This is a genomic window from Streptomyces sp. NPDC026575, from assembly GCF_055567415.1.
Map to the genome: position 1 here is coordinate 1 of NZ_JBVHQM010000020.1, position 54,748 is coordinate 54,748.

Consider the following 54,748-nt stretch of genomic DNA (forward strand, 5'->3'; position numbering starts at 1 on the left):
GAATCAGGCCCGCCCCCACCGGCCTCTTCACCATCCACCCACGGGAGGGGACAGACCGTAGGACGGAGTCCGTAGGGCTGTCACCGCACCCGACAAACACACGCCCGCCGCCAGGCGCAACGGCGAACAACCACCACGGCGGGAAAGCCGAAAACGTGGGAGGCGGGCAAAGCGCAGCGAAACGTGGGAAGCAAGCCCAAGCGCAGCGGAACCCCGAGAGACAATGGCCCCGTGAACGACCTCGACACCTTCGTCTCCCTCCTCGCCCCGGAGGGGCAGTCCCTCCTCGACGAGTTGCGGGACCACGACCCCGCCGACGAGCTCACGGCGGCTACCCGGTTGCGCCGGGACCACCCGGCCCCGCTGGTCTCCGCCGCGCTCGGACAGGCGCGGCTCCGGCAGCGGGCCGCGGCGAAGTTCGGGGCCGACGCGGGGCGGATGTACTTCACGCCCAACGGGGTGGAGCAGTCCACCCGCGCCACGGTGGCGGCACACCGTGCGCGACGGCTCGCCGCGCTGGGCGTGCGTTCGCTGGCCGACCTGTGCTGCGGCATCGGCGGCGACGCGATCGCGCTGGCCCGCGCCGGGATCCGGGTACTGGCCGTCGACCGCGACCCGCTGGCCTGCGCGGCGGCGCGGGCGAACGCCGAGGCGCTGGGGCTCGCGGAGCTGATCGAGGTGCGCTGCGCGGAGGTGGCGGAGGTGGACACCGCCGGATACGACGCGGTGTTCGTGGATCCGGCGCGGCGCGGCAAGGTGCGGGGTGGCGGCCGGGCGACGGGTGGGCGGATCTTCGATCCGGAGGCGTACTCGCCGCCGCTGTCCTGGGCCGTCCAGGCGGCCCGTACCGCCCCGTTCGCGGCGCTGAAGATCGCGCCGGGAGTGCCGCACGAGGCGCTTCCCGAGGACGCCGAGACCGAGTGGATCTCCGACGGGGGCGAGGTGAAGGAGGCCGTGCTGTGGTTCGCCCGATCCCCCGGCGGCGGCCCCGCTCCGGCGCCCGGCGGCCGCCGGGCCACCCTGCTGCCGGACGGCGACTCGCTGCTGGGCGCCGGCCTGCCGGACCCCGAGCCGGGCCCGGTCGGGGACTGGCTCTACGAGCCGGACGGCGCGGTCATCCGCGCCCACCTCGTGGCCGATGTCGCCCAGCAGGTCGGCGGGCGGCTGATCGACCCGACGATCGCGTACATCACCGCGGACCGACTGACGGCCACCCCGTACGCGACCGCCTATGCGCTCACCGACGTACTGCCGTTCAACGTCAAGAAGCTCAAGGCGCTGCTGCGCGAGCGGGGCGTCGGCACCGCGGTGATCAAGAAGCGCGGCTCGGCGGTCGAGCCCGAGGAACTGCGCAGGAAGCTGAAGCTGGGCGGCGGCGGCAACTCCTGCACGATCTTCCTCACCCGGGTAGCCGGCGCCCCCACCATGCTGCTGGGGCACCCGGCGGACGCGCCCGGGGCGTCACTCACGCCAGGTCGGTGAGGTCCTCGGCGTAGATCTGGGAGAGCGGCTGCGGGCCCACGTACTGCTGGCAGGTGCACTGGCCGGCCTCGTACTGGACCGGCTTGTGGTCGGCGTCCCAGGCCACCGCGACCTCCACCCGCTCATGGCACTTGCCCTTCTTGTCGTGCTTGGCGAGGTGGTGGGTGCAGCCGCACACCGGCTCCGGCGGCTTCTGGGCGGCCGCCAGCTCCTGACGTTCCGTACGCGCGGTCTCCAGGCGCTCCATCTTGCGCTCGTGGCGGGTGCGCAGCGCCGTACGGGCGGTGTCGGCGACCTTCGCGAAGCCACCCGCCATGAAGAAGATGAAGACCCACCAGAACCAGTCCACAGCCTGCCGCCTCCCCACGCGCGCGCCCGGTGCCGCTCCAGGGTAAGACCTCGGGGCGGGCGCGGGTCCGGGGGAGGCGGACCTTGTCACCGATCCTCAGAAGATGTTCACGGGTAGAGGTTCTGCCTGCTCGTCTCGTGGACGTGATCATGGCTGTGACCGTGGGCGTCCTCGGCCGGCTGCCCCGGCACATGCGGTTCGGTGACCGGGAGCGAGGAGTCCGCGGACAGGTCCCAGTGCGAGGCCGCGCGCCCGCGCGCCACCATCTCCGCGCCCAGGGCCGCGACCATCGCGCCGTTGTCGGTGCACAGCTTGGGCCGCGGCACCCGCAGGGTGATGCCGGCGTCCTCGCAGCGGCGCTGGGCCATCGCCCGCAGCCGGGAGTTGGCCGCGACCCCGCCGCCGATCATCAGGTGGTCCACGCCGTTGTCCTTGCAGGCCCGGACGGCCTTGCGGGTCAGGACGTCGACCACCGCCTCCTGGAAGGACGCCGAGACGTCCGCCACCGGGACCTCCTCGCCGGCCGCCCGCTTGGCCTCGATCCAGCGGGCCACCGCCGTCTTCAGGCCGGAGAAAGAGAAGTCGTAGATCGGGTCGCGGGGGCCGGTCAGACCGCGCGGGAAGCGGATCGCCTCGGGGTCGCCCTCGCGGGCGTAGCGGTCGATGACCGGGCCGCCCGGGAAGCCGAGGTTCAGCACCCGTGCGACCTTGTCGAATGCCTCGCCCGCCGCGTCGTCGATCGTCGAGCCCAGCGGCCGTACGTCGGAGGTGATGTCGGGGGCCAGCAGGAGGGAGGAGTGGCCGCCGGAGACCAGCAGGGCCATCGTGGGCTCCGGCAGCGGGCCGTGTTCGAGCTGGTCGACGCAGATGTGCGAGGCGAGGTGGTTGACGCCGTAGAGCGGCTTGCCGAGCGCGTAGGCGTACGCCTTGGCGGCCGAGACGCCGACCAGCAGGGCACCGGCCAGGCCCGGTCCGGCGGTGACCGCGATGCCGTCCAGATCGCTCGCGGCGACCCCGGCCTCCTTCAGCGCCCGCTGGATGGTGGGGACCATCGCCTCCAGATGGGCCCGGGAGGCCACCTCCGGCACCACTCCGCCGAAGCGCGCGTGCTCGTCGACGCTGGAGGCGACCGCGTCGGCCAGCAGGGTGTGGCCGCGGACGATGCCGACACCGGTCTCGTCGCAGGAGGTCTCGATGCCGAGGACGAGCGGTCCGCCGCGTGAGTCAGCCATGATTCTCAAGTTCCTTGTACGGAGGGTGCTTCGGAGGAGGTCTGGGTGGTACGGCGCATCACGAGCGCGTCGACGTTGCCGGGCTGGTAGTAGCCGCGGCGGAAGCCGATCGGCTCGAAGCCGAAGCGCTCGTAGAGGCGCTGGGCGCGGAGGTTGTCGACCCGCACCTCCAGCAGCACCTCATGGCACTCGAAGTCCGTCGCGGCGCCGAGGAGTTCGGTCAGCAGCCGGGCGCCGAGGCCGCTGCCCCACTGGTCGCGGGCGGTGGCGATGGTCTGCACGTCGCCGGTGCCGTCGATGGCGGCCAGCCCGGCGTAGCCCACGATCCGGCGGGAGACCCCGACCCCCTCATCGGCGCCGCTGCGCGGCGACACCTCCAGTTCGGCGACGAGGTAGCGGCGGGTGGCGAACGACCCGCGGGCGTGCGACAGCTCCGACCAGAACATGCCGGCCGACCAGGCGTCCTCGGGGAAGAGCTCGCGCTCCAGTTCCAGCACCGGCGCTATGTCCCACCAGCGCATCTCGCGCAGCGCAGCGGATGGGGGGGTGCCGCCGCGCGGTGGCGCCACTGGGGGGCGGTGGTCGGGCGAGGGGCCGGCCGTCACTTCGGGGTGACCACCTTGTAGTTGGCCGGCACCTGGGCGTCCGGGCGGCGCAGGTACAGCGGCCGCGGCGGCAGCAGCTCCTGGCCCGCGGCCAGCCTCTCCGCGGCCAGCGCGGCGAGCGCCGCGGCGGACTGGTGCTCGGGCGCCTCGCGCCGCAGACCGGTGAAGACGCCGTCGTAGAGCACCGCGCCGGCGCCCACGGCCGGGACGTCGGCCACCTGGTCGGCGATGTCGGCGGGGCGGTCGACGGCCGGTTCGGTCAGGCGCGTACGGGCGTCCGCGTAGCGGGCCCAGTAGACCTCCTTGCGGCGGGCGTCGGTGGCCACGACGAAGGGCTCGGCGAGCCCGGAGGCGTAGGCGAGGCCGTCCAGCGTGCACAGGCCGTGGACGGGCACGTCGAGCGCCGCCCCGAACGTGGCGGCGGTCACCAGACCGACCCGCAGACCGGTGTAGGGCCCGGGGCCCACGCCGACCACGATGGCGCTGACCTCGTCGAGCTTGCGGCCGGCCGCGCCCAGCACCCGGTCGACGGCGGGCAGCAGCAGCTCGCCGTGCCGGCGCGCGTCCACATCGCGGGACTCGGCGAGGACGTCCGTCCCGTCATGCAGCGCGACGGTGACGGCGGGGGTGGCGGTGTCAAGAGCTAGCAGCAGCACGCCCTCAAGCCTACGGCGCGGCCGGCGGTGCCCCGTCCCCTGCTACCGTCGCCCCCGAAGCAGGGGAACGGACGGAAAGGTGGCACAGCGGTGCCCGCTAAGAGCAGCACGATCGTCACCGCACTGACCACGGCTGCCGTCGTCGTGGTCGGTTTCCTCGGCTATCAGGCCGCGGCGTCCGCTCCGGACAGCCTCACCCCGGCCCGCAAGGACGGCCACAGCGCCTCCAAGGGCCACTCGGACCGGCCCGGCAAGAAGGCCGGGACGCCGGCCCCGGTCCCGGTCCCCGCCGCCTCCGGCAAGGGCCAGCGGGTCGTCTACTCACTGGGCGGCAAGCGGGTCTGGCTGGTCGGCGCCAAGGGCGGTGCGCTGCGTACGTTCACGGTGGCGCCGAGCACGGTGCACCCGCCGCTGGGCACGTACACGGTGGGCTCACGCTCGGTGAGCGTCACGGGCTCGGACGGGATCGCGATCGAGCACGTCGTGCGGTTCACCACGGTCGACGCCGTCACCATCGGCTTCAGCGCGGCGGTCGACGGCTCCCGGCCCGACCCGGGCTCGCAGAAGCGGACCGGCGGGATCCGTGAGTCGCGGGAGGACGGCAAGGCGATGTGGGACTTCGCACTGCAGGGCACCAAGGTCGTCGTGGTCGCCTGACCGCGCGCCCTCGGGCCGGCTCCTTATTGGCCCATACGGGCTACGCCGCGTCGCGCCCCCGGGTGGACGGGGGCGTCTCCTCGCCCTCCGCGGGCTCGTCCGCGGGCTTGCCCTTGCGGGGCGCGCGGGCCTCCTCGGGGGCGTCGGGGGGCGTGGATACGGCGCTGGCAGCGGCACACGCCGCCAGCAGCTCATTCATCGTCGGCGTCTCGCGCGCATCGTGCTGGTGGGCGGACATGGACGCCTCCCGGGGCTCCTGGGGCAAGCGACAGAAGCTAGGCTCGCTACTTAGGCAGACCTAACTGGGGTCTCCACCCATGTCACCACGCGCGATACCGGCTGCGCAACATCTTGCCGACGGCTTGTCGGAAACTACGGTACGAGCAGGCCGTCCAGCTCCGTGCCCGACCACCGTGGGCCGAGTCCGGTGACCGTCACCTCGCGCACATCGTCGACCTCGTCCTCCGGGTGGGGCGCGTCGGCGCCCACCGCGCGGCCGATGACGACGTGCAGCCGGTCGTCGGACAGCTCCTCGACCTTGCCCTCGCCCCACTCCACGACCACCACCGACTCCGGCAGCGAGACGTCGAGGTCCAGGTCCTCCATCTCGTCCAGCCCGCCGCCGAGGCGGTAGGCGTCGACGTGCACCAGCGCGGGGCCGTCGGTCAGCGAGGGGTGCACCCGGGCGATGACGAAGGTGGGCGAGGTCACGGCGCCGCGCACGCCCAGGCCCTCGCCCAGGCCGCGGGTCAGCGTGGTCTTGCCGGCACCCAGCTCACCGGTGAGCAGCACCAGGTCGCCGGGGCCCAGCAGGGGGGCCAGTCTGCGACCCAACTCCTGCATCTGATCGGGGGACTTGACGGTTACATGGGCGATCGCGCCGGTGGAGCTCATGCCGCAAATGGTACGGCCTGCCCCTCTCCCGGCCACCACCCCTCAACGGCGCCGCTGCGCGGCGGCACCCGCCGTCCCCCGCCACCCGGCCACCACCCCTCAACGACGCCGCGCGCGGCGGCACCCGCCGTCCCCCTCTCCCGGCCACCACCGCTCAACGGCGCCGCCGTACGGCGGCGCGCTGCGCGCCCCCGGACCTCAGGCCCGTGCGTGCCGTGAGCTGCGGGCCGCCGCGCTCGCCCGCTCCACCAGCGACACCAGGTGCTCGTTGACCAGCTCGGGCCGCTCCAGCATCACCAGATGCCCGGCGCCGGGGACGCACACCAGCTTCGCGTCGGGCAGCATCTCGGCGATCGTCCGACTGTGGTCGGCGGGGGTGATCAGGTCGTTCTCCCCGGCGAGCACCAGCGCGGGCACCGCGTCGTACGCCACCAGCGCCTCGGTCTTGTCATGCACCGCGAACGCCGGGAAGAACTCGGCGACCACATCGATCGGGGTCGCCTCGATCAGCCGCTCGCCGAACCGCGCGATGCCCGGGTCCACCTGCTCGGGCGACCCGAACGAGTACCGCTTGATCAGCCCGGCGAACAGATCGGCGGTGGCCCGCCGCCCGCGCTCGACGAACTCGTGCTGCCAGCCCAGCGCCTTGAGCACGCCCGGCGCCAGCCAGTGGAAGGCCTTCATGCCCATCGACGGCAGCCCGTAGCTGACCTCGCTGAGCCGCCCCGCGGACGTGCCGATCAGGGCCACCCCGACCACCCGCTCCGCGACGTACTCGGGGAACTGGTCGGCCAGCGCCATCACGGTCATCCCGCCCATGGAGTGCCCGACCAGCACGATCGGCCCCTCGGGCACCGCGGCGTCCAGCACCGCCTTCAGATCCCGGCCCAGCAGGTCGATGGTGACCTCTTCCGTGCCGTCGATCTGGCCGTGCCCGCGCGCCGAGCGGCCGTGGCTGCGCTGGTCCCAGTGGACGGTGCGCACCGTGCCGCGCAGCGCGGCGCGCTGGAAGTGCCAGGAGTCCTGGCTGAGGCAGTAGCCATGGCTGAAGACGACCGTGGGGGCCGCCGAGCGCCGCCCCAGCGCCGCCGTCAGCCGCTTGCGCAGGCCGCTCTGGGCCTCCTGCGCGGCACGCGCCTCCTTGCCGCGGGCGGGCTTGGCGGACCGGTCGTGCGGGGCGCCCCGGCCGCTCCTGGCGGCGCCCTTGCCCGGCCGCTCGTCCTTGTCCGGCCGGCCGGACTCCGCGCCCGGCTCGTCGACCTCGTAGTACAGCTCGGTGCCGTCCTCGGCGATCGCCGCGCCCGGCGTGCCGCGCAGCGTGCCGTACGGGCCGGCGGCGTCCAGCGCGAGCCGGGCGCGGCGGCGCATACCGCGGCCGACCGTCATCCGCTCTATCGCCACACCGGCCGCGGCGCCCGCCGCGACCACGCCGATCGCGGCGCCGGCCAGGCCCGCGTGCCGGCCGGCCCTGGCCCAGTTGTTGGCTGCCTCGACCGCCACCTCGGCGGCCGTCTCGACCGCCTGCGCGGCGGCCTCCTTGCCCTCGGTCATGCGGTACCCCCCGTGAGCGCGGTATCTCCCTCGGCTTCTTCGGCTGGTGCTGCTCCGTTCCCTATGCCGCTGTCCACATAGACGCGCGGCACCCGGGTTCCGATCCGTGTGACGATTTCATAGCCGATGGTTCCGGCCGCGCGGGCCCAGTCCTCGGCGGTCGGCTCGCCGCGGTCTCCGGGGCCGAAGAGCACGGCCCGATCGCCCGCCGCGGCACTGTCGCCGCCCAGGTCGACCACGAACTGGTCCATCGCGATCCGCCCGGCGACCGTCCGCCACTTGCCGGCGACCAGCACCGGGCCGGTGCCGGAGGCGTGCCGCGGGACGCCGTCGGCGTAGCCGAGCGGGACCAGCGCGAGGGTGGTCTCGCCGGGCGTGGTGTACGCGTAGCCGTACGACACGCCGTGGCCGCCAGGGACCCGCTTGACCGACGCCAGCGCGGCCTCCAGGGTCATCGCGGGCCGCAGCCCGAAGTCCCGTGAGCTGCCCAGCTCCGGGCTGGGCGAGATGCCGTAGACACCGATGCCGGCGCGGACCAGGTCGAAGTGCGCCTCCGGCAGCGTCAGCGTCGCCGGGGTGTTGGAGAGATGCCGCACCTCGGGGCGCAGCCCGGCCGCCTCGGCGGTCTTCAGCGCGTCCTGGAAGGCGGCGAGCTGGACGGCGATCGAGGGGTGGCCGGGCTCGTCGGCACACGCGAAGTGCGACCAGACGCCGGTGACGGACACCGCGCCCTCGGCCTCGGCGGCGCGGGCCGCGGCGGTCAGCTCCGGCCAGTCGGCGGGCTGGCAGCCGTTGCGGCCCAGGCCCGTGTCGGCCTTGAGCTGGATCCGGGCGGTGCGGCCGCAGGCGCGGGCCGCGGCGGTCACCTCGCGCAGCGCCCACAGCCCGCTCACCGAGACGTCGATGTCCTGCTCCACGGCCTTGCGCCAGGGACCGCCCGGCGTCCACAGCCAGCACAGCAGCCGCCCGGTGTCGCCGGCCGCGCGCAGCGCGAACGCCTCCTCGGGCAGCGCCGTGCCCAGCCAGCCCGCACCGGCCTCACGGGCGGCGCGCCCGCAGCGCACCGCTCCATGTCCGTAGCCGTCGGACTTGACCACGGCCATCAGCTCTGCCCGGGGTGCGCATGCCCGCAGTGCCTGGACGTTCGACCGCACGGCGGCGAGGTCGACGACGGCACGGGCGCGCTTCGCTGTCTCGTTCATCCCCCTCAGTGTCGCAGGCGACGCCGCGGCACCCGTGGGGACCGGCGCGAAACCGCTCTCACCCGCTGGGCCTGCGGCCCCAGACGTGCACCACATCGCCGTGCCTGAGCACTGCCCACAGCCGGCTCGCGTCCCGCCACCCGAGGTTGACGCAGCCGTGCGAGCCGAGCCCCTGGTAGATGTCGTCGTAGACACCGTGCAGCGCCTCCCCGCGGTCGAAGAACTGCGCGAACGGCATGGGCGTGTGGTAGAGGTTCGAGGTGTGGGCCCTTTTCCGTAGGTAGATGCGGTATGTACCGGTACGGGTCTCGTTCGTCGGCTGGCCGGATCGGATCGCCACCGGCTCGAAGACCACCCGCCGGCCCTGCTGCACCCACAGCAGCTGCCGGTCCAGGTCGACGCACACGGTCCGCTCGCGGCGCTCGGGGCAGTGCCCGTCCCGGTTGGGGTCCTTCCTGGCCCGCATCAGCTGCAGCATGGCGCCGGTCACCGGCCCCGCGAAGCCGCTCGCCGGGGCGATGCGGTGCGCCCGCTGGAAGCGCCGGATCGCCCGGCAGTCCGCCTCGCTCTGCAGCCCGTCGACGGCCCGCCGCAGATAGCGCTCGGCCTGCCGCTGGAAGGGCCCGGTGGACCCGCTGCAACTCGCCGCCCTGGCGCCCCGCTCCGTCTCGGACCGCGGTACGTCCTCCAGGTGCAGCGGCTCCTCGACCGGCGCGTCCGGCGCCTGTGCCGCCCGCACCGGGTCGGGCGTGTGGTGCCGTTCGGCCCGCTGCGGGGCGTGCGCGGGCGACGGCGCCACGGCCACCGCGGGTGATCCGGCCAGAGCGGGCAGCGAGGCGCAGGCCAGCAGCGCCACCAAGGTGCGTTTCATGCCTTCACGATGCCGCGCCCGGGCCGCCGGACGGCCCCCGCGGCGCCAGGTTCGCCCTGGTGCCCGCGCCATTCCCCCCACAGGGCCTAACGCCGCCCCGGCGGGCTGTCAGGCCGTCACATCCCGCCAGGCGGCGCCCAGATGGTCCGCGACCTCCATGGACGTGATCGGCGCACCGTCCGGCCCGGCGGCCCGGCGCGCTGCGAGGCCGTGCAGATACGCGCCGACCGACCCCGCGTCATGTGCCGTGAGCCCCGCGGCCAGCAGCGCCCCGGTCAGCCCCGACAGCACGTCCCCGCTCCCGGCGGTGGCCAGCCAACCGGTGCCCGTGGGGTTGACCCGTACCGGCCCGGCGGCCGCCGCGACCAGCGTCGTGGAGCCCTTGAGCAGCACCGTGGCGGCATAGCGCGCCGCCAGTTCGCGCACCGACGCCAGCCGCGCCGCCTCGATCTCCTCGCGACCGCGGCCGAGCAGCGCCGCCGCCTCCCCGGCGTGCGGCGTCAGCAGCGTCTCGGCCGTGCGCCGCCGGATCCGCTCCGGCGTCAGCAGCCGCAGCCCGTCGGCGTCCACCAGCACCGGCACGTCCGACGCCAGCACGTCCTCCAGCGCCTCCGACTCGTCCCCGATGCCCGGCCCGATCACCCACGACTGCACCCGGCCGGCCTTGTCCGGCGGCCCGGCGTGCACCAGCGTCTCCGGGAACCGCGCCAGCACCGCGTCCCTGGCCGGCCCGACGTACCGCACCGCGCCGGCGCCGCCGCGCAGCGCACCGGCCACCGCCAGCACCGCCGCCCCCGGATAGCGCGCCGACCCGGCGACCACCCCCACCACGCCCCGCCGGTACTTGTCGCTCTCCGCCACCGGGCGCGGCAGCAGCTCCGCCACGTCCGCGTGCTGCAGCGCCTCGACCTCGGCGTCCTCGGGCGGCGTGAGCCCGATGTCGACCAGCCGCAGCGCCCCCGCGCGCTCCCGCGCCGGATCGATCAGCAGCCCCGGCTTGTACGCGCCGAACGTCACCGTCGCATCGGCCCGTACGGCCTCCCCGCCCACCTCACCGCTGTCCGCGTCCACCCCGCTGGGCAGATCGACCGCCAGGACCAGGGCCGACTCCCGTGCCGCCCGCGCCAGTCGGGCCGCCTCGGGGCGCAGCCCGCCGCGGCCGCCGATCCCCACGATCCCGTCGACGACCAGATCGGCCCAGGCGATGTCCCGCAGCGCATCGTCCGAGACCCGTCCCCCGGCGCGGCGCAGCGCGGCGAGCCCGCCCTGGTGCGCCCGTTCGGGCGTCAGCAGCACCGCGACCACTCCGGCCCCGCGCCGCGCCAGCCGGGCACCGGCGTACAGCGCGTCCCCGCCGTTGTCCCCGCTGCCCACCAGCAGCACCACCCGGCTGCCGTACACCCGCCCCAGCAAGTCCCCGCAGGCGACGGCCAGTCCGGCCGCCGCCCGCTGCATCAGGGCGCCTTCGGGCAATCGGGCCATCAGCTCCTGCTCGGCGGCCCGCACGGTCACAACGCTGTAGGCAGTCCTCATGGCGCCAGTCTCACCCCTCGGCGATCACGACGGCGGAAGCAACCCCCGCGTCATGGCTGAGCGAGACGTGCCACGAGCGCACTCCCAACTCCTGTGCGCACGCCTCGACCGTGCCCCGCACCCGCAGCCGGGGCCGCCCGCTGTCCTCGACGTACACCTCGGCGTCGGTCCAGTGCAGCCCGGCCGGCGCGCCGAGGGCCTTGGCGACCGCCTCCTTGGCGGCGAACCGTGCCGCCAAGGAGGCGATACCGCGCCGCTCGCCGCTCGGCAGCATCAGCTCCGACTCGATGAACAGCCGGTGCGCCAGCTCCGGCGTACGGTCCAGCGCCGCCCCGAAGCGGTCGATCTCGGCGACGTCGATCCCCACCCCGATGATCACTCCACCGTCACCGACTTGGCGAGGTTGCGCGGCTGGTCGACCTCGTTGCCGCGGGCGGTGGCCAGTTCGCAGGCGAAGACCTGGAGCGGGATGGTGGACACCAGCGGCTGCAGCAGCACCGGCGTACGCGGAATCCGCACGAGGTGGTCCGCGTACGGCACGACCGTCTCGTCCCCCTCCTCCGCGATCACGATCGTGCGCGCCCCGCGGGCCCGGATCTCCTGGATGTTCGACACGATCTTGTCGTGCAGCACCGACCGCCCGCGCGGCGACGGCACCACGACGACGACCGGCAGATCGTCCTCGATCAGCGCGATCGGCCCGTGCTTGAGCTCACCGGCCGCGAAGCCCTCGGCGTGCATATACGCCAGCTCCTTGAGCTTCAGCGCGCCCTCCAGCGCCACCGGATAGCCCACGTGCCGGCCCAGGAAGAGCACCGTGTTCTTGTCGGCGAGGCCGCGCGCCAGCTCCCGTACCGGCTCCATCGTGGCGAGCACCTGCTCGACCTGGGTGCCGATGGCGGCCAGTTCGCGCACCACGTCGCGGACCTCGTCGCCCCACTTCGTGCCCCGTACCTGCGCCACGAACAGCGCCACCAGATAGCAGGCCACCAGCTGCGTCAGGAACGCCTTCGTCGACGCCACCGCGACCTCGGGCCCGGCGTGCGTGTAGAGCACCGCGTCCGACTCCCGCGGAATGGTCGACCCGTTGGTGTTGCAGATGGCCAGCACCTTCGCGCCCTGCTCGCGCGCGTGCCGCAGCGCCATCAGGGTGTCCATCGTCTCGCCGGACTGGCTGATCGCGATCACCAGCGTGCGCCGGTCCAGGATCGGATCGCGGTAGCGGAACTCGCTGGCCAGCTCCGTCTCGCACGGGATCCGCGTCCAGTGCTCGATCGCGTACTTGGCGATCATCCCCGCGTGGTACGCCGTCCCGCACGCCACGATGACGACCTTGTCGACCTCGCGCAGCACCTCCGGCGGGATCCGCACCTCGTCCAGCGACAGCACGCCCGAGGCGTCGACCCGCCCCAGCAGGGTGTCCGCGACGGCCTTGGGCTGCTCGGCGATCTCCTTGAGCATGAAGTAGTCGTAGCCGCCCTTCTCGGCGGCCGACGCGTCCCAGTCGACGTGGTACTCGCGGACCTCCGCGGGCGCGCCGTCGAAGTCGGTGACCGTCACCGCGTCCCGGCGCAGCTCCACGACCTGGTCCTGGCCCAGCTCGATCGCCTGGCGGGTATGCGCGATGAACGCCGCGACGTCCGAGGCCAGGAACGCCTCGCCGTCCCCGACGCCCACCACCAGCGGCGAGTTCCGCCGCGCCCCGACCACCACGTCCGGCTCGTCCGCGTGCACCGCGACCAGCGTGAACGCGCCCTCCAGCAGCCGGCACACCTGCCGCATCGCCTCCGCCAGCTCACCGCACGACGAGTAGGTCTCGGCCAGCAGATGGGCGACGACCTCGGTGTCCGTCTCGGACGCCAACTCGTGCCCGCGATCGGTCAGTTCGGTGCGCAGCCCGGCGAAGTTCTCGATGATGCCGTTGTGGACGACCGAAACCCGCCCCGCGTTGTCCAGATGCGGATGCGCGTTCGCGTCGGTGGGCCCGCCGTGGGTCGCCCACCGGGTGTGTCCGATCCCGGTCGACCCGGTCGGCAGCGGACGGTCCGCCAGCTCCTTCTCCAGGTTGGCGAGTTTGCCCGCCTTCTTGGCCGCCGCCAGCCCGCCATCGGCCAGTACGGCGACCCCCGCGGAGTCATAGCCGCGATACTCCAGCCGCTTCAACCCGGCCAGTACGACGTCAAGGGCGCTCTGCCCGCCCACATATCCCACGATTCCGCACATGGAGGCAGCCTACGACGCCCACCGATCAATAGCCGCGCTCTATCCGGTGCTGCGCCTCGCGCACCGTCTCCAGGAACTCCTCGTCGGCCTCCGCGTCCGCTCCCGGGCCGCTGGAGGGCTCGTAGCGCTCCAGGAAGTCGCCCAGATCCTCGCCCAGGTCCTCGTCCGGGAGGTCCTCGGCCAATTCGGCGAACACCCGCGCGGCGAAGCCGTCCGAGGCGGGGTCCGCCCATTCGTCCCCGGCCGTCCGCGTGTTCCTCCCCCAGGTCCGCTGTCCCAGCAGACCGGCCTTACGCGCTCGCACCCGCGCCCCCTGTCTCGTCCGCGGCCCACGAGCCGGGCCGCACCCCGGTGCCGACCGTACCGGGCAAAATCCCTCGGGTACAGACACCCAGGCAGCGAAGCACCCAAGCCCGCCCCGACTGCCACAAGACCGCCCCGACGCCCCGGTCGGCCACCCCGAGATGAACGGCGTGTGTCGGCTGCGCACAATGGGCGCGTGCCCCTGACGACCGATCCGCAGCAACGACGCCGCGCCGAGCGCTCGCCGTACGTCGATCTGACGCGCGCTCAGTGGAGCGCCCTGAGGGAGAAGACCCCCCTGCCCCTGACGGCCGACGAGGTCGAGCGGCTGCGAGGTCTGGGCGACGTCATCGACCTCGACGAGGTGCGTGACGTCTACCTTCCGCTCTCCCGTCTGCTCAACCTCTACGTCGGCGCGACGAGCAATCTGCGCGGCGCGCTGAACACCTTCCTCGGCGACGCGGGAGGCGGCCAGGGCGCGCAGCCCGGCACCCCGTTCGTCATAGGAGTGGCCGGCAGCGTCGCCGTCGGCAAGTCCACCACCGCCCGGCTCCTGCAGGCGCTGCTGGCCCGCTGGCCCGAGCATCCGCGCGTCGAGCTGATCACCACCGACGGTTTCCTCTTCCCCAACGCCGAGCTGCACCGGCGCGGTCTGATGTCCCGTAAGGGATTCCCCGAGTCCTACGACCGCCGCGCCCTGACCCGCTTCGTGGCGGATGTGAAGTCCGGCAAGGCCGAGGTCACCGCCCCGGTCTACTCCCACCTGATCTACGACATCGTGCCCGGCGAGCGGCTGACCGTGCACCGCCCCGACATCCTCATCGTCGAGGGCCTGAACGTCCTGCAGCCGGCGCTGCCCGGCAAGGACGGCCGCACCCGCCTGGGTCTCGCCGACTTCTTCGACTTCTCCGTCTACGTCGACGCCCGCACCGAGGACATCGAGCAGTGGTACCTCGGCCGCTTCCGCAAGCTGCGCGCGACCGCCTTCCAGAACCCGTTCTCGTACTTCCGCAAGTACACCCAGGTCTCCGAGGAGGAGGCCCTCGACTACGCCCGCATGATGTGGCGCACCATCAACAAGCCCAATCTGCTGCAGAACGTCGCCCCGACCCGCGGCCGGGCGAACCTGGTGCTGCGCAAGGGACCCGACCACAAGGTGCAGCGGCTGTCGCTGCGCAAGCTCTGAGGCCGGCACGACAAGAGCGCGGCCCGTCGCCGGCGATGCCGGCGACGGGCCGCGTCCGAAAACACCTCACGGATCGGGAGAGCCCTTAAGGGGACGCCCGTACGGACACCCCCTGGGGACGCTCCCTAGCCCAGCGCCGACTTCACCGCGTCGGCCAGCCGCTCCGCCACGGCCCGCGCCTGCTCGATGTCGGCCGCCTCCACCATGACGCGGACCAGCGGCTCCGTACCGGACGGCCGCAGCAGCACCCGGCCGGTGGCCCCGAGCTCCCGCTCCGCCTCGGCGACCGCCGCGGTCAGCTCCGGCGAGCTGGCCACCCGCGACTTGTCGACGTCGGGGACGTTGATGAGGATCTGCGGCAGCCGCTCCATGACGCCCGCCAGCTCCCCCAGCGAACGGCCGGTGGCGGCGACCCGGGCCGCCAGCATCAGACCGGTCAGCGTGCCGTCGCCGGTGGTGGCGTGGTCGAGCACGATGACGTGCCCGGACTGCTCGCCGCCCAGCGCGAAGCCGTGCGCCTTCATCTCCTCCAGCACGTACCGGTCGCCGACCCCGGTCTGCACGAAGTCGATGCCCTCGCGCTCCATGGCCAGCTTGAAGCCCAGGTTGGACATGACGGTGGCGACGACGGTGTTCTTGCGCAGCGTCCCGGCCTCGCGCATGCCGAGCGCGAGGACGGACAGGATCTGGTCGCCGTCGATCTCGTTGCCCTCGCGGTCCACGGCCAGGCAGCGGTCCGCGTCGCCGTCGTGGGCGACACCCAGGTCGGCGCCGTGCTCGACGACCGCCGCGCGCAGCTGCGCGAGGTGGGTGGAGCCGCAGCCGTCGTTGATGTTCAGGCCGTCGGGCTCGGTGCCGAGGGTGACGACCTCGGCGCCGGCCCGGGCGAACGCCTCGGGCGACACGCGGGCCGCCGCACCGTGCGCGCCGTCGATGACGACCTTCAGCCCGTCCAGGCGGTTGGGCAGCACGCCGACCAGGTGCGCGACGTAGTTGTCGAAGCCCTCGTCGTAGACGGTGACCCGGCCGACGCCCGCGCCGGTCGGCCGCTCCCACGGCTCGCCGGAGCTGTGCGCGCGGTAGGTCTGCTCGATCCGGTCCTCCAGCTCGTCGGCGAGCTTGTGGCCGCCGCGGGCGAAGAACTTGATGCCGTTGTCGGGCATCGGGTTGTGGCTCGCGGAGAGCATCACACCGAGGTCCGCGCCCAGCGAGCCGGTCAGATACGCGACCGCCGGGGTCGGCAGGACCCCCACCCGCAGTACGTCCACACCGGCGCTGGCCAGTCCGGCGACCACGGCCGCCTCCAGGAACTCCCCCGACGCTCGCGGATCGCGTCCGACCACCGCCACCGGCCGGTGCCCTTCAAACGTGCCCGCTTCGGCGAGTACATGCGCCGCGGCGACCGACAGACCGAGCGCCAGCTCCGCCGTCAGGTCCGCGTTCGCGACGCCGCGCACACCGTCCGTGCCGAAGAGTCGTCCCACTGGTGTCCTCCGAGTTGTCGAGCTTGGACCAGAGCTTTACGTCCAGGTATACGCCCCTGGCTTCAGATATACGCTCCAGGTCCCGGATAGCCGAACGCCCCGGCAGCACGGAGGTGCCACCGGGGCGTTCACAAGAGCTGCGTCGTGCAGCGAGCGGGTTAGCGCTTGCTGTACTGCGGCGCCTTACGGGCCTTCTTCAGACCGGCCTTCTTGCGCTCGACCGCACGGTCGTCACGCTTGAGGAACCCGGCCTTCTTCAGCGCGGGGCGGTTGTTGTCCACGTCCGCCTCGTTCAGCGCACGGGCCACGCCCAGGCGCAGCGCACCGGCCTGGCCGGAGATGCCGCCGCCGGAGATGCGGGCGATCACGTCGTAGCGGTTGTCGAGTTCGAGCACCTTGAAGGGCTCGTTGACTTCCTGCTGGTGCACCTTGTTCGGGAAGTAGCCCTCAAGGGTGCGACCGTTGATCTTCCACTGGCCGGTGCCCGGGACGATCCGGACGCGGGCGATGGCGTTCTTGCGACGGCCCAGGCCGGCGGCCGGCTGCGGGTCGCCGAAGCGGGACGCGAGGGACTCGGAGGTGTACTCCGACTCCACGACCTCGGTCTCGGTGGTGTATTCCTCGACGACGTCTTCGTTCTCGATGACGGTCTCGGGAGTGGTCTCGGCCACGATGCTCCTCAGATTCTCTGTCGTCTTAGGGGGTGGCCGGACTTACTGCGCGACCTGGGTGATCTCGAACGGGACCGGCTGCTGCGCAGCGTGCGGGTGCTCGGCGCCCGCGTAGACCTTCAGCTTCGAGAGCATCTGACGGCCGAGGGTGTTCTTGGGGAGCATGCCCTTGATGGCCTTCTCGACGGCCTTCTCGGGGTTCTTGTCGAGAAGCTCGTCGTAGCGGACGGAGCGCAGACCACCCGGGAAACCGGAGTGGCGGTAGGCCATCTTCTGCGACCGCTTGTTGCCGGACAGGTGCACCTTGTCGGCGTTGACGATGATGACGAAGTCACCCATGTCAACGTGAGGGGCGTACACCGGCTTGTGCTTGCCCCGCAGGAGGGACGCGGCCTGGCTGGCCAGACGGCCCAGGACAACGTCCTGCGCGTCAATGATGTGCCACTGGCGCTGGACATCGCCGGGCTTGGGGCTGAACGTACGCACGTCTTAGCCTTCGCTTCTTGGAGTGGGGTATCCCCTGGTCAAGAAGACCTTGGGGAAGGGTCCTGTACTGGTCCCGTGGTCGATCACACAGCAGGGCGGCACTACGGGTGACGCAACCCGATCGTCCGCCGCTGGTCATCGGCCCGAAGGACCGGCGTAAGGCCCCCTCACGTGAGATAGAGCAAGCCAATACGCATAACGAACCAGCAGAATACCGGGCCGTCCCCGGCGGGGTCAAAACGCCCCCCGCACGGGCACCGGGTCCGCGCACCGGCCCCCTTGTCCGCCGCCGGCCGCCCTACCGCTTCCGCTCGACGCGGCGCTCGTCCCACACCGGCTCCGCCGACTCCCGCACCACCCCGTCCGCCCCGAACACCAGGAACCGGTCGAAGGAGCGCGCGAACCACCGGTCGTGCGTCACCGCCACCACCGTCCCCTCGTACGCCTCCAGCCCCTCCTGCAACGCCTCCGCCGACTCCAGGTCCAGGTTGTCGGTCGGCTCGTCCAGGAGCAGCGCCGTCGTACCGGAGAGCTCCAGCAGCAGGATCTGGAAGCGGGCCTGCTGGCCGCCGGAGAGCCGCTCGAAGCGCTGCTCGGCCTGCTTCTCCAGCTCGTAGCGGCGCAGCGCGGACATCGCCTGGCCCTTGTCCTTGGCGTGCTCGGTCCACAGGATGTCCAGCAGCGGGCGGCCCATCAGCTCGGGGTGGGCATGGGTCTGCGCGAAGTGGCCGGGCACGACGCGGGCGCCCAGCTTCCAGGTGCCGGTGTGCGGGACGGGCCGCTCGGCGTCCTGGGCCAGCAGCCGCAGGAAGTGCGACTTGCCGGAGCCGTTGGAGCCGAGGACCGCGACCCGCTCACCGTAGAAGATCTCCAGCGAGAAGGGCTTCATCAGCCCGGTCAGCTCCAGGTCCTCGCAGGTCACCGCCCGTACGCCGGTGCGCCCGCCGCGCAGCCGCATGGTGATGTCCTGCTCGCGCGGCGGCTCCGGCGGCGGGCCGGCCTCCTCGAACTTCCGCAGCCGGGTCTGCGCCGCCGCATAGCGCGAGGCCATCTCATGGCTGACCGAGGCCGCCTGCCGCAGCGAGACCACCAGCTTCTTGAGCTGGGCGTGCTTCTCGTCCCAGCGCCGACGCAGCTCCTCGAAGCGGGCGAAGCGCTCCTTGCGGGCCTGGTGGTAGGTGCCGAAGCCGCCGCCGTGCACCCAGACGTCGGAGCCCGCCGGGCCCGGCTCGACGCTGATGATCTTCTCCGCGGCGCTCGCCAGCAGCTCCCGGTCGTGCGAGACGAACAGCACCGTCTTACGGGTCTGCCGCAGCTGCTCCTCCAGCCACCGCTTGCCCGGCACGTCCAGATAGTTGTCCGGCTCGTCCAGCAGCAGCACCTCGTCCGTGCCGCGCAGCAGCGACTCCAGCACCAGCCGCTTCTGCTCGCCGCCGGACAGCGTGCGCACCTGGCGCCACTGGGCCTTCTCGTACGGCATCCCCAGCGCCGCCGTCGTGCACATGTCCCAGACCGTCTCGGCCTCGTAGCCGCGCGCCTCGGCCCAGTCGCTGAGCGCCTGGGCGTACGCCATCTGCGCGTCCTCGTCGTCGGCGGTCATGATCGCCGTCTCGGCGGCGTCCACCGCCGCCGCGGCCTGCCGAATCCGCGGCTGCGCGACGGAGACCAGCAGATCGCGCACCGTACGGTCGTCGCGCACGGAGCCCACGAACTGCGGCATGACGCCGAGCCCGCCGCTGACCGTCACCGATCCGCCGTGCGGCGCCAGCTCGCCGGCGATCAGCCGCAGCAGCGTCGTCTTGCCGGCTCCGTTGGCCCCCACCAGCGCCACCGACGCGCCCTCCCCCACGCGGAAGGAGACATCCCCCAGCAGGGCCCTCCCGTCCGGCAGGTAGTACTCCAGATGGCCGGCTTCAAGATGTCCCATGGGCGGGATTGTGACCGCCCTCCACCCGTTCCACCAACCCCATTAGGATGCGCGGCATGAGTTTCGGGCAAGGCGGGCCCTTCGACGGCCCCGGGGGATCATCGTCCACTCCTGACTGGGGCGCACTCGCCGAGGAGAGCGAGGCACAGGCCCGCCGCAAGCGCTGGATGTGGATCGGCGGCGGCGTGCTGGCGGTCCTCGCGGTGGCCGGCGTCGTCACCGGCGCCGTGCTGGCCGGCGGCGGCGACACACCGGGCGGCGGCGCGTCGGCGACCCCCGCCGCGTCCGGCCAGGCCGCGGAGCCGGACGACAAGCCGTCCTTCCCCGACGTCTCGGTGCCGCCCCCGCCCAACCCACAGGACTACATCTCCGACCCCAAGAAGGACACCGCGCCGCTCACGCCGGCCTCCCTCTTCGGGCAGAAGACCATGGTCATCGGCGAGCACAGCTACCCCCGTACCAACACCGCCACCACCAAGGACTGCACCGCCGCCGCCCAGGGCGCGCTGGTCTCCTCGCTCACCCACAACGGCTGCCGGCAGCTGGTGCGCGCCACGTACTCCAAGGGCGGCGTCGCGGTCACCGTCGGCATCGCGGCCTTCGACTCGCCCGCCAAGGCCACCAAGGTCATGAACGAGGCCAAGACCAACCTGATGCCGCTGCCCGGCGGCGGCGTCCCCTCGGACTTCTGCCAGGGCCACAAGTGCCGGATGGCGACCAACGCCACCGGCCGCTACGCCTACTTCATCATCGCCGGCTACCTCAACGGCAAGGATGTCGTCCCGTCCGAGACCAAGGCCCAGCAGATCGCCCGGGACGGCGGCTCCTACGCCTTCACCCGGATCACCCAGCGCGGCAAGGACCAGGCCGCGAAGGCCGCGGAGCGGCAGCTGAAGGAAGCCCAGAAGAAGGCCGGCCAGTCCTGACGCCCCTGGTGGCGCGGCCCCGGGCAGCGCCACCACCGGGCCGGCTCAGCAGCAGCCGCCCACGGAGGCTCCCGGCAGGGTCCGCTTGTTGCGCGCTTCGAGGTTCCGGGCCCTCAGCAGCTCGTCGGCCGGGTACCCGACCTCCTCCAGCGTCAGCCCGTGCGGCCGTACGACGTGCACCGCGGAGTCCCGTACGCCCGCGGCCAGCACCTTCCCCGGCCACTCCGGCGGCCGGTGGCCGTCCCCGACGAACAGCAGCGCGCCGATCAGCGACCGCACCATGTTGTGGCAGAAGGCGTCCGCCCGCACGGTCGCGGTGATGATCCCGTCGGCGCCGCGCTCCAGGCTCAGCTCCTGCAGCGTCCGGATGGTCGTCGCCCCCTCGCGCCGCTTGCAGTACGCCGCGAAGTCGTGCTCCCCCAGCAGCGGACCGGCCGCCTCGTTCATGGCGTCCACGTCGAGCGCCCAGTCGTGCCACAGCACATGGCCGCGCAGCAGCGGGTCCACGCCCCCGTGGTGGTCGGTGACCCGGTACGCGTACCGCCGCCAGATCGCCGAGAACCGCGCGTTGAAGCCTTCCGGCGCCTCGGTCAGCGACCACACCCGCACGTCCTTGGGCAGCCGTCCGGCCAGCCGCTTGAGCAGCTTCTCCCGATGCTCGGCCCACAGCTCCGCGGGGAGGTCGACGTGCGCCACCTGCCCGCGCGCATGCACCCCGGCATCGGTCCGGCCCGCGACGGTCAGCTCGTACGTGGTCTGGCGCGACCGCGTCACCGTCCGCAGCGCGTCCTCGATCTCCCCCTGGACCGTCCGCTGCCCCCCGGCCTGCTTGGCCCACCCGGAGAAGTCCTTCCCGTCGTAGGAAAGGTCCAGCCGCACCCGGACGTACCCGGGCTTCACCTCGTCGCTCACACCCACCATCCTCTCAAGCTCCCGGCATACGGAAGCGGGCCCGCCCCCGAAGGGACGGACCCGCTCGACGCGAGGCGAAGCCTCAGGCGTCCTTCGACTCCTCGGCCGGGGCCTCGGTGGTCTCGGCCGCAGCGGCCTCCGCGTCCTTGGCCGCACGCTTGGTGGCGGCCTCGGCCTCACCAGTCGCCTGCTGCGCCACGGTCAGCGCCTCCACCAGCTCGATGACGGCCATGGGAGCGTTGTCGCCACGGCGGTTACCGATCTTGGTGATACGGGTGTAGCCACCCGGGCGGTTCTCGAACCGCGGGGCGATCTCCGTGAAGAGCGTGTGCACGACGCTCTTGTCCGAGATCAGCTGCATGACCTGACGGCGGTTGTGAAGGTCGCCCTTCTTCGCCTTGGTCACCAGACGCTCCGCGTACGGACGCAGACGACGGGCCTTGGCCTCGGTCGTGGTGATGCGACCGTGCTCGAAGAGAGCGGTGGCCAGGTTGCGCAGCATCAGACGCTCGTGTGCGGCGCTGCCGCCCAGACGGGCACCCTTGGCGGGCTTCGGCATGTGTATCTCCTTCATTGCTGCACCGGCCGTATCAGGTACCGGTGTCAGTTCCCGCGAGGCGGCCGCCCCGCGGAAGCATCACACGGTCGGGGTCCGGGACGGCGCCCCGGACCCCGACCGGTCGAACTCAGTACTGCTCGGTCTCCACGAACCCGGCGTCCGCGTCGTCGTCCGCGCCGAAGGCGTCGGCGGCGGCGGTCGGGTCGAATCCGGGCGGGCTGTCCTTGAGCGCCAGGCCCATGCCGGCCAGCTTCGCCTTGACCTCGTCGATCGACTTCGCACCGAAGTTGCGGATGTCGAGCAGGTCGGCCTCGGAGCGCGCCACGAGCTCACCCACGGAGTGGATGCCCTCACGCTTGAGGCAGTTGTACGAGCGAACGGTGAGCTCAAGCTCCTCGATCGGCAGCGCCAGGTCGGCGGCGAGGGCGGCGTCCGTCGGGGACGGGCCCATGTCGATGCCCTCGGCGTCGATGTTGAGCTCGCGCGCCAGACCGAACAGCTCGACCAGCGTCTTACCGGCGGACGCCATGGCGTCGCGCGGCCGCATGGCCTGCTTGGTCTCGACGTCGACGATCAGCTTGTCGAAGTCGGTGCGCTGCTCGACACGGGTCGCCTCGACCTTGTAGGTGACCTTGAGCACCGGCGAGTAGATCGAGTCGACCGGGATACGGCCGATCTCCTGGCCCACCTGCTTGTTCTGCACGGCGGAGACATAGCCGCGACCGCGCTCGACGGTCAGCTCCATCTCCAGCTTGCCCTTGCCGTTGAGCGTGGCGAGGACCAGGTCCGGGTTGTGGACCTCGACACCGGCCGGGGGCGCGATGTCGGCAGCGGTGACCAGGCCGGGACCCTGCTTGCGCAGGTACATCACGACCGGCTCGTCGTGCTCCGAGGAGACGACCAGCTGCTTGATGTTGAGGATGAGGTCGGTGACGTCCTCCTTGACGCCCGGCACGGTGGTGAACTCGTGCAGGACACCGTCGATGCGGATGGACGTGACCGCCGCACCCGGGATCGAGGAGAGGAGCGTACGACGCAGGGAGTTGCCGAGGGTGTAGCCGAAGCCCGGCTCCAGCGGCTCGATCACGAACCGGGAGCGGTATTCGTCGACGACCTCTTCGGTCAGAGAGGGACGCTGAGCAATCAGCATGTTTTCGGTCCTTCAGTCGTGGGCGCCCGCTATTTGACGCCCGCTGTACTGACAAGGGTACGGGCGGTACGACGCCAATGGCCCCGTACCGCCCACACCCGCCGGCTCTTACCTGAGGAGAGCCGACGAGCCCTACTTCGAGTAGAGCTCGACGATCAGCTGCTCCTGCACCTGGGTGTCGATCACCTGGCGCTCGGGCAGGCTGTGCACCAGAATCCGGAGGTTCGACGGGATCGCTTCCAGCCAGGCCGGAACGGTCTTCTCGCCGGCCTCGGCCTTGGCCACCTCGAAGGGGGTCAGGTTCCGAGAGCCCTCGCGGACCTCGATGATGTCGTTCACCGCCACACGAGCCGACGGGATGTCGGTCTTGCGGCCGTTCACGGTGATGTGTCCGTGACGCACCAGCTGACGGGCGTGGTCCCGGGACTTGGCAAAGCCGGCCCGGTAGACCACGTTGTCGAGACGGGTCTCAAGGATGCGCAGAAGGTTCTCACCGGTCTTGCCGGACTTCTGGTTCGCTTCCTTGTAGTAGTTCACGAACTGCTTCTCAAGGACACCGTAGATACGGCTGCACTTCTGCTTCTCACGAAGCTGGAGCAGGTACTCGCTGTCCTTGGTGCGCCCGCGACCGTGCTCACCCGGGGGGTAAGGACGGATCTCGATCGGGCACTTTGCGCTCTCGCACTTGCTCCCCTTGAGGAAGAGCTTCTGCTTCTCCCGACGGCAACGCTTGCAGTCGGCCCCGGTGTAACGCGCCATTGTCTAGTTGTCTCCTACTTCAGGTGGTCAGACGCGGCGACGCTTGGGCGGGCGGCATCCGTTGTGCGGGGTCGGGGTGACGTCCTGGATGGAGCCGACCTCAAGACCGGTCGCCTGCAGCGAACGGATGGCCGTCTCGCGACCCGAACCCGGGCCCTTGACGAAGACGTCAACCTTGCGCATGCCGTGCTCCTGCGCGCGGCGGGCGGCCGACTCGGCGGCCATCTGCGCGGCGAAGGGGGTGGACTTGCGCGAGCCCTTGAAGCCGACGTGGCCGGCAGAGGCCCAAGAGATCACGTTGCCCGTGGGGTCCGTGATCGAGACGATCGTGTTGTTGAACGTGCTCTTGATGTGAGCGTGCCCGTGGGCGACGTTCTTCTTCTCCTTGCGGCGCACCTTCTTGGCGCCGGCCGTACGGCCCTTCGGAGGCATTCATTACTCCCGTGGAGGTGGTCGGTCCTACAGCGAAGACCGCTTGGGGGGCTCTGAGGGGTATCCCCCCAGAACACACAGTGCGTCCTGCTGAGGACTACTTCTTGCCCGGCTTCTTCTTGCCGGCGATCGCGCGACGCGGACCCTTGCGGGTACGGGCGTTCGTGCTGGTGCGCTGACCGTGCACCGGCAGACCGCGACGGTGACGCAGACCCTGGTAGCAGCCGATCTCGACCTTGCGGCGGATGTCCGCCTGGATCTCGCGACGGAGGTCACCCTCGGTCTTGAGGTTGTTGTCGACGTACTCGCGGATCTTGACGAGGTCTTCCTCGGCCAGGTCGCGGACCCGGGTGTTCGGGTTCACGCCGGTGGCGGCGAGAGTCTGCTGCGAGAGCGTCCGCCCGATACCGAAGACGTAGGTGAGGGCGACCTCCACACGCTTTTCGCGCGGGAGATCAACGCCTGCGAGGCGTGCCATTGATGTGGCTCCTGATGGCTATTCGGAGGTCTTCCGCAGCACCGTTCCCGTAAGACTCTGCAGAATTACGAGCCGGGTCCCCGGCCTCCGAGCCGGGGGTGTCGTCCCCACGCGAGTGGTGCGGGGGGTCGGGTGACTGCGTATGTACGTGTGTGCTTGCGTCGCGCGAACTGCGAAATGCAGGTGGTCGGCGTGCGTCAGCCCTGGCGCTGCTTGTGGCGCAGGTTGTCGCAGATGACCATGACCCGGCCGTGGCGGCGGATCACCTTGCACTTGTCGCAGATCTTCTTGACGCTCGGCTTGACCTTCATGGGATGTGAGGTTCTCCGGGTCAGTGCCGTCGCCCCACGGGAGCGGGACGTCGACAAGATCTACTTGTAGCGGTAGACGATCCGGCCACGCGTCAGGTCGTACGGAGAAAGCTCCACGACGACCCGGTCATCCGGGAGGATGCGGATGTAGTGCATCCGCATCTTGCCGCTGATGTGCGCGAGGACCTTGTGACCGTTCTGGAGTTCCACCTTGAACATGGCGTTCGGGAGGGACTCGATCACGGTGCCCTCGATCTCGATGGCACCTTGCTTCTTGGCCACGCTTCGCCTTTCGAATCGGCTACCTTGATCGACTCTTGCGTCTCCGCGACATCGAAGATGCCACCTGTCTACAGGCATACGGATGCACGAGAGCCGACGCGTCAGTCTACGTCAGTGCCTGGGAAAAGACGAATCCTGGATTATTGCCCACCAGGGGTGATCCTTACGCCCGGGGGCCGCGCCGGGGCGCAAGCGGCTCAGGCCAGGGGGTCGGGCGCGGCCGTGATCCCCAGCTCGGCCAGCTTCGCCTTGCCGCCGTCCGGAGAGGTCAGCACCAACGGGCCGTCCTCGGTCAGCGCGACCGAGTGCTCCCAGTGCGAGGACCAGCTGCCGTCGTTCGACTTGACCGTCCAGTCGTCCTCAAGGACGTGGGTCTTGGGCGTACCGAGATTGACCATCGGCTCGATCGCGATGCAGAAACCGGGCACCAGCTTGGGGCCGCGGCCGCGCTTGCGGTCGACGTAGTTCAGCAGATGCGGGTCCATGTGCATCTGCGAGCCGATGCCGTGGCCGCCGTAGTCCTCGACGATGCCGTACTTGCCGCTGACCGGACGGGGCTGGCGCCGGATGTAGCCCTCGATCGCCTTGGAGATGTCGACCAGGCGGTTACCCTTGGCGACCGCCGCGATACCGGCCCACATCGACTCCTCGGTGACCCGGCTGAGCTCGATCAGCTCCGCGGAGTGACCCGACCCGACGAAGGCGGTGTACGCGGCGTCGCCGTGCCAGCCGTCGATGATCGCGCCGCAGTCGATGGAGATGATGTCCCCGTCCTGCAGCACCGTCTCGGTGTCGGGGATGCCGTGCACCACGACATCGTTCACCGAAGTGCAGATGGTCGCGGGGAAGCCGCCGTAACCGAGGAAGTTCGACTTCGCGCCGTGCTCGGCGAGCACCTTGCGCGCCGCGTCGTCCAGGTCCTTGGTCGTGGCGCCCGGCACCGCGACCTTCCGGGTGGCGGCGTGGATGGCGGCGACCACCAGCCCCGCCTCGCGCATCTTCGCGATCTGCTCGGGGGTCTTGATCTCCACCATTGCGGCTGGCTCTCCCTTTGCGGCCGGGCCGCCGCCGCTCGCGCGGAGGTGGCTGGTCGCCTCGTGGTTGCTCGATGCTGATTGCGGCTACCACGGTACCCGTACGCAATACGGCCGCGGCGCCCCGTCGGGGCACCGCGGCCGTATCGAAGCCGGTTGCTGCTACGCCTCGCGCGAGGGCAGCGCGGCCATCGCGCGCTGCGTGACCTCTTCGACCTTGCCGAGGGCCGGGATCGTCACGACCAGGTCCTGGGCCTTGTAGTAGTCGATGATCGGCTCGGTCTCCGTGTGGTAGACCTCCAGCCGCTTGCGGACGGTCGCCTCGCGGTCGTCGTCACGCTGGTACAGCTCGCCGCCACAGACGTCGCAGACGCCCTCGGTCTCCGGCTTGTTGTACTCGGCGTGGAAGACGTGGCTGGAGTCCTTGCGGCAGATCCGCCGGCCGGCGATCCGCTTGACGACCTCGTCCTCCGGGACCTCCAGGTCCAGGACGGCGTCCAGCTTCAGGCCGTGGCTCTTGAGGTACTCGTCCAGCGCCTCGGCCTGGCCGAGGTTGCGCGGGAAGCCGTCGAGGAGGAAGCCCTCGGCGGCGTCGGCCTGCTCCATGCGGTCCTCGGCCATGCCGATGGTGACCGAGTCGGGCACCAGGTTTCCGGCGTCCATGTAGGACTTCGCCTCGACACCCAGGGGCGTGCCCTGACTGATGTTGGCGCGGAACAGGTCCCCCGTGGAGATGTGCGGGATCGCGAGGTTCTTGGCAAGGTACGCAGCCTGCGTACCCTTGCCGGCCCCCGGGGGTCCGACGAGGACGATTCGCATCAGCGGAGGAACCCTTCGTAGTTGCGCTGCTGAAGCTGGCTCTCGATCTGCTTCACGGTCTCCAGGCCCACACCCACGATGATGAGGATGCTCGTCCCGCCGAACGGGAAGTTCTGGTTCGCGTTGAAAAGCACCAACGCCACTGTTGGTACGAGCGCGATCAGCCCCAGGTACAGCGAGCCCGGCCACGTGATCCGGTTGAGCACGTAGCTGAGGTACTCGGCCGTCGGGCGACCAGCCCGGATACCCGGGATGAAGCCACCATACTTCTTCATGTTGTCGGCAACTTCTTCGGGGTTGAAGCTGATGGCGACGTAGAAGAACGCGAAGAAGACGATCAGCAGGAAGTACGTAACGATGTAAACCGGGTGATTTCCCTTGGTGAAGTTGGTGGCGATCCAGGTCGCCCATGCCGCCTTCGACCCGCTGAACTGTGCGATGAGGGCTGGAATGTAGAGCAGCGATGACGCGAAGATGACGGGAATCACACCCGCCTGATTCACCTTGAGCGGGATGTACGTGGACGTACCGCCATAGGACCGGCGACCGATCATCCGCTTCGCGTACTGCACGGGAATGCGCCGCTGGGCCTGCTCGACGAAGACCACCAGGGCGACCATCGCCAGGCCGACCGCGATCACCGCGAAGAACTCGATCCAGCCATCGGCGAGCTTGCCGGTGAGCTTGATCTGCCACAGGGCGCCCGGGAAGCCGGCGGCGATCGAGATGAACATCAGGATGGACATGCCGTTGCCGATACCGCGGTCGGTGACGAGCTCACCGAGCCACATGATCAGGGCGGTGCCGGCGGTCATCGTGATGACCATCGTGATGGTGGTGAAGATCGAGTCGCTGGGCACGATCTCGCTGGCGACCGGGCAGTTCTGGAAGAGCGCGCCGCTGCGGGCGGTGGCCACCAGGCCGGTGCCCTGCAGGATGGCGAGCGCCACGGTCAGATAGCGGGTGTACTGGGTGATCTTCGCCGTGCCGGACTGCCCCTCTTTCTTGAGGGCCTCCAGCCTGGGGATCACCACGGTCAGCAGCTGGAGGATGATGCTCGCCGTGATGTACGGCATGATCCCCAGCGCGAAGATCGTGATCTGCAGCAGCGCACCACCGCTGAACATGTTCACCAGGGCGAACAACCCGCTGTTGCCGCCGGCCTGCCGCATGCAGGTCTCGACGTTCGCGTAGTTCACCCCGGGGACCGGGACGTGCGCTCCGATCCGGTAGAGCACGATGATGCCCAATGTGAACAGCAGCTTCTTGCGCAGGTCGGGCGTCTTGAACGCTCGGGCGAACGCGGTGAGCACGGTGCCTCCTGCGCCTCTTCGCCCCTTAGGCGAGAGGTGACGGTCTTGAGGATCGACGAATACATAGGCCAAAAACCGCCCGGACACGGCCCGTGCGGCGGGGCCCGGGGCCTGAGCCCCGGAAAACAGCAGTGCCTGCCACCTTACCGGCGACCGTACCCCCTTGGAACGACCAACCGGGGATGCCCCAAACGATGGGCATCCCCGGTCAGTTGAATCAACGAACTCAGATGAGTTCGGTGACGGTGCCGCCGGCGGCGGCAATCTTCTCCTTGGCGGAGCCGGAAACGGCGTCAACCGAAACCTGCAGCGCCACGGAGATCTCGCCCTGGCCCAGGACCTTGACGAGCTCGTTCTTGCGCACCGCGCCCTTGGCGACCAGGTCGGCCACCGTGACCTCGCCACCCTGCGGGTAGAGCGCGGCCAGCTTGTCCAGGTTCACGACCTGGAACTGCTTGTGAGCGGGGTTCTTGAAACCCTTCAGCTTCGGGAGGCGCATGTGGAGGGGCATCTGCCCACCCTCGAAGCGCTCCGGAACCTGGTAACGGGCCTTCGTACCCTTGGTACCACGACCAGCGGTCTTACCCTTGGACGCCTCGCCACGACCCACGCGGGTCTTGGCGGTCTTGGCGCCCGGGGCAGGACGGAGGTTGTGGACCTTGAGCGGGTTCTGCTCCGCCATGTCAGTCGACCTCCTCAACCGTCACGAGGTGGCGGACGGTGTGCACCATGCCGCGGAACTCGGGGCGGTCCTCCTTGACAACCACGTCGTTGAGCTTCTTCAGGCCCAGCGAACGAAGGGTGTCGCGGTGGTTCTGCTTGCTACCGATGTAGGACTTCGTCTGCGTGATCTTGAGGTGCGCCATTACGCGGTCACCCCTGCACGCGCCCGCAGCAGAGCGGCGGGAGCAACGTCCTCCAGCGGCAGGCCACGACGGGCCGCGATCTCCTCGGGGCGCTGAAGGCCCTGAAGCGCGGTCACCGTGGCGTGCACGATGTTGATCGGGTTCGACGAACCGAGCGACTTGCTCAGCACGTCGTGGATGCCCGCGCACTCCAGAACGGCACGCACGGGGCCACCGGCGATCACACCGGTACCGGGGGAAGCCGGCTTGAGCAGGACGACGCCCGCAGCCTTCTCGCCCTGGATGGGGTGAGGGATGGTGCCCTGGATACGGGGGACCTTGAAGAAGTTCTTCTTGGCCTCTTCCACGCCCTTGGCGATGGCAGCCGGAACTTCCTTGGCCTTGCCGTAACCGACACCTACGGTGCCGTCACCGTCGCCCACCACGACCAGCGCGGTGAAGCTGAATCGACGACCACCCTTGACAACCTTGGCGACGCGGTTGATCGCGACAACGCGCTCAACGTACGCGGTCTTCTCGGCGGCAGCGCCACCGTCGCGACCCTTCCGGTCCCGCCGCTCGCCGCCACCGGCACCGCTCCCGCGGCGCTGGGGTCCAGCCATTGGATTTACCTCTCTCTGTTACGTCCGCTAGCTCCGGAACCGGGGCTTAGAACTTCAGCCCGGCTTCGCGGGCGGCGTCGGCCAGAGCGGCAATCCGCCCGGCGTACTGCTTGCCACCACGGTCGAACACGACGGCCTCGACACCGGCGGCCTTGGCACGCTCGGCGACCAGGGAGCCGACCTTCTGGGCCTGGGCGCTCTTGTCGCCCTCGCCACCACGGATCGACGCGTCCAGGCTCGACGCCGAGGCCAGCGTGTGGCCCTGGATGTCGTCGATGACCTGCGCGGTGATGCCGCGGTTGGACCGCGTCACGACCAGACGCGGACGCTCCGCGGTACCCGAAATCCGCTTACGGATGCGGATGTGGCGACGCTTGGCGGCGGCGCGCTTGTAAGCGTCACCCTTCGCGATCTTCACACCGTATGCCATGGCTTACTTACCAGCCTTTCCGACCTTGCGGCGGATGACCTCGCCGGCGTACTTGACGCCCTTGGCCTTGTACGGGTCAGGCTTGCGCAGCTTGCGGATGTTCGCCGCCACCTCGCCGACCTTCTGCTTGTCGATGCCCTCGACGCTGAGCTTGGTCGGGGACTCGACCTTGAAGGAGATCCCCTCGGGGGCCTCGATCACGATCGGGTGGCTGTAGCCCAGGGCGAACTCCAGGTTGGAGCCCTTGGCCTGGACGCGGTAACCGACACCGCTGATCTCGAGCGCCTTGCTGTATCCCTGGGTCACGCCGGTGATCATGTTCGCCACCAGCGTGCGGGACAGGCCGTGCAGGGCCTTGTTCTGACGCTCGTCGTTCGGGCGGGTGACGTTGATGACGCCGTCCTCACCCTTGGCGACCTCGATGGGAGCGGCCACGGTGTGCGAAAGGGAGCCCTTGGGACCCTTCACGTTGACCGTGCGGCCCTCGATGGTGACGTCCACACCAGCGGGAACCTGGATGGGCAGCTTGCCAATGCGCGACATTAGCTATTCCTCCGTTCCCGGGTTACCAGACGTAGGCGAGGACTTCCCCACCCACGCCCTTCTTCTGCGCCTGCTGGCCGGTGAGCAGACCGTGGGACGTGGAGATGATCGCCACGCCCAGGCCGCCGAGCACCTTCGGCAGGTTGGTGGACTTTGCGTAGACCCGGAGGCCCGGCTTCGAGATCCGCTTGATGCCGGCGATCGAGCGCTCGCGGTTCGGGCCGAACTTCAGCTCAAGGACGAGGTTCTTGCCGACCTCGGCGTCCTCGACGCGCCAGCCGGTGATGTAACCCTCCTGCTGGAGGATCTCCGCGATGTGCGACTTGATCTTGCTGTGCGGCATCACGACGGTGTCGTGGTACGCCGAGTTCGCGTTCCGCAGACGGGTCAGCATGTCTGCGATGGGGTCAGTCATGGTCATGAATTGGCCTTCGGCCTCTCTCGCCGGGGTTTCCTATGTGCGCCATCCCTCTCCCCGATCAGAGTCGGGACGGGTGCGGCGCGGGGACCTACGGCGTAGTAAGCGACGTTATGCGGGCTTCGCCCGCGGTCGGTCTCGGGCGGCGGGACGCCCAAACCCCTCTACCCTACGGGAAAAAAAGGGGCGGGGATCCCGCCGACCGATTGCTTACCGAGAGCCCCGGTCATCCCAAGTGAGGGATTACCAGGAGCTCTTGGTCACGCCCGGCAGCTCGCCACGGTGAGCCATCTCACGAAGGCACACGCGGCACAGGCCGAACTTGCGGTAGACGGAGTGCGGACGGCCGCAGCGCTGGCAGCGCGTGTACGCGCGGACAGCAAACTTCGGCTTACGAGCCGCCTTAGCGATCAGAGCCTTCTTCGCCACGGTCAGTTCTCCTTGAACGGGAAGCCGAGGTGACGAAGCAGGGCGCGGCCCTCATCGTCGTTGGACGCCGTGGTGACCACGGTGATGTCCATGCCCCGCGTCCGGTCGATCTTGTCCTGGTCGATCTCGTGGAACATGACCTGCTCCGTGAGACCGAAGGTGTAGTTGCCCCGACCGTCGAACTGCTTCGGGGACAGACCACGGAAGTCGCGGATGCGCGGCAGCGCGAGCGACAGCAGGCGGTCCAGGAACTCCCACATGCGGTCACCACGGAGGGTGACGTGGGCACCGATCGGCTGGCCCTCGCGCAGCTTGAACTGCGCGATGGACTTACGGGCCTTGGTGACGGCCGGCTTCTGGCCGGTGATCGTGGTGAGGTCGCGGATGGCGCCCTCGATCAGCTTGGAGTCGCGGGCGGCGTCGCCCACACCCATGTTGACCACGATCTTGGTCAGACCGGGGATCTGCATGACGTTCTCGTAGGAGAACTCGTCCTTCAGCTTCCCGGCGATCTCTTCGCGGTAGCGCGTCTTCAGACGCGGCGCGTTGGTGGTGGCAGTCATCAGATGTCCTCACCGGTCCGCTTGGCAACGCGGATCTTGTTGCCCTCGTCGTCGAAGCGGTATCCGACGCGGGTGACAACCTTCTGGCCGTCCTTCTCCACAACCAGCTGAACGTTGCTGACGTGGATGGGGGCCTCGGTCGTCACGATGCCGCCGGTCTTCGAACCACGAGCGGTCTGGCCGGCCTTGGTGTGCTTCTTGACCCGGTTGACACCCTCGACCAGGACGCGGTCCTCGCGGGGGAAGGCCTGGATGACCTTGCCCTGCTTGCCCTTGTCCTTACCGGTGATGACCTGGACCAGGTCGCCCTTCTTGATCTTCATCGGTTACAGCACCTCCGGCGCGAGCGAGATGATCTTCATGAACTTCTTCTCGCGCAGCTCACGGCCCACGGGGCCGAAGATACGGGTGCCGCGGGGGTCGCCATCGTTCTTGAGGATGACGGCCGCGTTCTCGTCGAAGCGGATGTACGAGCCGTCGGGACGGCGGCGCTCCTTGACGGTGCGAACGATGACCGCCTTGACGACGTCACCCTTCTTCACGTTGCCACCGGGGATCGCATCCTTGACGGTGGCGACGATGACGTCACCGATGCCCGCGTAGCGGCGACCGGAACCACCGAGAACACGGATGCAAAGGATCTCCTTCGCACCAGTGTTGTCGGCGACCCGCAGTCGCGACTCCTGCTGGATCACGTCTATCTCCTGTTTGTCTGCCGGTTCCCGGCGAGAAGCGCGAGTGCTTCGCGCTTCTCGCCGAGCCTGGCGGAACTGTTCCTAGGGGGTCCCCCTAGGAGGGATTACTTGGCCTTCTCGAGGATCTCGACGATGCGCCAGCGCTTGCTGGCGGACAGCGGCCGGGTCTCCATCAGGAGGACGCGGTCGCCGACGCCGGCAGCGTTCTGCTCGTCGTGCGCCTTGAGCTTGTTGGTACGGCGGATGACCTTGCCGTACAGCGCGTGCTTGACGCGGTCCTCGACAGCGACGACGACGGTCTTGTCCATCTTGTCGCTGACGACGAGACCCTCACGGGTCTTGCGGAAACCGCGCTCGTTCGTCTCAGTCACATTCTTCTCGCTCATCAGGCGCTCTCCACCGTCTCGATGCCCAGCTCGCGCTCACGCATCAGGGTGTAGATCCGGGCGATGTCCTTGCGGACGGCCTTCAGCCGGCCGTGGTTCTCGAGCTGTCCGGTCGCCGCCTGGAAGCGGAGGTTGAACAGCTCTTCCTTGGCCTCACGGAGCTTGGCAACGAGGTCCTCGTTGTTCAGCTCGCGCAGCTCGGACGCCTTGGTAACGGCCGACATCACGATTCACCTGCCTCGCGCCGAACGATGCGGCACTTCATCGGAAGCTTGTGGGCGGCGCGGGTCAGCGCCTCCTTAGCAACCTTCTCGTTCGGGAAGGACAGCTCGAACATCACCCGACCGGGCTTGACGTTCGCGACCCACCACTCCGGAGAACCCTTACCGGAACCCATGCGGGTCTCGGCGGGCTTCTTCGTGAGCGGGCGGTCCGGGTAGATGTTGATCCAGACCTTGCCGCCACGCTTGATGTGACGGGTCATCGCGATACGAGCGGACTCGATCTGACGGTTCGTCACGTAGGCCGGAGTGACGGCCTGGATTCCGTACTCACCGAAGGCCAGCTCGGTGCCACCCTTGGCCATACCGTTGCGCTTCGGGTGGTGCTGCTTGCGGTGCTTGACCCTGCGAGGGATCAGCATGTCGGTCAGGCCTCCGTTCCGGGGGTCTCCGCCGGAGCAGCGGCAGCGGCCTCGGCCTTGGGGGCCTCGGCAGCGGCGCTCTGCTGCTGCGGCTTGCGGCCGCCGCGGCCGCCGCGCTCGCCACCGCGACGCGGGCGGTCGTTGCCACCACCGCGAGCCGGGCGGTTACCCGCACGGGCGGCAGCGTTCTCGGCGCGAACCTCGGCGATGTTCTTGACGTCGCCCTTGTAGATCCAGACCTTCACGCCGATGCGGCCGAAGGTGGTCTTGGCCTCGAAGAAGCCGTAGTCGACGTTCGCACGGAGCGTGTGCAGGGGCACACGGCCCTCGCGGTAGAACTCCGAGCGGGACATCTCGGCGCCGCCGAGACGGCCACCGCACTGGATCTTGATGCCCTTGGCGCCGGCCTTCATCGTCGACTGCATGCTCTTACGCATGGCGCGACGGAAGGAGACGCGGGACGAGAGCTGCTCGGCGACGGCCTGGGCCACCAGCTGCGCATCGGTCTCGGGGTTCTTGACCTCGAGGATGTTCAGCTGGACCTGCTTGCCGGTCAGCTTCTCCAGCTCGCCGCGGATGCGGTCCGCCTCGGCGCCGCGGCGGCCGATGACGATGCCCGGACGAGCGGTGTGGATGTCAACGCGGACGCGCTCACGGGTGCGCTCGATCTCCACCTTGGAGATACCGGCGCGCTCCATGCCCTTCGTCATCATGCGACGAATGGCGACGTCTTCCTTGACGTAGTCCTTGTACAGCTTGTCGGCGTACCAACGCGACTTGAAGTCGGTGGTGATGCCGAGCCGGAACCCGTGCGGGTTTACCTTCTGGCCCATTACCGGGTTCCTTCCTTGCTGCTGACGACCACGGTGATGTGGCTGGTCCGCTTGCGGATCCGGTAGGCACGACCCTGGGCACGCGGACGGAACCGCTTCAGGGTCGGGCCCTCGTCGACGTACGCCTCGCTGATGACCAGCGAGGAGGCGTCCGTGTGGTCGTAGTTGTGCGCGGCGTTGGCAATGGCGCTGTCCAGCACCTTGCCAACCGGCACGCTCGCGGCCTGCGGGGCGAAACGCAGGACCGCCTGAGCCTCCGTGGCATCCATGCCACGGATAAGGTCCACCACGCGGCGGGCCTTCATGGGCGTGACGCGGATGTACCGCGCCTGGGCCCTGGCTTCCATGGTTGTCCCTTCGGTGTCAGTCATAGTCTTCGCACTCCGGTCGATCAGCGACGACGCGACTTGCGGTCGTCCTTCTCGTGGCCGCGGAAGGTGCGGGTCGGCGCAAACTCGCCGAGCTTGTGGCCGACCATCGACTCGGTGACGAACACCGGGACGTGCTTGCGGCCGTCGTGCACCGCGATCGTGTGGCCGAGCATGGCCGGGACGATCATGGAGCGGCGGGACCAGGTCTTGATGACGTTCTTGGTGCCTGCATCGTTCTGAACGTCCACCTTCTTGGAAAGGTGGTCGTCGACGAAGGGCCCCTTCTTGAGACTGCGCGGCATCTAAACCCGCTCCTAGCGCTTCTTGTTCGTCTTGCGGCGGCGGACGATGTACTTGTTGCTTGCCTTCTTCGGCGAGCGAGTACGACCCTCCTTCTGGCCCCAGGGCGAGACCGGGTGGCGACCACCGGAAGTCTTGCCCTCACCACCACCGTGCGGGTGGTCAACCGGGTTCATCACGACACCACGCACGGTCGGGCGGACGCCCTTCCAGCGCATACGGCCGGCCTTGCCCCAGTTGATGTTCGACTGCTCGGCGTTGCCGACCTCGCCGACGGTGGCGCGGCAGCGCACGTCGACCAGGCGGATCTCACCGGACGGCATACGAAGGTGGGCCATCGCGCCCTCCTTCGCCAGCAGCTGCACGGAGGCACCGGCCGAGCGGGCGAACTTCGCACCGCCGCCCGGACGCAGCTCGATCGCGTGGATCGTCGTACCCACGGGGATGTGGCGCAGCGGCAGGTTGTTGCCCGGCTTGATGTCGGCGCCAGGGCCGTTCTCAATCCGAGCACCCTGGACCAGGCCACGGGGCGCGATGATGTAGCGCTTCTCGCCGTCTGCGTAGTGCAGCAGCGCGATGCGCGCGGTGCGGTTCGGGTCGTACTCGATGTGCGCGACCTTGGCCGGCACGCCGTCCTTGTCGTGACGACGGAAGTCGATCACGCGGTAGGCGCGCTTGTGGCCACCACCCTGGTGGCGAACGGTCACACGACCGGCGTTGTTACGGCCGCCCTTGCTGTGCAGCGGGCGGACCAGCGACTTCTCCGGCGTGGACCGCGTGATCTCGACAAAGTCGGCGACGCTGGAGCCACGACGGCCCGGGGTCGTCGGCTTGTACTTGCGGATACCCATTTCTCAGTCCTCGTCCGATTCCGGACGACTCGGACTCCGTTAGGAGACCGGGCCGCCGAAGATGTCGATACGGTCGCCCTCGGCGAGGGTCACGATGGCGCGCTTGGTGTTGGCGCGCTTGCCGTAACCGGTGCGGGTGCGCTTGCGCTTGCCCTGCCGGTTGATCGTGTTGACCCCGGTGACCTTGACCGAGAAGACCGCCTCGACGGCCTGCTTGATCTGGGTCTTGTTGCTGCCGGGCGCGACGATGAACGTGTACTTGTTCTCGTCCAGCAGCGCGTAGCTCTTCTCGGAAACCACCGGCTTGACGAGAACGTCGCGCGGGTCCGTGAAGGTCTTGCTGGTGACGACGGCCTCAGTCATCAGGCGTCGCTCCCTTCGGTCTCAGCGGCCTTGGGGCCAGACACGAAGGACTCGAAAGCGGCCTTGGTGAAGACCACGTCGTCGGAGACGAGCACGTCGTACGTGTTCAGCTGGCCCGGCTCCAGGATGTGAACCTGGGGCAGGTTACGGGCGGACAGCCACGCGGCCTCGTCGCTGCGCTCGGCGACCAGGAGCACGTTCTTGCGCTCGCTGACCTTGCCGAGGAGAGCCTTGGCGGCCTTGGTGGAGGTCGCACCCTCGACCACGCCGGAAACGACGTGGATGCGCGAGTTGCGGGCCCGGTCGGTGAGGGCACCGCGCAGGGCGGCGACCTTCATCTTCTTGGGCGTCCGCTGCGAGTAGTCACGCGGCACGGGGCCGTGGACGATGCCACCGCCGGCGAACTGCGGCGCACGGGTCGAACCCTGACGCGCCCGGCCGGTGCCCTTCTGGCGGTACGGCTTCTTGCCACCGCCGCGGACCTCGCCGCGAGTCTTGGTCTTGTGCGTACCCTGACGGGCAGCGGCCAGCTGCGCGACAACGACCTGGTGGATCAGCGGAACGCTGACCTTGGCGTCGAAGATCTCCGTGGGGAGCTCGACGGTACCGGCCTTGTCGCCAGCAGGCGAAAGGATGTCAATGGTGCTCATCGGTTACCTCAGGCCCCCTTGGCCGCGGTACGGACCAGGACGAGGCCGCCGTTCGGACCAGGAACTGCGCCCTTGATGAGCAGCAGACCCTTCTCCGCGTCAACGGCGTGGACGGTCAGGTTCTGGGTGGTGACCCGCTCATTGCCCATACGGCCGGCCATCCGCATGCCCTTGAACACGCGGCCCGGGGTGGCGCAGCCACCGATGGAGCCCGGCTTGCGGTGCACGCGGTGGGCACCGTGCGAGGCCTTGCCGCCGTGGAAGCCGTGACGCTTCATGACACCGGCGAAGCCCTTGCCCTTGCTCTTGCCGGTCACGTCCACCTTGACGCCGGACTCGAAGGTCTCAGCGGTCAGCTCCTGGCCGAGGGAGTACTCGCCGGCATCGGGAGTACGGACCTCGACGAGGTGACGACGGGGGGTGACGTCGGCCTTCGCGAAGTGGCCCTTGAGGGGCTTGTTCACCTTGCGCGGGTCGATCTCGCCGAAGGCGATCTGGACGGAGTCGTAACCGTCCTGGTCATTGGTGCGCACCTGGGTAACGACGCAGGGGCCGGCCTTCACCACGGTCACCGGGACGACACGGTTGTTCTCGTCCCAGACCTGGGTCATGCCGAGCTTCTCGCCCAGGATGCCCTTGATCTGCTTAGCCATCTCTTCCGCGCCTCTCAGAGCTTGATCTCGATGTCAACGCCGGCCGGAAGGTCCAGGCGCATCAGCGAGTCAACGGTCTTGGGCGTCGGGTCGAGGATGTCGATCAGGCGCTTGTGCGTGCGCATCTCGAAGTGCTCGCGCGAGTCCTTGTACTTGTGCGGCGACTTGATGACGCAGTACACGTTCTTTTCAGTGGGCAGCGGCACCGGGCCCGCGACCGACGCACCAGTGCGAGTCACCGTCTCGACGATCTTCTTCGCCGAGGAGTCGATGACCTCGTGGTCGTAGGCCTTGAGCCGGATGCGGATCTTCTGTCCCGCCATGGCTACTTCGTAGTCCTGTCTCTCGTAACGCTCTGGGACCCGGCAGGTTCGCGTTCTTCTCCGACCCACGCGGTCGGGCGTGTCGCACCCCTTCCCGTAAATCTCCGCACGAGAGATCCTTCAAGAAGGAGAAGGCAGGGGAAGAACACCCACCGGGCGCCTGGCCGAGGCACCCCGCTGACGCTTCCCGGAAGATTCCCGTATTTCCGGCCCTGAGAAGGGACGACGAATACCTGGGACTCGCTTCCAGTCCTCCCGGCGGGAGGCGCGCAGCATCGGCACTCAACCGAGCAACCTGGACAGTGTGCCATACGTGGGATGCGTAAGGCCAATCGGACCCCAACTGTCAAGGAGCCCCGCCCACCTGATGGTGGACGGGGCTCCTTGGGGCTGTGCTATCCCGGGGGCGACCCCCGGACCCCCGGCCCGAAGGCCGGGAGCTACCGGATCAACCGGATCAACAATTACTTGTTGATCTTGGTGACCTGGCCGGCGCCGACGGTCCGGCCACCCTCACGGATGGCGAACTTCAGGCCCTCCTCCATGGCGACCGGCTGGATCAGCTCGACCGACATCTCGGTGTTGTCGCCCGGCATGACCATCTCGGTGCCCTCGGGGAGGGTCACGACGCCGGTCACGTCCGTGGTACGGAAGTAGAACTGCGGGCGGTAGTTGTTGAAGAACGGGGTGTGACGGCCACCCTCGTCCTTCGACAGGATGTACGCCTGCGCCTCGAAGGAGGTGTGCGGCGTGACCGAGCCCGGCTTGATGATGACCTGGCCGCGCTCGACGTCCTCGCGCTTGATGCCGCGGAGGAGCAGACCGACGTTCTCACCGGCCTGGCCCTCGTCGAGGAGCTTCCGGAACATCTCGATGCCGGTGACCGTGGTGGTGGTCTTCTCGGTCTTGATGCCGATGATGTCGACGGTCTCGTTGACCTTGAGGACACCACGCTCGATACGACCGGTGACAACGGTGCCACGGCCGGTGATCGTGAAGACGTCCTCGATCGGCATCAGGAACGGCTTGTCGACGTCGCGCTCGGGCTGCGGGATCGACTCGTCGACGGCCTTCATCAGGTCGAGGACGGACTTGCCCCACTCGGCGTCACCCTCGAGCGCCTTCAGCGCCGAGACCTTGACGACCGGGACGTCGTCGCCCGGGAACTCGTACTCGGAGAGGAGCTCACGGACCTCGAGCTCGACGAGCTCCAGGATCTCCTCGTCGTCCACCATGTCGGCCTTGTTCAGGGCGACAACGATGTAGGGAACGCCGACCTGGCGGGCCAGGAGCACGTGCTCCTTGGTCTGCGGCATCGGACCGTCGGTCGCGGCGACCACGAGGATCGCGCCGTCCATCTGGGCGGCACCGGTGATCATGTTCTTGATGTAGTCCGCGTGACCGGGGCAGTCGACGTGGGCGTAGTGACGCGACTCGGTCTGGTACTCGACGTGCGCGATGGAGATGGTGATACCGCGCTGGCGCTCCTCAGGAGCCTTGTCGATCTGGTCGAAGGCCGAGGCCTCGTTCAGGTCCGGGTACGCGTCATGCAGCACCTTGGTAATGGCGGCCGTGAGGGTCGTCTTACCGTGGTCAATGTGACCGATGGTGCCGATGTTGACGTGCGGCTTAGTCCGCTCGAACTTCGCCTTCGCCACTGGGGTCCTCCTGTGGAGTGGTTCTGTACGCCTTACTCATCGGCGCCAGGTGATCTTTGCTGGGGTGCCGGCTGCCGGGGCGTTCCTCACGGATCGCGGGGATTGCCCCGGCAGACGGTGTCAAGCCTAAAGCGTGTTCCGACTCGCGGGAGACGGAGCTACTCGCCCTTGGCCTTCGCGATGATCTCCTCGGCGACGTTCCGGGGAACCTCGGCGTAGGAGTCAAACTGCATCGAGTAGCTTGCGCGACCCGACGTCTTGCTGCGGAGGTCTCCGACGTAGCCGAACATCTCCGAGAGCGGAACCAGGCCCGTGACGAGCTTGGCGCCGGCGCGCTCCTCCATGGACTGAATCTGACCACGGCGGGAGTTGATGTCGCCGATCACATCGCCCATGTAGTCCTCGGGCGTGGTGACCTCGACCTTCATCATCGGCTCCAGCAGGGCCGGGCTGGCCTTGCGGGCGGCCTCCTTGAAGGCCATCGAACCGGCGATCTTGAAGGCCATCTCGGACGAGTCGACCTCGTGGAACGCACCGTCGAGGAGGGTGACCTTGACGCCGGTCAGCGGGTAGCCGGCGAGAACACCGAACTCCATGGCCTCCTGGCAGCCCGCGTCCACGGACGGGATGTACTCCCGCGGGATACGGCCACCGGTGACCTTGTTCTCGAACTCGTACCCGTCGCCCTCAAGCGGCTCGATCGCGATCTGCACCTTCGCGAACTGGCCGGAACCACCAGTCTGCTTCTTGTGCGTGTAGTCGAGACGCTCGACGGCCTTGCGCAGGGTCTCACGGTAGGCGACCTGCGGCTTGCCGACGTTGGCCTCGACCTTGAACTCGCGCTTCATACGGTCGACCAGCACGTCGAGGTGCAGCTCGCCCATACCCGCGATGATCGTCTGACCGGTCTCCTCGTCGGTGTGCACCTGGAACGAGGGGTCCTCTTCGGCCAGGCGCTGGATGGCGACACCCAGCTTCTCCTGGTCGCCCTTGGACTTGGGCTCGATGGCGACCTGGATGACCGGCGCCGGGAAGTCCATGGACTCCAGGATGACCGGGTTGCCCGCGTCGCAGAGGGTCTCACCGGTGGTGGTCTGCTTCAGACCCATGACGGCGACGATGTCACCGGCACCCACCGACTCGATCTCCTCACGCTTGTTCGCGTGCATCCGGTAGATCTTGCCGATGCGCTCCTTCTTGCCCTTCACCGAGTTCTGCACCTGCGAGCCGGCCTCAAGGCGGCCCGAGTACACCCGGATGAAGGTGAGCTTGCCCAGGTGGGGGTCGCTCGCAATCTTGAACGCGAGGGCGGCCAGCGGCTCGCTCTCGGAGGGCTTGCGCGCGACGACCTGCTCCGGGTCGTTGACCGCGTGGCCCTCGATGGCCTCGACGTCCAGCGGGGAGGGCAGGTAACGCACGACCGCGTCGAGCAGGGGCTGCACGCCCTTGTTCTTGAAGGCGGTACCGCAGAACACCGGGGTGACGGTGGTGACGTCGGCCTTGCCGGAAGCGATCGTGATACGGCGGATCGCCGCGTACAGCTGCTCCTCGGTGGGCTCCTGGCCCTCCAGGTACAGCTCCATGATCTCTTCGTCGTTCTCGGCGACGGCCTCAAGGAGCTTGCCGCGCCACTCGTCGGCGGCCTCGGCGTGCGTGGCCGGGATGTCGACGGTGTCGTACATCTCGCCCTTGGCGGCCTCGGCGGACCAGACAAGCGCCTTCATGCGGACGAGGTCGACCACGCCCTTGAAGTCGGCCTCGGTGCCGATCGGCAGCTGCATCACGATCGGGGTCGCGCCGAGGCGGTCCGTGATCATGTCGACGCAGCGGTGGAACTCGGCACCGGTGCGGTCCAGCTTGTTGACGAAGCAGATACGCGGCACGCCGTAGCGGTCCGCCTGACGCCAAACGGTCTCGGACTGCGGCTCGACACCGGCGACGCCGTCGAACACCGTCACGGCACCGTCGAGCACGCGCAGCGAGCGCTCCACCTCGACGGTGAAGTCGACGTGGCCCGGCGTGTCGATGATGTTGATGGTGTGGTCGACGTCCTCGAGCGGCCAGTGACAGGTCGTCGCGGCGGACGTAATCGTGATGCCGCGCTCCTGCTCCTGCTCCATCCAGTCCATCGTGGCAGCGCCGTCGTGGACCTCACCGATCTTGTACGAAACGCCGGTGTAGAACAGGATCCGCTCGGTGGTGGTCGTCTTGCCCGCGTCGATGTGGGCCATGATCCCGATGTTGCGGACCTTGGCCAGGTCAAGCGAAGTGGTGGCCATAGTGGCTCAATCTTCTCTCGGTCTCGATGTGGGTTGCGACTACCAGCGGTAGTGCGCGAAGGCCTTGTTGGACTCGGCCATCTTGTGCGTGTCCTCGCGCTTCTTGACCGAAGCGCCGAGGCCGTTGGAGGCGTCGAGCAGTTCGTTCATGAGGCGCTCGGTCATGGTCTTCTCGCGGCGGGCGCGGGAGTAGCCCACGAGCCAGCGGAGCGAGAGCGTGGCCGCACGGCCGGGCTTGACCTCGACCGGGACCTGGTAGGTCGCGCCACCGACGCGGCGGGACTTGACCTCAAGGGTCGGCTTGATGTTCTCGAGCGCGCGCTTGAGGGTGATGACCGGGTCGTTGCCGGTCTTCTCGCGCAGCCCCTCCATGGCGCCGTAAACGATGCGCTCGGCGGTGGAGCGCTTGCCGTTCAGCAGAACCTTGTTGATGAGGGAGGTCACCAGAGGAGAGCCGTAGACCGGGTCGATGATGACCGGGCGCTTCGGGGCGGGGCCCTTACGAGGCATTCTTACTTCTCCTTCTTGGCGCCGTAGCGGCTGCGAGCCTGCTTGCGGTTCTTGACGCCCTGCGTGTCGAGGGAGCCGCGGATGATCTTGTACCGAACACCCGGCAGGTCCTTCACACGGCCGCCACGCACGAGCACGATCGAGTGCTCCTGGAGGTTGTGGCCCTCACCCGGAATGTAAGCGGTGACCTCGATCCCGCTGGTCAGACGCACACGCGCGACCTTACGCAGGGCCGAGTTCGGCTTCTTCGGGGTGGTGGTGAAAACACGCGTGCAGACGCCACGGCGCTGGGGGGAACCCTCAAGCGCGGGCGTCTTGTTCTTCTCGACCTTGTCCTGCCGGCCCTTGCGGACCAGCTGCTGGATCGTAGGCACCGTTTCTCCGGTTTCTGTGTGCCAGTCTCGGTAAAGCTAACCTGGAACGCCCCCGACCCACGCGGTCGGGTGTGTCGAATACTGCAGTCCGGTCCTCGCTGGAACGAGTGAGGCGGCAGATTGCGGTGTCAAAACCTGGCTCCCGTGTGGACGCCGCTCCCGGCCGAGAGGCTTGGGGAGATTGCGCGCACGGCAGCCCAGGGACACCCCAGGCACAAGGTCAGAGCGTACCTACCGCATTGGCTGCGGTCAAAACAAATGCACACGCGAAGGACACGCCGGACTCGTCACGGCGTTGCGGCCACCGTAGTGCGATCCACGGCCGTACGGAAGAAGGCGCCACTCCCCCGCGACCCGCCCCGGCCACCCCTGTGAGCCATCGGAGCCGTCAGAGGCCGACCGCCGCGGACAGGATGAAGATCAGCAGGAAGAGCGCCCAGCCGCCGATCGCCAGCCAGCCCAGGATCAGCCCCGTGATGGCCTGCCCGTCCCCGCCCTGCCCGGTCCGGCGAATCTCGGCCCGCGCCTTGTGCCCCAGGATGACCGCCGGGATGGCCGTCAGCCCCCAGGTCACCGGGGTCATGATCCCGCAGACCAGCGCGCCGGTGGCCGAGCTGTTCGTCGTCACCGGCATCGGCATCTGCATCGGCATGAACGTCGCCGGCACCACCGGCCGCTGCGGCATGAACTGTGCCTGCGGCACCGGCCCCATCGGCAGGTCCGCGACCAGCATCTGCAGCTCGGAATGCGTCTGCGCGTTGTAGGCCCGGGTGAGCCGCTGCTCGTACTCCGGCTGCTGCAGCCGCCCCTCGGCGAATCCCGCCTTGAGCACATCGACCGCCCGCTCACGATCGGCGTGCGAAGCCCGCATGGCCGGCACCTGATTCGCCGGCTGAGCGGGCTGTCCCCCCTGCCAAGGCTGGAATGCCACTTCGCGAACCTCCCCCCGCTCGACAGTTCTCCCCATCTTCTCATCACAGACGCAGCAATGGGGAGACAAGTTCCCCCGCACGGCCCCCTATGCCGCAGGGCGGCCACCCCAGAAGGGGTGACCGCCCTGTTGCTGTCGTACGGACCAGGATTACTGGTTGTACGGACCGTAGTCGTAGTCCTCCAGCGGGACCGCCTGGCCGGAGCCGGTGCCGAAGGGCGAGTAGTCGATGTCGTCGTAACCGACGGCCGAGTACATCGCGGCCTTGGCCTCCTCGGTGGGCTCGACCCGGATGTTGCGGTAGCGGGACAGGCCCGTACCGGCCGGGATGAGCTTACCGATGATGACGTTCTCCTTGAGGCCGATCAGGGAGTCCGACTTGGCGTTGATCGCCGCGTCGGTCAGAACCCGGGTCGTCTCCTGGAAGGACGCCGCCGACAGCCAGGACTCGGTGGCCAGCGAAGCCTTGGTGATACCCATCAGCTGCGGACGGCCGGAGGCCGGGTGGCCGCCTTCCGCCACGACGCGACGGTTCTCGCCCTCGAACTTCGTGCGCTCCACCAGCTCGCCCGGCAGCAGCTCCGCGTCGCCGGACTCGATGATCGTCACCCGGCGCAGCATCTGCCGGATGATGATCTCGATGTGCTTGTCGTGGATCGCCACGCCCTGGCTGTTGTAGACCTTCTGGACCTCGCCGACCAGGTGGACCTGGACGGCGCGCTGGCCGAGGATCCGCAGCACGTCGTGCGGGTTGACGGCACCCACGGTCAGCGGCTGGCCGACCGTGACGTGGTCGCCCTCGGCCACCAGGAGGCGGGCACGCTTGGAGACGCCGTACGCCGTCTCGTCGCTGCCGTCGTCCGGGGTGACGATGACCTTCTTGGTCTTCTCGGTCTCCTCGATCCGGACGCGGCCGGCCGCCTCCGAGATCGGGGCGACGCCCTTGGGCGTACGGGCCTCGAAGAGCTCGACGACACGCGGCAGACCCAGGGTGATGTCGTCACCGGCCACACCACCGGTGTGGAAGGTACGCATCGTCAGCTGGGTGCCGGGCTCACCGATGGACTGGGCGGCGATGATGCCGACCGCCTCGCCGATGTCGACCAGCTTGCCGGTGGCCAGCGAACGGCCGTAGCAGTAGGCGCAGGTGCCGACCGCGGACTCGCAGGTCAGGACCGAGCGGGTCTTGACCTCCTCGACGCCCGCGTTGACCAGCGCGTCGATGAGCACGTCACCGAGGTCCACGTTGGCCGGCGCGACGACCTTGCCGTCCACGACGACGTCCTCGGCGAGCATGCGGGCGTAGACGCTGGACTCGACGTCGTCCGCCTTGCGCAGGACACCGTCGGGGCCCTTCGAGGCGATCCGCAGCTTGAGGCCGCGCTCCGTACCGCAGTCCTCCTCGCGAATGATGACGTCCTGGGAGACGTCGACCAGACGACGGGTGAGGTAACCGGAGTCGGCGGTACGCAGAGCGGTGTCCGCCAGACCCTTACGGGCACCGTGCGTGGAGATGAAGTACTCCAGCACGGACAGGCCCTCGCGGAACGACGCCTTGATCGGACGCGGGATGGTCTCGTTCTTCGCGTTCGACACCAGACCACGCATACCGGCGATCTGCCGCATCTGCATCATGTTTCCTCGGGCACCCGAGTCAACCATCATGAAGATGGGGTTCGTCTTGGGGAAGTTCTCGTTCATCGCCTCGGCGACCTCGTTGGTCGCCTTGGTCCAGATGTTGATCAGTTCCTGAGTGCGCTCGTCCTTGGTGATCAGACCGCGCTCGTACTGCTTCTGGACCTTCTCGTCCTGGGCCTCGTAGCCCGCGACGATGGCCTTCTTGGCCTCCGGCACGACGATGTCGGAGACGGCGACGGTGACGCCCGAGCGGGTGGCCCAGTGGAAACCGGCCGCCTTCAGGTTGTCCAGGGTCGCCGCGACGATGACCTTCGGGTAGCGCTCGGCCAGGTCGTTGACGATCGCGGAGAGCTGCTTCTTGCCCACCGAGTAGTCGACGAACGGGTAGTCCTCGGGCAGCAGCTCGTTGAAGAGCGCACGGCCCAGGGTCGTCCGCAGGCGGAAGCTGTCACCCTGCTGCCACTCGGTCGCGCCGAAGCCGTCGGCCTCGTCCACGGCCGGCGGGGTCCAGCCACGCGGCGGGACGGTGCCGATCGGGAAGCGGATGTCGACCTTGGCCTGGAGCGACAGCTCGCGGGCGTCGAAGGCCATGATCGCCTCGGCGACCGAGCCGAAGGACCGGCCCTCGCCCTTGACCTCGCGCTCCTCCTCGTCCGTGGTGAGGAAGAAGAGGCCCAGCACCATGTCCTGGGTCGGCATGGTGACCGGACGGCCGTCGGCCGGCTTGAGGATGTTGTTCGAGGACAGCATCAGGATGCGGGCCTCGGCCTGCGCCTCCGCGGAGAGCGGCAGGTGGACGGCCATCTGGTCACCGTCGAAGTCCGCGTTGAACGCGGTGCACACGAGCGGGTGGATCTGGATGGCCTTGCCCTCGACCAGCTGCGGCTCGAAGGCCTGGATGCCGAGGCGGTGCAGGGTGGGAGCACGGTTCAGCAGAACCGGGTGCTCGGCGATGACCTCTTCGAGGACGTCGTACACGACCGTGCGGCCGCGCTCCACCATGCGCTTGGCGCTCTTGATGTTCTGCGCGTGGTTGAGGTCCACCAGGCGCTTCATCACGAACGGCTTGAACAGCTCCAGCGCCATGGCCTTGGGCAGACCGCACTGGTGCAGCTTGAGCTGCGGGCCGACGACGATGACGGAACGCGCCGAGTAGTCGACTCGCTTACCGAGCAGGTTCTGACGGAAGCGGCCCTGCTTGCCCTTGAGCATGTCGGACAGCGACTTCAGCGGACGGTTACCGGGACCGGTCACCGGGCGACCGCGGCGGCCGTTGTCGAACAGCGCGTCGACGGCCTCCTGCAGCATCCGCTTCTCGTTGTTCACGATGATCTCGGGGGCACCGAGGTCAAGGAGACGCTTGAGGCGGTTGTTGCGGTTGATCACACGGCGGTACAGGTCGTTCAGGTCGGAGGTCGCGAAGCGGCCACCGTCCAGCTGCACCATCGGACGCAGGTCCGGCGGGATCACCGGGATGCAGTCCAGCACCATGCCCTTGGGGCTGTTGCGGGTCTGCAGGAAGGCGGAGACGACCTTGAGGCGCTTGAGCGCACGGGTCTTCTTCTGGCCCTTGCCGGTCCGGATGATCTCGCGGAGGCGCTCGGCCTCCTCGTCCAGGTCGAAGGTCTCCAGGCGCTTCTGCAGGGCAGCGGCACCCATGGAACCGTCGAAGTACGTGCCGAAGCGGTCACGCAGCTCGCGGTAGAGCAGCTCGTCGCCCTCCAGGTCCTGGACCTTGAGGTTCTTGAAGCGGTTCCAGACCTCGTCGAGACGGTCGATCTCGCGCTGCGCACGGTCGCGCAGCTGCTTCATCTCGCGCTCGGCGCCCTCGCGCACCTTGCGGCGCACGTCGGCCTTGGCGCCCTCGGCCTCCAGCTCGGCCAGGTCGGTCTCGAGCTTCTTGGCGCGGGCCTCCAGGTCGGAGTCGCGGCGCTGCTCGATCTGCTGGCGCTCGACGGAGACGTGCGCCTCCAGCGAGGGCAGATCGCGCGTACGGCGCTCCTCGTCCACCCACGTGATCATGTAGGCGGCGAAGTAGATGACCTTCTCAAGGTCCTTGGGCGCGAGGTCCAGCAGGTAGCCCAGCCGGCTCGGCACACCCTTGAAGTACCAGATGTGGGTAACGGGAGCGGCCAGCTCGATGTGGCCCATCCGCTCACGGCGCACCTTGGCGCGAGTGACCTCGACGCCGCAGCGCTCGCAGATGATGCCCTTGAAGCGGACGCGCTTGTACTTACCGCAGTAGCACTCCCAGTCCCGGGTCGGACCGAAGATCTTCTCGCAGAAGAGTCCGTCCTTTTCGGGCTTGAGGGTGCGGTAGTTGATGGTCTCGGGCTTCTTGACCTCGCCGTGGCTCCACTGACGGATGTCGTCAGCGGTAGCCAGACCGATCCGGAGCTCATCGAAGAAGTTGACGTCGAGCACTATGCGTCAATCCCTCTCAGGGTTGTAAGTCTTGGGGTCTGAAACGGGGGTCCTGGGGCCGGCCGGGGAACCCTCACGGGCTCCCCGGCCAAACTCCCGTCAGACCTCTTCGACGCTGCTCGGCTCGCGCCGGGACAGGTCGATGCCGAGCTCCTCCGCAGCGCGGAAGACGTCCTCGTCGGTGTCGCGCATCTCGATGGACATGCCGTCCGAGGACAGCACCTCCACGTTGAGGCACAGGGACTGCATCTCCTTGATGAGCACCTTGAAGGACTCGGGGATGCCGGGCTCGGGGATGTTCTCGCCCTTGACGATGGCCTCGTAGACCTTCACGCGGCCGGTCACGTCGTCGGACTTGATCGTCAGCAGCTCCTGGAGGGCGTACGCGGCGCCGTAAGCCTCCAGCGCCCACACCTCCATCTCACCGAACCGCTGGCCACCGAACTGAGCCTTACCACCCAGCGGCTGCTGGGTGATCATCGAGTACGGACCGGTCGAACGCGCGTGGAGCTTGTCGTCGACCAGGTGGTGCAGCTTGAGGATGTACATGTACCCGACCGAGATCGGGTCCGGGAACGGCTCACCGGAGCGGCCGTCGAAGAGCTGCGCCTTGCCGGAGCTCTTGACCATCCGCTCGCCGTCGCGGTTGGGGAGCGTGGAGTCGAACAGACCCGCCAGCTCGTCCTCGCGCGCACCGTCGAAGACCGGGGTCGCGACGTTGGTGCGCGGCGCGACGTCGTCAGCGCCGATCGCCTGCAGACGCTGCTGCCAGTCCTCGGAGCCCTCGACCTTCCAGCCCTGGCTGGCGAGCCAGCCGAGGTGGATCTCCAGGACCTGTCCCGGGTTCATTCGGGACGGGACACCCAGCGGGTTGAGGATGATGTCGACCGGGGTGCCGTCCTCAAGGAAGGGCATGTCCTCGACGGGGAGGATCTTGGAGATGACACCCTTGTTGCCGTGACGGCCGGCGAGCTTGTCACCGTCGGTGATCTTGCGCTTCTGGGCGACGTAGACGCGGACCAGCTGGTTCACGCCCGGGGGAAGCTCGTCGCCCTCCTCGCGGTCGAAGACGCGGACGCCGATGACCTTGCCGATCTCACCGTGCGGCACCTTCAGCGAGGTGTCGCGCACCTCGCGCGCCTTCTCACCGAAGATCGCGCGGAGCAGGCGCTCCTCGGGGGTCAGCTCGGTCTCACCCTTGGGCGTGACCTTGCCGACGAGGATGTCGCCGGCGACGACCTCGGCACCGATCCGGATGATGCCGCGCTCGTCGAGGTCGGAGAGGACCTCCTCGGAGACGTTCGGGATGTCCCGGGTGATCTCCTCGGGGCCGAGCTTGGTGTCACGGGCGTCGACCTCGTGCTCCTCGATGTGGATCGAGGAGAGGACGTCGTCCTGCACGAGGCGCTGCGACAGGATGATCGCGTCCTCGTAGTTGTGACCCTCCCACGGCATGAACGCCACGAGCAGGTTCTTGCCGAGGGCCATCTCGCCCTCTTCGGTGGACGGACCGTCGGCGAGGACCTGGCCCTCGATGACCCGCGCGCCCTCGTCCACGACGACCTTCTGGTTGAAGGAGGTGCCCTGGTTGGAGCGGGTGAACTTGGCGACGCGGTACGTGGTGTACGTGCCGTCGTCGTTGGCGACGGTGATGTAGTCCGCGGAGACCTCCTGGACCACACCGTCCTTCTCGGCCTTGATGACGTCGCCGGCGTCGACCGCGCAGCGGTACTCCATACCCGTACCGACCAGCGGCGACTCCGCCTTGATCAGCGGAACGGCCTGGCGCATCATGTTCGATCCCATGAGCGCGCGGTTGGCGTCGTCGTGCTCCAGGAACGGGATCATGGCGGTCGCGGCCGACACCATCTGGCGCGGCGAGACGTCCATGAAGTCCACCTCGTCGGCGGGGACGAGGTCGACCTCGCCGCCGCGGCGGCGGACCAGCACACGCTGCTCGGCGAAGCGCATGTCGTCGGTCAGCTTGGCGTTGGCCTGCGCGATCAGGAAGCGGTCCTCCTCATCGGCGGTGAGGTAGTCCACCTCCTCGGTGACCTGGCCGTCGACGACCTTGCGGTACGGCGTCTCGATGAAGCCGAAGACGTTGACCCGGCCGTAGGAGGCCAGCGAGCCGATCAGACCGATGTTGGGACCTTCGGGGGTCTCGATCGGGCACATGCGGCCGTAGTGCGACGGGTGCACGTCACGGACGTCCAGACCGGCCCGCTCACGGGAGAGACCACCCGGGCCCAGCGCCGACAGGCGGCGCTTGTGGGTCAGACCCGACAGCGGGTTGGTCTGGTCCATGAACTGGGACAGCTGGCTGGTGCCGAAGAACTCCTTGATGGAGGCGACGACCGGCCGGATGTTGATCAGCGTCTGCGGCGTGATCGCCTCGACGTCCTGGGTGGTCATGCGCTCACGCACGACGCGCTCCATACGAGCCAGACCCGTGCGGACCTGGTTCTGGATGAGCTCGCCGACGTTGCGCAGACGACGGTTGCCGAAGTGGTCGATGTCGTCGGTCTCGACGACGATCTCGGTGCCGTTCTCGCCGATCGTCTCGGTCTCACCGGCGTGCAGCTTGACCAGGTACTTGATCGTCGCGATGACGTCGTCGGTGGTCAGCACACCGGCGTCGAGCGGCTCGTCGCCGCCGAGCTTCTTGTTGACCTTGTAGCGGCCGACCTTGGCGAGGTCGTAGCGCTTGGGGTTGAAGTACAGGTTCTCCAGCAGCGTCTGCGCGGCCTCGCGGGTCGGCGGCTCGCCCGGACGCAGCTTGCGGTAGATGTCCAGCAGCGCGTCGTCCTGACCCTGGGTGTGGTCCTTCTCCAGGGTGGCGCGCATGGACTCGTACTCGCCGAACTCCTCGAGGATCTGCTCGGTGGTCCACCCGAGCGCCTTGAGCAGGACGGTCACGGACTGCTTGCGCTTGCGGTCGATGCGCACACCGACCATGTCGCGCTTGTCGATCTCCATCTCCAGCCAGGCACCCCGGGACGGGATGATCTTGGCGGAGAAGATGTCCTTGTCGGACGTCTTGTCGATGGAGCTGTCGAAGTACACACCCGGCGAGCGGACCAGCTGCGAGACGACGACACGCTCGGTGCCGTTGATGCAGAAGGTGCCCTTGTTCGTCATGAGCGGGAAGTCGCCCATGAAGACCGTCTGGGACTTGATCTCACCGGTCTCGTTGTTGGTGAACTCGGCGGTGACGAACAGCGGAGCCGCGTACGTGAAGTCGCGCTCCTTGCACTCGTCGATGGAGTTCTTCGGGGGCTCGAAGCGGTGGTCGCGGAACGTCAGCGACATCGACCCGGAGAAGTCTTCGATCGGGGAGATCTCTTCGAAGATCTCTTCGAGACCGGACTTGGTGGGGACTTCCTGCCCACTCTCCAGCGCAGCCTCGACGCGACCCTTCCATGCGGCATTGCCGAGCAGCCAGTCGAAGCTTTCGGTCTGCAGCGCAAGGAGGTTCGGAACCCCGAGGGGCTCCTTGATCTTCGCAAAAGAGATGCGCAGCGGGGCGGTGCTGTCGCCGTTGTTCGTATTGGCAGTCGAGGCGTTGCGCGAGGCGGCCAAGAGGGGGTCCTTCCGAGGGCTCGGACTCACTACGCGCGTACCGGTTCCGAATCGAGCAGACTGAGAGAAAGCCCAGGTCAGGGCGGATCATCCAGCTTTGCTCGGGCTCGGATATGCCCCTGGTGACGGGCAGGGAGCAGCTAACAGGCAGCGCAAAGGGTCAGTGTAGCCACTTGGCACACTGATGTCCAGAGCGAGTTTCCGGAGACCGGTACAGCACCGTGATACCGATCTTCTCCCTCCGGGAGGTCACGTCCTCCGCGACGGAGGATCCCCTCGTTGTTTGCTCTTCTCATGCCCTGCGCCTGCCGAAAGCCCTGCGCCAGTGGCGCACACCGATGCTTCCCTCTTCGTCGGCGATCCATGCCTCGAACCCTGGATCGCTTCTGCGTCGCGTCCCGAGAATTGCGCGCCGCGTGCGGTTCGTCAAGGCCCCCCACCTCTGCGAGATCGTCACATGGGGGCACGTCCGGGCAACGATGATCACCATACTCGCACTCCGGCCCGGGGCAATGCAGCCGTGGCGAGCACGCCGAAGGGCGACCACCCGCATGGGTGATCGCCCTTCGCTGTCGTCCGTTACGCCTCAGGCGCTCAGGACCCGAGTCAGAGACTCAGTGGGGTCACTTGACCTCGACGGAGGCGCCGGCGCCCTTGAGGGCCTCGGCGGCCTTCTCCGCGGCGTCCTTGGCGACCTTCTCGAGGACCGGCTTCGGGGTGCCGTCGACGAGGTCCTTGGCCTCCTTCAGGCCCAGGGAGGTCAGCTCACGCACGACCTTGATGACCTGGATCTTCTTGTCGCCGGCGCCGGTGAGGATGACGTCGAACTCGTCCTTCTCCTCGACGGCCTCGGCGGCGCCGCCAGCGGCACCACCGGCGACGACGACCGGCGCGGCAGCGGCGGCGGTGACGTCGAACTTCTCCTCGAACGCCTTCACGAACTCGGAGAGCTCGATGAGGGTCATGCCCTCGAACTGCGCGAGCAGGTCTTCCTGGCTGAGCTTCGCCATGGTGGCGGTCCTTCCACTAATTCGGCTGGTGCCGGATGTACATAAAAGGCGGGCGTACAGGGCCCGCTACGACCGTCGCCTCACGCGGCGACGATCACTGCGCGAGCCGAATTACTCGGCACCGCCCTGCTCGGCCTGCTTGGCGCGAAGCGCGTCCACGGTGCGGACGAGCTTCGACGGGAGCGCCTGGAAGAGCGAAGCAGCCTGGGACTGCTTGCCCTTCATGGCACCCGCCAGCTTGCTGAGCAGAACCTCGCGGGACTCAAGGTCCGCAAGCTTCTTGATCTCGTCGGCGGACAGCGCCTTGCCGTCAAGGACACCGCCCTTGATGACGAGAGCGGGGTTCTCCTTGGCGAAGTCACGAAGACCCTTCGCCGCCGTGACCGGGTCACCGGTCACGAAGGCGACAGCGGTCGAGCCCTTGAGGTGCTCGTCCAGCTGAATCCCGGCCTCCTTGGCCGCGATCTTGGTCAGCGTGTTCTTCACCACACGGTACTGAGCGTTCTCGCCGAGAGAACGACGCAGCTCCTTGAGCTGTGCCACAGTCAGTCCGGTGTAAGAAGTCACAACAGCTGCGTTGGATTCACGGAGCTTCTCAGTGATCTCCGCAACGGCTGCGTTCTTGTCAGACGTCGCCATGAGCCTCGGCCTCCTTCCGGGTGATGAGGACCGCGCAGAAGGGGCTGGGCAAAACAAACGCCCCGGCGCAGGCGCACGGGGCGAGACTCGACCAGGCATACACCCGGGAGTTCTTCCACATTCACACCTGCGCAGGCCGTCCGCAGCTAGCGGATCCTTCGGCCACCGCACATCCGTGGTCGGACGCACAGAGACAACCAGCGGTCTTTGGCTTCGCGGATACGTTACGGGAGCGGCCCGCGTCAGGCAAATCGGCCGGGAAAGGGCGGCGGGCGCCCCTCCCGGCCGACGGGCCGAACGTGCGTGTTGCCGCGCGTTACGGCTGGGAGACCTTGTCGAAGTCCACGGTGTCACCGGCCGGCGGCTCGGTCACCGTGACCTTGGTGCCGTAGTCCGAGTAGTAGACCGTCGAGTCGAAGGTGGTGGCACCACCGGTCATCTGCTCGCGCTTCTTGACCAGCAGGTTGTCCGAGCTGATCCACAGATCGATGGTCTCGTTCTGCGTGCCGGCCGCCTTCAGCTGCGCCTCCAGCGCCTTCAGGTCCTGCTCGCTGATGCTCTTGGACTGCATGCGCGTCAGCTCGGACACCGAGAGCGTGCCGGTGTAGTGGGTCGCCTGGACGCCGCGGACGTCCTCCTTGCCGGCTTCCTTGACCTTGCCCGAGGCGATCAGCAGCTGCATCGCGCGGTTCGGGTTGTTGTTGTTCATCTGGTCCTTGAGCAGCGCGCCGGCCGGACCCATCTTCTTCGCGAGGGCGTCGTAGTCGTACTTCACCCAGTTCTTGCCGCCCACCGGCATCCCGGCGGCGCCCATGTTCATGAACATCGCGGTCGGCGTGTACAGCGCCTTCATGGGCTTGCCGGCCACCGGGGACTGCCCGCCGGACTGCGTGATGTCGACGTCCATCCGCATGCCGTCGGACCAGTCCATCGCACCCTTCATCGTCTGGGTGGACGGGCCGTTCTTGACCTCGCCGTCGACCTTGGCGGACTTCTTGCCGTCGGTCTGCTCCGAGGCGGTCTTCAGCGAGGCCAACGCCGCCTCCAGCGGCGACTTGTCCGATCCGCCGCCGCTCCCGCCGGCGTTGTCGCCCTTGCCGCCGTTACAGGCGGTCAGACCGGCGACCATGACGACTCCCGCCACCACGGCGGCCATACGCGTGCTGCGCACTGGGACTCCCCCTTTAAATCTCCCTTATGGAACTCGGGGACGACCTTAGACCAGAGGAGTGACACCGCATGCGTCAGGCCCCGTTCTCCTGGCCGGAGAACGGGGCCTGACGGCGATGTGCGCGCGCTACGAGGCGTCGTCGATCAGGAAGATCAGACGGCCTCGTCCTCGACGAGGAGGTTGCGGGTGCGGTTGGCGTCCAGCGGGATGCCGGGGCCCATCGTGGTGGTGATGGTGGCCTTCTTGATGTAACGGCCCTTGGCGGCGGACGGCTTGAGGCGGGTGATCTCCTCCAGCGCCGCGGCGTAGTTCTCCACCAGCTTGGT

The 54,748-nt window shown here is 68.7% G+C and carries 64 protein-coding genes (1 of these 64 cut by a window edge); 4 read left to right on the forward strand and 60 right to left on the reverse strand.

Translation table 11 applies throughout. The features are described from left to right. The first annotated feature begins 231 nt into the window (after positions 1-231). Positions 232-1,482 carry a class I SAM-dependent methyltransferase gene (locus tag ACZ4NB_RS25900; protein ID WP_467665202.1) on the forward strand — a complete coding sequence of 417 codons (1,251 nt, stop codon included), beginning with the start codon at positions 232-234 and terminating at the stop codon, positions 1,480-1,482. Here the strand turns inward: ACZ4NB_RS25900 and ACZ4NB_RS25905 are convergent. The 4 genes from ACZ4NB_RS25905 to tsaB all read right to left on the reverse strand — a co-directional run bounded on the left by ACZ4NB_RS25905 (position 1,466) and on the right by tsaB (position 4,324). Beyond that, the gene (locus ACZ4NB_RS25905; RefSeq protein ID WP_467665204.1) at positions 1,466-1,831 is read right to left on the reverse strand and encodes a hypothetical protein; all 366 of its coding nucleotides are present in this window, start codon (positions 1,829-1,831) and stop codon (positions 1,466-1,468) included. The genes ACZ4NB_RS25900 and ACZ4NB_RS25905 overlap by 17 nt on opposite strands. 107 nt (positions 1,832-1,938) lie before the next feature. Continuing rightward, positions 1,939-3,063, reverse strand: a complete 1,125-nt coding sequence (gene tsaD, locus ACZ4NB_RS25910; protein WP_467665206.1) for a tRNA (adenosine(37)-N6)-threonylcarbamoyltransferase complex transferase subunit TsaD — start codon at positions 3,061-3,063, stop codon at positions 1,939-1,941. 5 nt (positions 3,064-3,068) lie between these two features. Next, the gene (locus ACZ4NB_RS25915) at positions 3,069-3,584 is read right to left on the reverse strand and encodes a GNAT family N-acetyltransferase (protein ID WP_467665208.1); all 516 of its coding nucleotides are present in this window, start codon (positions 3,582-3,584) and stop codon (positions 3,069-3,071) included. An 80-nt stretch (positions 3,585-3,664) separates the two neighbouring features. Continuing rightward, positions 3,665-4,324 (reverse strand): tRNA (adenosine(37)-N6)-threonylcarbamoyltransferase complex dimerization subunit type 1 TsaB, encoded by a 660-nt coding sequence (gene tsaB / locus ACZ4NB_RS25920; protein ID WP_467665210.1) that lies wholly within the window; start codon positions 4,322-4,324, stop codon positions 3,665-3,667. 90 nt (positions 4,325-4,414) lie between these two features. Between tsaB and ACZ4NB_RS25925 the strand changes: the two genes are divergently transcribed. After that, on the forward strand, positions 4,415-4,981 hold the full coding sequence (locus ACZ4NB_RS25925) for a hypothetical protein (RefSeq protein ID WP_467665212.1): 567 nt from the start codon (positions 4,415-4,417) through the stop codon (positions 4,979-4,981). 40 nt (positions 4,982-5,021) lie between these two features. Here the strand turns inward: ACZ4NB_RS25925 and ACZ4NB_RS25930 are convergent, their stop codons facing one another. The 9 genes from ACZ4NB_RS25930 to ACZ4NB_RS25970 form a co-directional block, all read right to left on the reverse strand. Then, positions 5,022-5,219 (reverse strand): hypothetical protein, encoded by a 198-nt coding sequence (locus ACZ4NB_RS25930; protein WP_467665214.1) that lies wholly within the window; start codon positions 5,217-5,219, stop codon positions 5,022-5,024. Positions 5,220-5,353: 134 nt separating this feature from the next. Continuing rightward, a complete protein-coding gene (gene tsaE, locus ACZ4NB_RS25935) occupies positions 5,354-5,875 on the reverse strand; it encodes a tRNA (adenosine(37)-N6)-threonylcarbamoyltransferase complex ATPase subunit type 1 TsaE (RefSeq protein ID WP_467665216.1) in 522 nt (173 codons plus the stop codon). Positions 5,876-6,073: 198 nt separating this feature from the next. After that, a complete protein-coding gene (locus ACZ4NB_RS25940; protein WP_467665218.1) occupies positions 6,074-7,426 on the reverse strand; it encodes an alpha/beta fold hydrolase in 1,353 nt (450 codons plus the stop codon). Then, positions 7,423-8,628 carry an alanine racemase gene (alr, locus tag ACZ4NB_RS25945; protein WP_467665220.1) on the reverse strand — a complete coding sequence of 402 codons (1,206 nt, stop codon included), beginning with the start codon at positions 8,626-8,628 and terminating at the stop codon, positions 7,423-7,425. Before alr ends, ACZ4NB_RS25940 begins: the two co-directional genes overlap by 4 nt. 58 nt (positions 8,629-8,686) lie before the next feature. Next, positions 8,687-9,499 carry a L,D-transpeptidase family protein gene (locus ACZ4NB_RS25950; protein ID WP_467665222.1) on the reverse strand — a complete coding sequence of 271 codons (813 nt, stop codon included), beginning with the start codon at positions 9,497-9,499 and terminating at the stop codon, positions 8,687-8,689. A 108-nt stretch (positions 9,500-9,607) separates the two neighbouring features. Further along, positions 9,608-11,032 carry an NAD(P)H-hydrate dehydratase gene (locus ACZ4NB_RS25955; RefSeq protein ID WP_467665224.1) on the reverse strand — a complete coding sequence of 475 codons (1,425 nt, stop codon included), beginning with the start codon at positions 11,030-11,032 and terminating at the stop codon, positions 9,608-9,610. Positions 11,033-11,042: 10 nt separating this feature from the next. Beyond that, a complete protein-coding gene (locus tag ACZ4NB_RS25960) occupies positions 11,043-11,411 on the reverse strand; it encodes a holo-ACP synthase (protein WP_467665226.1) in 369 nt (122 codons plus the stop codon). Beyond that, a complete protein-coding gene (gene glmS / locus ACZ4NB_RS25965) occupies positions 11,408-13,255 on the reverse strand; it encodes a glutamine--fructose-6-phosphate transaminase (isomerizing) (RefSeq protein WP_467665228.1) in 1,848 nt (615 codons plus the stop codon). Before glmS ends, ACZ4NB_RS25960 begins: the two co-directional genes overlap by 4 nt. Positions 13,256-13,280: 25 nt before the next feature. Next, the gene (locus ACZ4NB_RS25970) at positions 13,281-13,559 is read right to left on the reverse strand and encodes a hypothetical protein (RefSeq protein WP_467665230.1); all 279 of its coding nucleotides are present in this window, start codon (positions 13,557-13,559) and stop codon (positions 13,281-13,283) included. Positions 13,560-13,754: 195 nt separating this feature from the next. Here ACZ4NB_RS25970 and coaA point away from each other — a divergent pair, with 195 nt between their 5' ends. Next, positions 13,755-14,744, forward strand: a complete 990-nt coding sequence (gene coaA, locus ACZ4NB_RS25975; protein ID WP_467665232.1) for a type I pantothenate kinase — start codon at positions 13,755-13,757, stop codon at positions 14,742-14,744. Between the two features lie 125 nt (positions 14,745-14,869). On the opposite strand, the gene glmM is transcribed toward coaA, so the two are convergent. From glmM to ACZ4NB_RS25995, 4 genes are all read right to left on the reverse strand, one after another. After that, positions 14,870-16,228, reverse strand: a complete 1,359-nt coding sequence (gene glmM, locus ACZ4NB_RS25980) for a phosphoglucosamine mutase (protein ID WP_467665234.1) — start codon at positions 16,226-16,228, stop codon at positions 14,870-14,872. 158 nt (positions 16,229-16,386) lie between these two features. Beyond that, complete coding sequence (gene rpsI, locus ACZ4NB_RS25985; protein ID WP_399146551.1) at positions 16,387-16,899, reverse strand: 30S ribosomal protein S9; 513 nt, start codon at positions 16,897-16,899, stop codon at positions 16,387-16,389. A 42-nt stretch (positions 16,900-16,941) separates the two neighbouring features. Beyond that, a complete protein-coding gene (gene rplM / locus ACZ4NB_RS25990) occupies positions 16,942-17,385 on the reverse strand; it encodes a 50S ribosomal protein L13 (RefSeq protein WP_393487445.1) in 444 nt (147 codons plus the stop codon). 298 nt (positions 17,386-17,683) lie between these two features. Beyond that, the gene (locus ACZ4NB_RS25995) at positions 17,684-19,312 is read right to left on the reverse strand and encodes an ABC-F family ATP-binding cassette domain-containing protein (RefSeq protein WP_467665237.1); all 1,629 of its coding nucleotides are present in this window, start codon (positions 19,310-19,312) and stop codon (positions 17,684-17,686) included. A 56-nt stretch (positions 19,313-19,368) separates the two neighbouring features. Between ACZ4NB_RS25995 and ACZ4NB_RS26000 the strand changes: the two genes are divergently transcribed. Continuing rightward, positions 19,369-20,238: a hypothetical protein gene (locus ACZ4NB_RS26000; RefSeq protein ID WP_467665239.1), complete on the forward strand. Its 870-nt coding sequence runs from the start codon at positions 19,369-19,371 to the stop codon at positions 20,236-20,238. 45 nt (positions 20,239-20,283) lie between these two features. On the opposite strand, the gene truA is transcribed toward ACZ4NB_RS26000, so the two are convergent. The 43 genes from truA to rplA all read right to left on the reverse strand — a co-directional run. Beyond that, on the reverse strand, positions 20,284-21,150 hold the full coding sequence (gene truA / locus ACZ4NB_RS26005) for a tRNA pseudouridine(38-40) synthase TruA (protein WP_467665241.1): 867 nt from the start codon (positions 21,148-21,150) through the stop codon (positions 20,284-20,286). A gap of 82 nt (positions 21,151-21,232) precedes the next feature. Next, on the reverse strand, positions 21,233-21,709 hold the full coding sequence (rplQ, locus tag ACZ4NB_RS26010; RefSeq protein WP_393487439.1) for a 50S ribosomal protein L17: 477 nt from the start codon (positions 21,707-21,709) through the stop codon (positions 21,233-21,235). 127 nt (positions 21,710-21,836) lie between these two features. Beyond that, positions 21,837-22,859: a DNA-directed RNA polymerase subunit alpha gene (locus ACZ4NB_RS26015; RefSeq protein WP_003956430.1), complete on the reverse strand. Its 1,023-nt coding sequence runs from the start codon at positions 22,857-22,859 to the stop codon at positions 21,837-21,839. A gap of 132 nt (positions 22,860-22,991) precedes the next feature. Further along, positions 22,992-23,618 (reverse strand): 30S ribosomal protein S4, encoded by a 627-nt coding sequence (gene rpsD / locus ACZ4NB_RS26020; RefSeq protein WP_467665243.1) that lies wholly within the window; start codon positions 23,616-23,618, stop codon positions 22,992-22,994. 27 nt (positions 23,619-23,645) lie between these two features. Next, on the reverse strand, positions 23,646-24,050 hold the full coding sequence (gene rpsK, locus ACZ4NB_RS26025) for a 30S ribosomal protein S11 (protein ID WP_004571845.1): 405 nt from the start codon (positions 24,048-24,050) through the stop codon (positions 23,646-23,648). A 97-nt stretch (positions 24,051-24,147) separates the two neighbouring features. Continuing rightward, on the reverse strand, positions 24,148-24,528 hold the full coding sequence (rpsM, locus tag ACZ4NB_RS26030; protein WP_018090888.1) for a 30S ribosomal protein S13: 381 nt from the start codon (positions 24,526-24,528) through the stop codon (positions 24,148-24,150). A 197-nt stretch (positions 24,529-24,725) separates the two neighbouring features. Continuing rightward, entirely contained in the window at positions 24,726-24,839 is a 114-nt protein-coding gene (gene rpmJ / locus ACZ4NB_RS26035) for a 50S ribosomal protein L36 (protein WP_003956441.1), read from the reverse strand. A 60-nt stretch (positions 24,840-24,899) separates the two neighbouring features. Next, entirely contained in the window at positions 24,900-25,121 is a 222-nt protein-coding gene (gene infA / locus ACZ4NB_RS26040; protein ID WP_003956442.1) for a translation initiation factor IF-1, read from the reverse strand. Positions 25,122-25,318: 197 nt separating this feature from the next. Further along, positions 25,319-26,155, reverse strand: a complete 837-nt coding sequence (gene map, locus ACZ4NB_RS26045; protein ID WP_467665245.1) for a type I methionyl aminopeptidase — start codon at positions 26,153-26,155, stop codon at positions 25,319-25,321. Positions 26,156-26,317: 162 nt separating this feature from the next. Then, positions 26,318-26,974 carry an adenylate kinase gene (locus ACZ4NB_RS26050; RefSeq protein WP_393487435.1) on the reverse strand — a complete coding sequence of 219 codons (657 nt, stop codon included), beginning with the start codon at positions 26,972-26,974 and terminating at the stop codon, positions 26,318-26,320. Beyond that, on the reverse strand, positions 26,974-28,287 hold the full coding sequence (secY, locus tag ACZ4NB_RS26055; protein WP_393487433.1) for a preprotein translocase subunit SecY: 1,314 nt from the start codon (positions 28,285-28,287) through the stop codon (positions 26,974-26,976). The genes ACZ4NB_RS26050 and secY overlap by 1 nt, the downstream gene beginning before the upstream one ends. A gap of 226 nt (positions 28,288-28,513) precedes the next feature. Beyond that, on the reverse strand, positions 28,514-28,969 hold the full coding sequence (gene rplO, locus ACZ4NB_RS26060; RefSeq protein WP_393487431.1) for a 50S ribosomal protein L15: 456 nt from the start codon (positions 28,967-28,969) through the stop codon (positions 28,514-28,516). 1 nt (position 28,970) lies between these two features. After that, positions 28,971-29,153, reverse strand: coding sequence for a 50S ribosomal protein L30 (gene rpmD / locus ACZ4NB_RS26065; RefSeq protein ID WP_384429910.1), 183 nt, complete (start codon positions 29,151-29,153; stop codon positions 28,971-28,973). Continuing rightward, on the reverse strand, positions 29,153-29,755 hold the full coding sequence (rpsE, locus tag ACZ4NB_RS26070; RefSeq protein ID WP_006604888.1) for a 30S ribosomal protein S5: 603 nt from the start codon (positions 29,753-29,755) through the stop codon (positions 29,153-29,155). Before rpsE ends, rpmD begins: the two co-directional genes overlap by 1 nt. 46 nt (positions 29,756-29,801) lie before the next feature. Next, entirely contained in the window at positions 29,802-30,185 is a 384-nt protein-coding gene (gene rplR / locus ACZ4NB_RS26075; protein ID WP_467665248.1) for a 50S ribosomal protein L18, read from the reverse strand. 3 nt (positions 30,186-30,188) lie between these two features. Beyond that, positions 30,189-30,728: a 50S ribosomal protein L6 gene (gene rplF, locus ACZ4NB_RS26080; RefSeq protein WP_384429904.1), complete on the reverse strand. Its 540-nt coding sequence runs from the start codon at positions 30,726-30,728 to the stop codon at positions 30,189-30,191. A 22-nt stretch (positions 30,729-30,750) separates the two neighbouring features. Continuing rightward, a complete protein-coding gene (rpsH, locus tag ACZ4NB_RS26085; RefSeq protein WP_030413019.1) occupies positions 30,751-31,149 on the reverse strand; it encodes a 30S ribosomal protein S8 in 399 nt (132 codons plus the stop codon). 240 nt (positions 31,150-31,389) lie between these two features. Further along, positions 31,390-31,575 carry a type Z 30S ribosomal protein S14 gene (locus ACZ4NB_RS26090; RefSeq protein ID WP_004571834.1) on the reverse strand — a complete coding sequence of 62 codons (186 nt, stop codon included), beginning with the start codon at positions 31,573-31,575 and terminating at the stop codon, positions 31,390-31,392. Positions 31,576-31,577: 2 nt separating this feature from the next. Next, entirely contained in the window at positions 31,578-32,138 is a 561-nt protein-coding gene (gene rplE, locus ACZ4NB_RS26095) for a 50S ribosomal protein L5 (protein ID WP_030074789.1), read from the reverse strand. Beyond that, a complete protein-coding gene (gene rplX, locus ACZ4NB_RS26100; protein WP_030413017.1) occupies positions 32,138-32,461 on the reverse strand; it encodes a 50S ribosomal protein L24 in 324 nt (107 codons plus the stop codon). Before rplX ends, rplE begins: the two co-directional genes overlap by 1 nt. 3 nt (positions 32,462-32,464) lie before the next feature. After that, positions 32,465-32,833 carry a 50S ribosomal protein L14 gene (gene rplN / locus ACZ4NB_RS26105; RefSeq protein WP_003998823.1) on the reverse strand — a complete coding sequence of 123 codons (369 nt, stop codon included), beginning with the start codon at positions 32,831-32,833 and terminating at the stop codon, positions 32,465-32,467. Between the two features lie 104 nt (positions 32,834-32,937). After that, complete coding sequence (gene rpsQ / locus ACZ4NB_RS26110; RefSeq protein ID WP_030589651.1) at positions 32,938-33,219, reverse strand: 30S ribosomal protein S17; 282 nt, start codon at positions 33,217-33,219, stop codon at positions 32,938-32,940. Then, entirely contained in the window at positions 33,219-33,443 is a 225-nt protein-coding gene (rpmC, locus tag ACZ4NB_RS26115) for a 50S ribosomal protein L29 (protein WP_046927445.1), read from the reverse strand. The genes rpsQ and rpmC overlap by 1 nt, the downstream gene beginning before the upstream one ends. Beyond that, complete coding sequence (rplP, locus tag ACZ4NB_RS26120; RefSeq protein WP_004571829.1) at positions 33,443-33,862, reverse strand: 50S ribosomal protein L16; 420 nt, start codon at positions 33,860-33,862, stop codon at positions 33,443-33,445. Before rplP ends, rpmC begins: the two co-directional genes overlap by 1 nt. A 5-nt stretch (positions 33,863-33,867) precedes the next feature. Beyond that, positions 33,868-34,695: a 30S ribosomal protein S3 gene (rpsC, locus tag ACZ4NB_RS26125; protein ID WP_033269706.1), complete on the reverse strand. Its 828-nt coding sequence runs from the start codon at positions 34,693-34,695 to the stop codon at positions 33,868-33,870. Beyond that, positions 34,695-35,042, reverse strand: coding sequence for a 50S ribosomal protein L22 (rplV, locus tag ACZ4NB_RS26130; RefSeq protein ID WP_004571827.1), 348 nt, complete (start codon positions 35,040-35,042; stop codon positions 34,695-34,697). Before rplV ends, rpsC begins: the two co-directional genes overlap by 1 nt. 44 nt (positions 35,043-35,086) lie before the next feature. Next, a complete protein-coding gene (gene rpsS / locus ACZ4NB_RS26135) occupies positions 35,087-35,368 on the reverse strand; it encodes a 30S ribosomal protein S19 (protein ID WP_018090899.1) in 282 nt (93 codons plus the stop codon). A 12-nt stretch (positions 35,369-35,380) separates the two neighbouring features. Next, positions 35,381-36,217: a 50S ribosomal protein L2 gene (rplB, locus tag ACZ4NB_RS26140; protein WP_030413014.1), complete on the reverse strand. Its 837-nt coding sequence runs from the start codon at positions 36,215-36,217 to the stop codon at positions 35,381-35,383. Positions 36,218-36,256: 39 nt separating this feature from the next. Further along, positions 36,257-36,580 carry a 50S ribosomal protein L23 gene (gene rplW / locus ACZ4NB_RS26145; RefSeq protein WP_189101106.1) on the reverse strand — a complete coding sequence of 108 codons (324 nt, stop codon included), beginning with the start codon at positions 36,578-36,580 and terminating at the stop codon, positions 36,257-36,259. After that, entirely contained in the window at positions 36,580-37,230 is a 651-nt protein-coding gene (gene rplD / locus ACZ4NB_RS26150; RefSeq protein WP_393324213.1) for a 50S ribosomal protein L4, read from the reverse strand. The genes rplW and rplD overlap by 1 nt, the downstream gene beginning before the upstream one ends. An 8-nt stretch (positions 37,231-37,238) precedes the next feature. Continuing rightward, complete coding sequence (rplC, locus tag ACZ4NB_RS26155) at positions 37,239-37,883, reverse strand: 50S ribosomal protein L3 (RefSeq protein ID WP_393487424.1); 645 nt, start codon at positions 37,881-37,883, stop codon at positions 37,239-37,241. Between the two features lie 14 nt (positions 37,884-37,897). Continuing rightward, entirely contained in the window at positions 37,898-38,206 is a 309-nt protein-coding gene (rpsJ, locus tag ACZ4NB_RS26160) for a 30S ribosomal protein S10 (RefSeq protein ID WP_003948644.1), read from the reverse strand. A gap of 464 nt (positions 38,207-38,670) precedes the next feature. Beyond that, the gene (gene tuf, locus ACZ4NB_RS26165; RefSeq protein WP_384429890.1) at positions 38,671-39,864 is read right to left on the reverse strand and encodes an elongation factor Tu; all 1,194 of its coding nucleotides are present in this window, start codon (positions 39,862-39,864) and stop codon (positions 38,671-38,673) included. A gap of 158 nt (positions 39,865-40,022) precedes the next feature. Next, positions 40,023-42,143, reverse strand: a complete 2,121-nt coding sequence (gene fusA, locus ACZ4NB_RS26170) for an elongation factor G (protein ID WP_467665254.1) — start codon at positions 42,141-42,143, stop codon at positions 40,023-40,025. Positions 42,144-42,182: 39 nt separating this feature from the next. Next, positions 42,183-42,653 (reverse strand): 30S ribosomal protein S7, encoded by a 471-nt coding sequence (gene rpsG, locus ACZ4NB_RS26175; RefSeq protein WP_004571813.1) that lies wholly within the window; start codon positions 42,651-42,653, stop codon positions 42,183-42,185. A gap of 2 nt (positions 42,654-42,655) precedes the next feature. Next, positions 42,656-43,027, reverse strand: a complete 372-nt coding sequence (rpsL, locus tag ACZ4NB_RS26180; protein ID WP_003948652.1) for a 30S ribosomal protein S12 — start codon at positions 43,025-43,027, stop codon at positions 42,656-42,658. A 388-nt stretch (positions 43,028-43,415) separates the two neighbouring features. Beyond that, a complete protein-coding gene (locus ACZ4NB_RS26185; RefSeq protein ID WP_467665256.1) occupies positions 43,416-43,898 on the reverse strand; it encodes a DUF1707 and DUF4190 domain-containing protein in 483 nt (160 codons plus the stop codon). A gap of 210 nt (positions 43,899-44,108) precedes the next feature. Continuing rightward, positions 44,109-48,020, reverse strand: coding sequence for a DNA-directed RNA polymerase subunit beta' (locus tag ACZ4NB_RS26190; RefSeq protein ID WP_467665258.1), 3,912 nt, complete (start codon positions 48,018-48,020; stop codon positions 44,109-44,111). A gap of 99 nt (positions 48,021-48,119) precedes the next feature. After that, positions 48,120-51,602 carry a DNA-directed RNA polymerase subunit beta gene (gene rpoB, locus ACZ4NB_RS26195; RefSeq protein ID WP_467665260.1) on the reverse strand — a complete coding sequence of 1,161 codons (3,483 nt, stop codon included), beginning with the start codon at positions 51,600-51,602 and terminating at the stop codon, positions 48,120-48,122. Positions 51,603-52,225: 623 nt separating this feature from the next. After that, entirely contained in the window at positions 52,226-52,612 is a 387-nt protein-coding gene (rplL, locus tag ACZ4NB_RS26200) for a 50S ribosomal protein L7/L12 (protein ID WP_467665262.1), read from the reverse strand. Positions 52,613-52,723: 111 nt separating this feature from the next. Next, positions 52,724-53,251: a 50S ribosomal protein L10 gene (rplJ, locus tag ACZ4NB_RS26205; protein WP_467665264.1), complete on the reverse strand. Its 528-nt coding sequence runs from the start codon at positions 53,249-53,251 to the stop codon at positions 52,724-52,726. A 316-nt stretch (positions 53,252-53,567) separates the two neighbouring features. Continuing rightward, positions 53,568-54,422, reverse strand: a complete 855-nt coding sequence (locus ACZ4NB_RS26210) for an SCO4651 family lipoprotein (protein WP_467665266.1) — start codon at positions 54,420-54,422, stop codon at positions 53,568-53,570. A 152-nt stretch (positions 54,423-54,574) separates the two neighbouring features. Continuing rightward, positions 54,575-54,748: the 3' end of a 50S ribosomal protein L1 gene (rplA, locus tag ACZ4NB_RS26215; protein WP_467665268.1), read on the reverse strand. 543 nt of this gene lie beyond the right edge of the window; the window shows 174 of its 717 coding nt (coding positions 544-717); its start codon lies off the right edge, out of view; the stop codon is at positions 54,575-54,577.

Bases quoted from the DNA above. Each gene is read 5' to 3' on its own strand.
- tsaD (WP_467665206.1), bottom strand. From the start codon at position 3,063: ATGGCTGACTCACGCGGCGGACCGCTCGTCCTCGGCATCGAGACCTCC.
- ACZ4NB_RS25915 (WP_467665208.1), bottom strand. From the start codon at position 3,584: ATGCGCTGGTGGGACATAGCGCCGGTGCTGGAACTGGAGCGCGAGCTC.
- ACZ4NB_RS25930 (WP_467665214.1), bottom strand. From the start codon at position 5,219: ATGTCCGCCCACCAGCACGATGCGCGCGAGACGCCGACGATGAATGAG.
- tsaE (WP_467665216.1), bottom strand. From the start codon at position 5,875: ATGAGCTCCACCGGCGCGATCGCCCATGTAACCGTCAAGTCCCCCGAT.
- ACZ4NB_RS25940 (WP_467665218.1), bottom strand. From the start codon at position 7,426: ATGACCGAGGGCAAGGAGGCCGCCGCGCAGGCGGTCGAGACGGCCGCC.
- alr (WP_467665220.1), bottom strand. From the start codon at position 8,628: ATGAACGAGACAGCGAAGCGCGCCCGTGCCGTCGTCGACCTCGCCGCC.
- ACZ4NB_RS25950 (WP_467665222.1), bottom strand. From the start codon at position 9,499: ATGAAACGCACCTTGGTGGCGCTGCTGGCCTGCGCCTCGCTGCCCGCT.
- ACZ4NB_RS25955 (WP_467665224.1), bottom strand. From the start codon at position 11,032: ATGAGGACTGCCTACAGCGTTGTGACCGTGCGGGCCGCCGAGCAGGAG.
- glmS (WP_467665228.1), bottom strand. From the start codon at position 13,255: ATGTGCGGAATCGTGGGATATGTGGGCGGGCAGAGCGCCCTTGACGTC.
- ACZ4NB_RS25995 (WP_467665237.1), bottom strand. From the start codon at position 19,312: ATGGGACATCTTGAAGCCGGCCATCTGGAGTACTACCTGCCGGACGGG.
- ACZ4NB_RS26000 (WP_467665239.1), top strand. From the start codon at position 19,369: ATGAGTTTCGGGCAAGGCGGGCCCTTCGACGGCCCCGGGGGATCATCG.
- rplQ (WP_393487439.1), bottom strand. From the start codon at position 21,709: ATGCCGAAGCCCGCCAAGGGTGCCCGTCTGGGCGGCAGCGCCGCACAC.
- ACZ4NB_RS26015 (WP_003956430.1), bottom strand. From the start codon at position 22,859: ATGCTGATTGCTCAGCGTCCCTCTCTGACCGAAGAGGTCGTCGACGAA.
- rpsD (WP_467665243.1), bottom strand. From the start codon at position 23,618: ATGGCGCGTTACACCGGGGCCGACTGCAAGCGTTGCCGTCGGGAGAAG.
- rpsK (WP_004571845.1), bottom strand. From the start codon at position 24,050: ATGCCTCCGAAGGGCCGTACGGCCGGCGCCAAGAAGGTGCGCCGCAAG.
- rpsM (WP_018090888.1), bottom strand. From the start codon at position 24,528: ATGGCACGCCTCGCAGGCGTTGATCTCCCGCGCGAAAAGCGTGTGGAG.
- rpmJ (WP_003956441.1), bottom strand. From the start codon at position 24,839: ATGAAGGTCAAGCCGAGCGTCAAGAAGATCTGCGACAAGTGCAAGGTG.
- map (WP_467665245.1), bottom strand. From the start codon at position 26,155: ATGGTGGAGATCAAGACCCCCGAGCAGATCGCGAAGATGCGCGAGGCG.
- ACZ4NB_RS26050 (WP_393487435.1), bottom strand. From the start codon at position 26,974: ATGCGAATCGTCCTCGTCGGACCCCCGGGGGCCGGCAAGGGTACGCAG.
- rplO (WP_393487431.1), bottom strand. From the start codon at position 28,969: ATGGCGGAGCAGAACCCGCTCAAGGTCCACAACCTCCGTCCTGCCCCG.
- rpmD (WP_384429910.1), bottom strand. From the start codon at position 29,153: ATGGCGCACCTCAAGATCACGCAGACGAAGTCCTACATCGGTAGCAAG.
- rpsE (WP_006604888.1), bottom strand. From the start codon at position 29,755: ATGGCTGGACCCCAGCGCCGCGGGAGCGGTGCCGGTGGCGGCGAGCGG.
- rplR (WP_467665248.1), bottom strand. From the start codon at position 30,185: ATGGCATACGGTGTGAAGATCGCGAAGGGTGACGCTTACAAGCGCGCC.
- rplF (WP_384429904.1), bottom strand. From the start codon at position 30,728: ATGTCGCGCATTGGCAAGCTGCCCATCCAGGTTCCCGCTGGTGTGGAC.
- rpsH (WP_030413019.1), bottom strand. From the start codon at position 31,149: ATGACCATGACTGACCCCATCGCAGACATGCTGACCCGTCTGCGGAAC.
- rplE (WP_030074789.1), bottom strand. From the start codon at position 32,138: ATGACTGCCACCACCAACGCGCCGCGTCTGAAGACGCGCTACCGCGAA.
- rplX (WP_030413017.1), bottom strand. From the start codon at position 32,461: ATGAAGATCAAGAAGGGCGACCTGGTCCAGGTCATCACCGGTAAGGAC.
- rpsQ (WP_030589651.1), bottom strand. From the start codon at position 33,219: ATGAGCGAGAAGAATGTGACTGAGACGAACGAGCGCGGTTTCCGCAAG.
- rpmC (WP_046927445.1), bottom strand. From the start codon at position 33,443: ATGTCGGCCGTTACCAAGGCGTCCGAGCTGCGCGAGCTGAACAACGAG.
- rplP (WP_004571829.1), bottom strand. From the start codon at position 33,862: ATGCTGATCCCTCGCAGGGTCAAGCACCGCAAGCAGCACCACCCGAAG.
- rpsC (WP_033269706.1), bottom strand. From the start codon at position 34,695: ATGGGCCAGAAGGTAAACCCGCACGGGTTCCGGCTCGGCATCACCACC.
- rplV (WP_004571827.1), bottom strand. From the start codon at position 35,042: ATGGAAGCCAGGGCCCAGGCGCGGTACATCCGCGTCACGCCCATGAAG.
- rpsS (WP_018090899.1), bottom strand. From the start codon at position 35,368: ATGCCGCGCAGTCTCAAGAAGGGGCCCTTCGTCGACGACCACCTTTCC.
- rplB (WP_030413014.1), bottom strand. From the start codon at position 36,217: ATGGGTATCCGCAAGTACAAGCCGACGACCCCGGGCCGTCGTGGCTCC.
- rplW (WP_189101106.1), bottom strand. From the start codon at position 36,580: ATGACTGAGGCCGTCGTCACCAGCAAGACCTTCACGGACCCGCGCGAC.
- rplD (WP_393324213.1), bottom strand. From the start codon at position 37,230: ATGAGCACCATTGACATCCTTTCGCCTGCTGGCGACAAGGCCGGTACC.
- rplC (WP_393487424.1), bottom strand. From the start codon at position 37,883: ATGGCTAAGCAGATCAAGGGCATCCTGGGCGAGAAGCTCGGCATGACC.
- rpsJ (WP_003948644.1), bottom strand. From the start codon at position 38,206: ATGGCGGGACAGAAGATCCGCATCCGGCTCAAGGCCTACGACCACGAG.
- fusA (WP_467665254.1), bottom strand. From the start codon at position 42,143: ATGGCCACCACTTCGCTTGACCTGGCCAAGGTCCGCAACATCGGGATC.
- rpsG (WP_004571813.1), bottom strand. From the start codon at position 42,653: ATGCCTCGTAAGGGCCCCGCCCCGAAGCGCCCGGTCATCATCGACCCG.
- ACZ4NB_RS26185 (WP_467665256.1), bottom strand. From the start codon at position 43,898: ATGCGGGCTTCGCACGCCGATCGTGAGCGGGCGGTCGATGTGCTCAAG.
- rplL (WP_467665262.1), bottom strand. From the start codon at position 52,612: ATGGCGAAGCTCAGCCAGGAAGACCTGCTCGCGCAGTTCGAGGGCATG.
- rplJ (WP_467665264.1), bottom strand. From the start codon at position 53,251: ATGGCGACGTCTGACAAGAACGCAGCCGTTGCGGAGATCACTGAGAAG.